This window comes from Pseudomonas orientalis, from assembly GCF_022807995.1.
Classification (GTDB): Bacteria; Pseudomonadota; Gammaproteobacteria; order Pseudomonadales; family Pseudomonadaceae; genus Aquipseudomonas; species Aquipseudomonas orientalis_B.
This window is the reverse complement of record NZ_CP094351.1, coordinates 3754682-3809173: the sequence shown is the minus strand read 5'-3', so window position 1 is coordinate 3809173 and position 54492 is coordinate 3754682. Positions and strand designations below refer to the sequence as shown.

General features: G+C 59.9%; 59 protein-coding genes, 4 tRNA genes and 1 pseudogene (1 of these 64 running past the window's edge). 46 read left to right on the top strand and 18 right to left on the bottom strand.

What is annotated here, in order from left to right:
* Positions 1 to 35: 35 nt before the first annotated feature.
* The 6 genes and pseudogenes from MRY17_RS16890 (at position 36) to MRY17_RS16865 (ending at position 4844) form a co-directional block, all read left to right on the top strand.
* A complete protein-coding gene (locus MRY17_RS16890) occupies positions 36 to 575 on the top strand; it encodes a TetR/AcrR family transcriptional regulator (protein ID WP_124424338.1) in 540 nt (179 codons plus the stop codon).
* A pseudogene (locus tag MRY17_RS16885) lies at positions 565 to 732 on the top strand (alpha/beta hydrolase); the annotation flags it as partial. The gene MRY17_RS16890 and the pseudogene MRY17_RS16885, both read left to right, overlap by 11 nt.
* A gap of 72 nt (positions 733 to 804) precedes the next feature.
* Positions 805 to 1239 (top strand): acyl-CoA thioesterase, encoded by a 435-nt coding sequence (locus MRY17_RS16880; RefSeq protein ID WP_057721526.1) that lies wholly within the window; start codon positions 805 to 807, stop codon positions 1237 to 1239.
* 55 nt (positions 1240 to 1294) lie between these two features.
* A complete protein-coding gene (locus MRY17_RS16875) occupies positions 1295 to 2254 on the top strand; it encodes a tRNA dihydrouridine synthase (RefSeq protein WP_181285659.1) in 960 nt (319 codons plus the stop codon).
* Positions 2255 to 2635: 381 nt separating this feature from the next.
* Positions 2636 to 3805 carry a hypothetical protein gene (locus tag MRY17_RS16870; protein ID WP_192062923.1) on the top strand — a complete coding sequence of 390 codons (1170 nt, stop codon included), beginning with the start codon at positions 2636 to 2638 and terminating at the stop codon, positions 3803 to 3805.
* Positions 3806 to 4061: 256 nt separating this feature from the next.
* Positions 4062 to 4844: a hypothetical protein gene (locus MRY17_RS16865; protein WP_191955804.1), complete on the top strand. Its 783-nt coding sequence runs from the start codon at positions 4062 to 4064 to the stop codon at positions 4842 to 4844.
* A 65-nt stretch (positions 4845 to 4909) separates the two neighbouring features.
* Here MRY17_RS16865 and MRY17_RS16860 read toward each other — a convergent pair whose 3' ends face one another.
* On the bottom strand, positions 4910 to 8188 hold the full coding sequence (locus MRY17_RS16860) for a PAS domain S-box protein (protein ID WP_243352536.1): 3279 nt from the start codon (positions 8186 to 8188) through the stop codon (positions 4910 to 4912).
* A 66-nt stretch (positions 8189 to 8254) separates the two neighbouring features.
* Entirely contained in the window at positions 8255 to 9145 is an 891-nt protein-coding gene (locus MRY17_RS16855) for a LysR family transcriptional regulator (protein ID WP_181283085.1), read from the bottom strand.
* A 139-nt stretch (positions 9146 to 9284) separates the two neighbouring features.
* Here MRY17_RS16855 and leuC point away from each other — a divergent pair, with 139 nt between their 5' ends.
* The 19 genes from leuC to MRY17_RS16760 all read left to right on the top strand — a co-directional run bounded on the left by leuC (position 9285) and on the right by MRY17_RS16760 (position 28293).
* Positions 9285 to 10703, top strand: a complete 1419-nt coding sequence (leuC, locus tag MRY17_RS16850; protein WP_181283086.1) for a 3-isopropylmalate dehydratase large subunit — start codon at positions 9285 to 9287, stop codon at positions 10701 to 10703.
* A 10-nt stretch (positions 10704 to 10713) separates the two neighbouring features.
* On the top strand, positions 10714 to 11355 hold the full coding sequence (gene leuD / locus MRY17_RS16845; RefSeq protein ID WP_243352535.1) for a 3-isopropylmalate dehydratase small subunit: 642 nt from the start codon (positions 10714 to 10716) through the stop codon (positions 11353 to 11355).
* A 129-nt stretch (positions 11356 to 11484) separates the two neighbouring features.
* Positions 11485 to 12249, top strand: coding sequence for a class I SAM-dependent methyltransferase (locus MRY17_RS16840; protein ID WP_181283087.1), 765 nt, complete (start codon positions 11485 to 11487; stop codon positions 12247 to 12249).
* 53 nt (positions 12250 to 12302) lie between these two features.
* Complete coding sequence (gene leuB, locus MRY17_RS16835) at positions 12303 to 13385, top strand: 3-isopropylmalate dehydrogenase (RefSeq protein WP_243352534.1); 1083 nt, start codon at positions 12303 to 12305, stop codon at positions 13383 to 13385.
* 64 nt (positions 13386 to 13449) lie between these two features.
* Entirely contained in the window at positions 13450 to 14562 is a 1113-nt protein-coding gene (gene asd, locus MRY17_RS16830) for an aspartate-semialdehyde dehydrogenase (protein ID WP_057721535.1), read from the top strand.
* A gap of 249 nt (positions 14563 to 14811) precedes the next feature.
* Positions 14812 to 15822, top strand: a complete 1011-nt coding sequence (locus MRY17_RS16825; protein WP_243352533.1) for an aspartate-semialdehyde dehydrogenase — start codon at positions 14812 to 14814, stop codon at positions 15820 to 15822.
* 161 nt (positions 15823 to 15983) lie between these two features.
* Positions 15984 to 18521 (top strand): FimV/HubP family polar landmark protein, encoded by a 2538-nt coding sequence (locus MRY17_RS16820; protein ID WP_243352532.1) that lies wholly within the window; start codon positions 15984 to 15986, stop codon positions 18519 to 18521.
* Between the two features lie 170 nt (positions 18522 to 18691).
* Positions 18692 to 19516 (top strand): tRNA pseudouridine(38-40) synthase TruA, encoded by an 825-nt coding sequence (gene truA, locus MRY17_RS16815; protein ID WP_181283179.1) that lies wholly within the window; start codon positions 18692 to 18694, stop codon positions 19514 to 19516.
* Between the two features lie 64 nt (positions 19517 to 19580).
* The gene (locus MRY17_RS16810; protein WP_181283175.1) at positions 19581 to 20213 is read left to right on the top strand and encodes a phosphoribosylanthranilate isomerase; all 633 of its coding nucleotides are present in this window, start codon (positions 19581 to 19583) and stop codon (positions 20211 to 20213) included.
* 245 nt (positions 20214 to 20458) lie between these two features.
* Positions 20459 to 21379, top strand: a complete 921-nt coding sequence (gene accD / locus MRY17_RS16805; protein WP_181283174.1) for an acetyl-CoA carboxylase, carboxyltransferase subunit beta — start codon at positions 20459 to 20461, stop codon at positions 21377 to 21379.
* Positions 21376 to 22683, top strand: a complete 1308-nt coding sequence (gene folC / locus MRY17_RS16800) for a bifunctional tetrahydrofolate synthase/dihydrofolate synthase (RefSeq protein ID WP_243352531.1) — start codon at positions 21376 to 21378, stop codon at positions 22681 to 22683. The genes accD and folC overlap by 4 nt, the downstream gene beginning before the upstream one ends.
* The gene (locus MRY17_RS16795; protein WP_065952920.1) at positions 22667 to 23329 is read left to right on the top strand and encodes an SPOR domain-containing protein; all 663 of its coding nucleotides are present in this window, start codon (positions 22667 to 22669) and stop codon (positions 23327 to 23329) included. The genes folC and MRY17_RS16795 overlap by 17 nt, the downstream gene beginning before the upstream one ends.
* 255 nt (positions 23330 to 23584) lie before the next feature.
* Entirely contained in the window at positions 23585 to 24142 is a 558-nt protein-coding gene (locus MRY17_RS16790) for a CvpA family protein (protein ID WP_003234314.1), read from the top strand.
* Positions 24143 to 24182: 40 nt separating this feature from the next.
* Positions 24183 to 25688, top strand: a complete 1506-nt coding sequence (purF, locus tag MRY17_RS16785) for an amidophosphoribosyltransferase (RefSeq protein ID WP_181283171.1) — start codon at positions 24183 to 24185, stop codon at positions 25686 to 25688.
* A gap of 66 nt (positions 25689 to 25754) precedes the next feature.
* Positions 25755 to 26966 carry an O-succinylhomoserine sulfhydrylase gene (locus MRY17_RS16780; RefSeq protein ID WP_243352530.1) on the top strand — a complete coding sequence of 404 codons (1212 nt, stop codon included), beginning with the start codon at positions 25755 to 25757 and terminating at the stop codon, positions 26964 to 26966.
* Positions 26967 to 26977: 11 nt separating this feature from the next.
* Positions 26978 to 27742: an SDR family oxidoreductase gene (locus tag MRY17_RS16775; protein WP_181283178.1), complete on the top strand. Its 765-nt coding sequence runs from the start codon at positions 26978 to 26980 to the stop codon at positions 27740 to 27742.
* Between the two features lie 161 nt (positions 27743 to 27903).
* A tRNA-Val gene (locus MRY17_RS16770) sits at positions 27904 to 27979 on the top strand.
* 55 nt (positions 27980 to 28034) lie between these two features.
* A tRNA-Asp gene (locus MRY17_RS16765) sits at positions 28035 to 28111 on the top strand.
* Between the two features lie 105 nt (positions 28112 to 28216).
* Positions 28217 to 28293, top strand: a tRNA-Asp gene (locus tag MRY17_RS16760).
* Positions 28294 to 28450: 157 nt separating this feature from the next.
* Here the strand turns inward: MRY17_RS16760 and MRY17_RS16755 are convergent.
* Positions 28451 to 29734 (bottom strand): NAD(P)/FAD-dependent oxidoreductase, encoded by a 1284-nt coding sequence (locus tag MRY17_RS16755; protein WP_191955762.1) that lies wholly within the window; start codon positions 29732 to 29734, stop codon positions 28451 to 28453.
* A gap of 184 nt (positions 29735 to 29918) precedes the next feature.
* On the opposite strand from MRY17_RS16755, the gene MRY17_RS16750 reads away from it, so the two are divergent.
* From MRY17_RS16750 to MRY17_RS16740, 3 genes are all read left to right on the top strand, one after another.
* Positions 29919 to 29995: transfer RNA gene (locus MRY17_RS16750), tRNA-Val, on the top strand.
* Positions 29996 to 30324: 329 nt separating this feature from the next.
* Complete coding sequence (locus tag MRY17_RS16745; RefSeq protein WP_243352529.1) at positions 30325 to 30927, top strand: DUF6338 family protein; 603 nt, start codon at positions 30325 to 30327, stop codon at positions 30925 to 30927.
* Positions 30924 to 31070 carry a hypothetical protein gene (locus tag MRY17_RS16740; protein ID WP_164699508.1) on the top strand — a complete coding sequence of 49 codons (147 nt, stop codon included), beginning with the start codon at positions 30924 to 30926 and terminating at the stop codon, positions 31068 to 31070. The genes MRY17_RS16745 and MRY17_RS16740 overlap by 4 nt, the downstream gene beginning before the upstream one ends.
* A gap of 70 nt (positions 31071 to 31140) precedes the next feature.
* Here MRY17_RS16740 and MRY17_RS16735 read toward each other — a convergent pair whose 3' ends face one another.
* The 3 genes from MRY17_RS16735 to MRY17_RS16725 all read right to left on the bottom strand — a co-directional run bounded on the left by MRY17_RS16735 (position 31141) and on the right by MRY17_RS16725 (position 32312).
* The gene (locus tag MRY17_RS16735) at positions 31141 to 31404 is read right to left on the bottom strand and encodes a hypothetical protein (protein WP_243352528.1); all 264 of its coding nucleotides are present in this window, start codon (positions 31402 to 31404) and stop codon (positions 31141 to 31143) included.
* A gap of 82 nt (positions 31405 to 31486) precedes the next feature.
* Entirely contained in the window at positions 31487 to 31789 is a 303-nt protein-coding gene (locus MRY17_RS16730; protein WP_243352527.1) for a hypothetical protein, read from the bottom strand.
* Between the two features lie 235 nt (positions 31790 to 32024).
* On the bottom strand, positions 32025 to 32312 hold the full coding sequence (locus tag MRY17_RS16725) for a hypothetical protein (protein ID WP_243352526.1): 288 nt from the start codon (positions 32310 to 32312) through the stop codon (positions 32025 to 32027).
* A 309-nt stretch (positions 32313 to 32621) separates the two neighbouring features.
* On the opposite strand from MRY17_RS16725, the gene tnpA reads away from it, so the two are divergent.
* The 3 genes from tnpA to tnpC all read left to right on the top strand — a co-directional run bounded on the left by tnpA (position 32622) and on the right by tnpC (position 34901).
* Entirely contained in the window at positions 32622 to 32939 is a 318-nt protein-coding gene (gene tnpA, locus MRY17_RS16720) for an IS66-like element accessory protein TnpA (protein ID WP_213627872.1), read from the top strand.
* Positions 32936 to 33271: an IS66 family insertion sequence element accessory protein TnpB gene (tnpB, locus tag MRY17_RS16715; RefSeq protein WP_243352525.1), complete on the top strand. Its 336-nt coding sequence runs from the start codon at positions 32936 to 32938 to the stop codon at positions 33269 to 33271. Before tnpA ends, tnpB begins: the two co-directional genes overlap by 4 nt.
* A 61-nt stretch (positions 33272 to 33332) precedes the next feature.
* Positions 33333 to 34901, top strand: coding sequence for an IS66 family transposase (gene tnpC, locus MRY17_RS16710; RefSeq protein ID WP_243352524.1), 1569 nt, complete (start codon positions 33333 to 33335; stop codon positions 34899 to 34901).
* A gap of 115 nt (positions 34902 to 35016) precedes the next feature.
* On the opposite strand, the gene MRY17_RS16705 is transcribed toward tnpC, so the two are convergent.
* The 4 genes from MRY17_RS16705 to MRY17_RS16690 form a co-directional block, all read right to left on the bottom strand.
* Positions 35017 to 35310: a hypothetical protein gene (locus MRY17_RS16705; protein ID WP_243352523.1), complete on the bottom strand. Its 294-nt coding sequence runs from the start codon at positions 35308 to 35310 to the stop codon at positions 35017 to 35019.
* A gap of 193 nt (positions 35311 to 35503) precedes the next feature.
* On the bottom strand, positions 35504 to 35791 hold the full coding sequence (locus tag MRY17_RS16700; protein WP_431768370.1) for a type II toxin-antitoxin system RelE family toxin: 288 nt from the start codon (positions 35789 to 35791) through the stop codon (positions 35504 to 35506).
* Complete coding sequence (locus tag MRY17_RS16695) at positions 35781 to 36068, bottom strand: type II toxin-antitoxin system Phd/YefM family antitoxin (RefSeq protein ID WP_181285462.1); 288 nt, start codon at positions 36066 to 36068, stop codon at positions 35781 to 35783. Before MRY17_RS16695 ends, MRY17_RS16700 begins: the two co-directional genes overlap by 11 nt.
* A 122-nt stretch (positions 36069 to 36190) precedes the next feature.
* Complete coding sequence (locus tag MRY17_RS16690; protein ID WP_243352522.1) at positions 36191 to 36529, bottom strand: hypothetical protein; 339 nt, start codon at positions 36527 to 36529, stop codon at positions 36191 to 36193.
* A 156-nt stretch (positions 36530 to 36685) separates the two neighbouring features.
* On the opposite strand from MRY17_RS16690, the gene MRY17_RS16685 reads away from it, so the two are divergent.
* The 4 genes from MRY17_RS16685 (at position 36686) to MRY17_RS16670 (ending at position 39492) form a co-directional block, all read left to right on the top strand.
* Entirely contained in the window at positions 36686 to 37399 is a 714-nt protein-coding gene (locus MRY17_RS16685) for a DUF969 domain-containing protein (protein WP_065952927.1), read from the top strand.
* The gene (locus MRY17_RS16680; RefSeq protein ID WP_181285461.1) at positions 37396 to 38346 is read left to right on the top strand and encodes a DUF979 domain-containing protein; all 951 of its coding nucleotides are present in this window, start codon (positions 37396 to 37398) and stop codon (positions 38344 to 38346) included. Before MRY17_RS16685 ends, MRY17_RS16680 begins: the two co-directional genes overlap by 4 nt.
* A gap of 7 nt (positions 38347 to 38353) precedes the next feature.
* Positions 38354 to 38983: a pyroglutamyl-peptidase I gene (gene pcp / locus MRY17_RS16675; protein ID WP_243352521.1), complete on the top strand. Its 630-nt coding sequence runs from the start codon at positions 38354 to 38356 to the stop codon at positions 38981 to 38983.
* A 62-nt stretch (positions 38984 to 39045) separates the two neighbouring features.
* The gene (locus MRY17_RS16670) at positions 39046 to 39492 is read left to right on the top strand and encodes an anti-virulence regulator CigR family protein (protein WP_243352520.1); all 447 of its coding nucleotides are present in this window, start codon (positions 39046 to 39048) and stop codon (positions 39490 to 39492) included.
* A gap of 6 nt (positions 39493 to 39498) precedes the next feature.
* Here MRY17_RS16670 and MRY17_RS16665 read toward each other — a convergent pair whose 3' ends face one another.
* The 3 genes from MRY17_RS16665 to MRY17_RS16655 are packed head-to-tail and all read right to left on the bottom strand — an operon-like array spanning position 39499 to position 41870.
* Positions 39499 to 40899: a heavy metal sensor histidine kinase gene (locus tag MRY17_RS16665; RefSeq protein ID WP_191952017.1), complete on the bottom strand. Its 1401-nt coding sequence runs from the start codon at positions 40897 to 40899 to the stop codon at positions 39499 to 39501.
* Positions 40896 to 41567 carry a heavy metal response regulator transcription factor gene (locus MRY17_RS16660; RefSeq protein WP_181285457.1) on the bottom strand — a complete coding sequence of 224 codons (672 nt, stop codon included), beginning with the start codon at positions 41565 to 41567 and terminating at the stop codon, positions 40896 to 40898. Before MRY17_RS16660 ends, MRY17_RS16665 begins: the two co-directional genes overlap by 4 nt.
* Before the next feature lie 42 nt (positions 41568 to 41609).
* A complete protein-coding gene (locus MRY17_RS16655; protein ID WP_181285456.1) occupies positions 41610 to 41870 on the bottom strand; it encodes a DUF2790 domain-containing protein in 261 nt (86 codons plus the stop codon).
* Positions 41871 to 42073: 203 nt separating this feature from the next.
* On the opposite strand from MRY17_RS16655, the gene MRY17_RS16650 reads away from it, so the two are divergent.
* A complete protein-coding gene (locus MRY17_RS16650) occupies positions 42074 to 42769 on the top strand; it encodes an HAD-IA family hydrolase (RefSeq protein ID WP_181285455.1) in 696 nt (231 codons plus the stop codon).
* Here MRY17_RS16650 and MRY17_RS16645 read toward each other — a convergent pair.
* Together MRY17_RS16645 and csrA are read right to left on the bottom strand one after the other, a co-directional pair.
* Positions 42751 to 43014, bottom strand: a complete 264-nt coding sequence (locus MRY17_RS16645) for a hypothetical protein (RefSeq protein ID WP_181285454.1) — start codon at positions 43012 to 43014, stop codon at positions 42751 to 42753. The genes MRY17_RS16650 and MRY17_RS16645 overlap by 19 nt on opposite strands.
* A gap of 205 nt (positions 43015 to 43219) precedes the next feature.
* Positions 43220 to 43414, bottom strand: a complete 195-nt coding sequence (gene csrA, locus MRY17_RS16640) for a carbon storage regulator CsrA (RefSeq protein WP_003192511.1) — start codon at positions 43412 to 43414, stop codon at positions 43220 to 43222.
* A 261-nt stretch (positions 43415 to 43675) separates the two neighbouring features.
* On the opposite strand from csrA, the gene MRY17_RS16635 reads away from it, so the two are divergent.
* On the top strand, positions 43676 to 44041 hold the full coding sequence (locus tag MRY17_RS16635; protein ID WP_181285466.1) for an SPOR domain-containing protein: 366 nt from the start codon (positions 43676 to 43678) through the stop codon (positions 44039 to 44041).
* A gap of 31 nt (positions 44042 to 44072) precedes the next feature.
* On the opposite strand, the gene MRY17_RS16630 is transcribed toward MRY17_RS16635, so the two are convergent.
* From MRY17_RS16630 to MRY17_RS16620, 3 genes are all read right to left on the bottom strand, one after another.
* Positions 44073 to 44762: an endonuclease gene (locus MRY17_RS16630; RefSeq protein WP_243352519.1), complete on the bottom strand. Its 690-nt coding sequence runs from the start codon at positions 44760 to 44762 to the stop codon at positions 44073 to 44075.
* A 4-nt stretch (positions 44763 to 44766) separates the two neighbouring features.
* The gene (locus tag MRY17_RS16625) at positions 44767 to 45018 is read right to left on the bottom strand and encodes a DUF1654 domain-containing protein (RefSeq protein WP_170827563.1); all 252 of its coding nucleotides are present in this window, start codon (positions 45016 to 45018) and stop codon (positions 44767 to 44769) included.
* Between the two features lie 196 nt (positions 45019 to 45214).
* Positions 45215 to 46303, bottom strand: coding sequence for an asparaginase (locus MRY17_RS16620; RefSeq protein ID WP_181285453.1), 1089 nt, complete (start codon positions 46301 to 46303; stop codon positions 45215 to 45217).
* Between the two features lie 452 nt (positions 46304 to 46755).
* Between MRY17_RS16620 and MRY17_RS16615 the strand changes: the two genes are divergently transcribed.
* From MRY17_RS16615 to MRY17_RS16575, 9 genes are all read left to right on the top strand, one after another.
* Positions 46756 to 47715, top strand: coding sequence for a sugar ABC transporter substrate-binding protein (locus tag MRY17_RS16615; RefSeq protein ID WP_181285452.1), 960 nt, complete (start codon positions 46756 to 46758; stop codon positions 47713 to 47715).
* A 58-nt stretch (positions 47716 to 47773) separates the two neighbouring features.
* Entirely contained in the window at positions 47774 to 49327 is a 1554-nt protein-coding gene (locus MRY17_RS16610; protein ID WP_181285451.1) for a sugar ABC transporter ATP-binding protein, read from the top strand.
* Positions 49324 to 50301 (top strand): ABC transporter permease, encoded by a 978-nt coding sequence (locus MRY17_RS16605; protein ID WP_003174987.1) that lies wholly within the window; start codon positions 49324 to 49326, stop codon positions 50299 to 50301. The genes MRY17_RS16610 and MRY17_RS16605 overlap by 4 nt, the downstream gene beginning before the upstream one ends.
* Before the next feature lie 3 nt (positions 50302 to 50304).
* Positions 50305 to 51327 (top strand): LacI family DNA-binding transcriptional regulator, encoded by a 1023-nt coding sequence (locus MRY17_RS16600; RefSeq protein WP_065952942.1) that lies wholly within the window; start codon positions 50305 to 50307, stop codon positions 51325 to 51327.
* 23 nt (positions 51328 to 51350) lie between these two features.
* Positions 51351 to 52268, top strand: a complete 918-nt coding sequence (gene rbsK, locus MRY17_RS16595; protein WP_181285449.1) for a ribokinase — start codon at positions 51351 to 51353, stop codon at positions 52266 to 52268.
* On the top strand, positions 52265 to 52669 hold the full coding sequence (rbsD, locus tag MRY17_RS16590) for a D-ribose pyranase (RefSeq protein WP_124424238.1): 405 nt from the start codon (positions 52265 to 52267) through the stop codon (positions 52667 to 52669). The genes rbsK and rbsD overlap by 4 nt, the downstream gene beginning before the upstream one ends.
* A 26-nt stretch (positions 52670 to 52695) precedes the next feature.
* A complete protein-coding gene (locus MRY17_RS16585; protein WP_243352518.1) occupies positions 52696 to 53724 on the top strand; it encodes a nucleoside hydrolase in 1029 nt (342 codons plus the stop codon).
* A 143-nt stretch (positions 53725 to 53867) separates the two neighbouring features.
* Positions 53868 to 54176, top strand: coding sequence for a hypothetical protein (locus MRY17_RS16580; protein ID WP_191952012.1), 309 nt, complete (start codon positions 53868 to 53870; stop codon positions 54174 to 54176).
* A gap of 145 nt (positions 54177 to 54321) precedes the next feature.
* Positions 54322 to 54492, top strand: the 5' portion of a protein-coding gene (locus MRY17_RS16575; RefSeq protein ID WP_124424236.1) for an I78 family peptidase inhibitor. It continues 150 nt past the right edge of the window; the window shows 171 of its 321 coding nt (coding positions 1-171); its start codon is at positions 54322 to 54324; its stop codon lies off the right edge, out of view.

The following is a 54492-nucleotide window of genomic DNA, read 5'->3' as shown; positions in this document are numbered from 1 at the left end:
TAATAATATTCAACCCATGAGAGACGGAGGCTTTGATGAGCGATAAAAAAGCGCAAACACGCGAACGCATCCTGCAGGCCGCCAGCGCGGCATTGATCCAGCGTGGCCCGGCTGAGCCGAGCGTCGGCGAAGTCATGGGCGCGGCGGGGCTGACGGTAGGTGGTTTTTATGCGCACTTTGAAAGCAAGGATGCGCTGATGCTGGAGGCCTTCACTCAGTTGCTGGCCAAGCGCCGTGCGGCGATAGAAGACTTGGACACCCAACTGACCGGTGAAGAGCGTCGAAGCCTGGTGGCGGCGTTTTACTTGTCGCGCAAGCACCGCGATTCCACCGGCCAGGCATGCCCGCTGCCGGCGACGGTTGGCGAGATGGGCCGTTTGCCCGACGAGTTTCGTCAGGCATTGAACGAGCATTGCGAGCTGATGACCGCTCAACTGGCGGCCAGCCCGGAAGACACCGACAAGGCCCTGGCCGACATGGCGCTGATGGTCGGCGGCCTGACGCTGGCGCGGGCCCTGGGTCCCGGGGAGCTGTCCGACCGTGTGCTGCGCGCGGCCAAGTCGGCGGTACGCTGAGTTTGCCGGCCTGATTACGCCGCTGGTGGAGAGCGGTTATTCGGTGATTGCACTGGATGGCCCGGCCCATGGGCATTCGCCGGGGCGTGAAGCGCACGTGCTGCTGTTCGCCCGTGCCATGCTCGAGGCAGCGGTTGACTTGCTCTCGCTGCTGGCGAGCTGTCATGTGCAGGAGCGCCAGAGCGCCTGATACACTGCGCCCGCCGACATCAATCGACTGGAGCAAGGCATGGGCTGGGATCTGGCAACGCCGTTCATCATCGACCTGCAGGTCGCCGCCGAGGACATCGACGGCCTTGGGCACGCCAATAACGCGGTGTACGTGTCCTGGCTGGAGCGTTGCGCGTGGCGCCATTCCCAGCGTCTAGGGCTGGACCTCACCGAGTATCGGCGCCTGGACCGCGCCATGGCGGTGGTACGTCATGAGATCGACTACCTGGCGGCCGGCTACGAAGGCGATGAGCTGCAACTGGCCACGTGGATTGTCGACTGGGACCAGCGCCTGAAGATGACACGTCGTTTTCAGCTGGTACGCCCGCGTGACGGTGCGACCTTGCTGCGCGCCCACACCACCTTCGTTTGCATCGAACTGTCCAGCGGCAGGCCCAAGCGCATGCCGGCCGAGTTCATTGAAGGATATGGGCCTGCGCTGACAGGGGGTTAACGGTTGTTGCGGGAAACCCAGTAAACTGCGCCACGATTTTTGTTGAGTGTTATCCATGCAAATTGCTTTGGCGCCCATGGAGGGGTTGGTCGACAACATCCTGCGGGACGTGTTGACCCGCGTGGGCGGTATCGACTGGTGCGTGACCGAATTCATCCGCGTCAACGACCGCTTGCTCACCCCCGCCTATTTTCACAAGCTCGCTCCGGAACTGCTGCAGGGTGCCCATACCGCAGCGGGTGTGCCGCTGCGTGTGCAACTGCTGGGGTCTGACCCGGTATGCCTGGCGGAAAACGCCGCCCTGGCCTGCGAGTTGGGCTCGCAGGTGATCGACCTCAACTTCGGCTGCCCGGCCAAGACCGTCAACAAGTCCCGTGGCGGCGCGGTGCTGCTCAAGGAGCCGGAGCTGCTCAACCGGATCGTCGAGCATGTGCGCCGTGCGGTCCCGGCCCATATCCCGGTCACCGCTAAAATGCGCCTGGGCTTCGACAGTCCGGATGGCGCACTGGTCTGTGCGACCGCGCTGGCCGAAGGCGGGGCCGCGCACATTGTGGTGCATGCACGTACCAAAACCGACGGCTACAAGCCGCCGGCCCATTGGGAGTGGATCCCCCGGGTGCAGGAGGTGGTCAAGGTGCCGGTGTTTGCCAATGGCGACATCTGGAGCGTCGACGATTGGAAGCGTTGCCGCGAAGTCAGCGGCGCCGAAGACATCATGCTTGGTCGTGGCCTGGTGGCGCGCCCTGACCTGGCGCGGCAGATCGCGGCGGCGCGTGCAGGGCAAGAGGTGGTGCAGATGACATGGGCGCAGATGCAGCCCATGCTCCAGGACTTCTGGACCCAATCGGTGGCGCAATTGACTGAGCGCCAGGCGCCTGGCCGCTTGAAGCAGTGGCTGGCGATGCTGACGCGCAACTACCCCGAAGCGGTAGAGCTGTTTACCGCCCTGCGCCGCGAGACCGACCTGGAGCAGGTCAGTCGCTTGCTGGGGATGCCGCATCCGGTGGCTGGCTGAACCCAGGCAATCGAGTTCTTACATCAGACTTCCATAAAGGCGCCAACGCAGGCGCCTTTTTTACGCGTGCGAGTTAACACAACCGTGGGCGAGTAAATACATGGAATATTAACGGCGAGTGACATTCCTACAGAGTATTAGCGCGTGTGACGACACCGGCGTATCGAAAAAGCCATAAATCAAGGCTTGGCGGAAATTGTCCATGAGGCAAAGTCTGATAATGCGCTTTGGTTTCCTTATATGAACTGCGATTTGCGGAACTCGATAGCTCAACTTCCCACGAATGGAGGGACTGAAGCAGTGCTGCTGTTCTCAGTCAATAAAACTATCACTCCCTCTGACCCTTAATCGGTCGGGTTGTATGAAATAAGGAACGTGCGTATGTCTATGTCGATTAACACTCCGCCATTGGTAAAAGTCGATACATCTGCTCTTGAGCAACAAGCGGTTTCGAACAATAAAGTTAATCTCAAACCGACCGCTCAGCCTCTTGGTACAACAACGCTTCAAACGCCATTGCGTCCCGATAATACGGTGGTCACCCCTGAGACCGCTCTGAGACAGTTGTTCGATATGCTTGAAGGTATCTTCAAGGCCATGCGCGACATATTTTCGGGCAAACCACCCGTGAAGCCTGATTCAGGTAAATTACCGATTGAACCGGATACCAGCAAAGAGTTGATCAAGCCGGATACAGGCAAGCTGCCGGTGAAACCGGACAGCAGCAAAGAGCTGATCAAGCCGGATGCGGGCAAGCTGCCGGTGAAACCGGACAGCAGCAAAGAGCTGATCAAGCCGGACGCGGGCAAGCTGCCGGTGAAACCGGACAGCAGCAAAGAGCTGATCAAGCCGGATGCGGGCAAGCTGCCGGTGAAACCGGACAGCAGCAAAGAGCTGATCAAGCCGGATGCGGGCCAACTGCCGGTGAAACCCGATACCAGCAAAGAACTAGTGAAACCGGATGCAGGCGGGCTGCGGGTCCTGCCAAAACCCAATGAGCCTTCGATCAACCTGCCTGGTGGAAATAAACCGCACCCTATGCCGCTGCCTCCAACGGTGCCCAGGCCCGAGATAAGCGTAAACAACGACCCCAAGACAAACGTAAACGTGAGCGTGGTTGTCGGTCATTGCCACTGCCCAGATGGAAAAGTCTCGCCGGACCGCCTGCCGATGCCAAGGGTTTCCACGGATACCAGGCCCCTGCCATCCGTGTTGCCGGATGCCAAACCACAGCCGTCCGTGCTGCCGGACACCAAGCCCCAGCCACCCGTGCTTCCGGGCAACTTCCCAAAGCCTAATGTTCCAACGGATACCAAACCACAACCCCCTGTGTTGCCGGATGCCAAGCCCCAGCCACCCGTGCTTCCGGGCAACTTCCCAAAGCCTAATGTGCCAACGGATACCAAACCGCAACCCCCTGTGCTACCGGACGCCAAGCCAACACCATTGCCCGATGCTCCCACTCCTGACCTGACAAGTCCGGGCCCTGTTGACGACCGATCTGCTGGCAGACATGGGCGCTTTAATCATCGGCTAAGTTCCAGGTTTTAAAGGCAGTCATCGCGTTTCAGTCTTTTTATAAGTGCAGGCATCTTTTCGAAAGTATCTGTCGAAGAGATGCCTGTGCAGGGAGAACTCCATGTCACTCTGTTCAATTAATAACATTGCGCGGGTCATTGATGTAGGGCAGTCACTATCAATTGATGCACTCAGTGCAAGTAATGAAGCCTCTATTGAAGCAAGTGTCAGTCAGGCATCGGTCAAGGTGGCGCCTGATATAACTTATGCCGATGGACCACAACCTTCGATGCCTGTTGGGAACGACTCGCAGGCGATCAATGCAGTGGTAGCTTTATTCACTTCTTTTTTTTCTCAGTTGCTCGCGCTGATCGCTGATAAAAAAGAAAGGAATGTGCCTGACACTGTTCCTTCACCTGTTGTTCCACAGGTAACCCCCCATCCGGTATTACCAAAACCGGATGCCGCAGCAAACATTCCGGGTTTGTCCAACAAGCGCGGCGGCGCGAAGCCCGACAATATCTGGAGTGGCTTTCGCCAGGGCCCTGATGGCAACTGCGTGACGGTGTCGGCCATCAAGGCTGCGATGCACCGATTCGGACAAAGCCCCACGGATATTTTCCAGGAAGTGGCCAAAACCAATGACGGATACCACGTCCTCATGCGCGACGGCTTTCGGCTCACATTGTCCGACCGCGAATTGGCAGAGGGCAGCCGGGGCGCCAAATTCCATGGGCCCGACAAAGGCATGCTCAAGGATGCGCAGTTCCTGTTTGCCGTCAGCGCCAAACGTGCGCAAATGGAAAACAACGATCGCACGGCCGGTCGCAGTTATCAGGCTGCGATTCGTAGCCTGAACAACGGGGAGGACGAAACCGGTCCGGGCGAAGGCTTTCTGCGCCTTGGGTTGAGAAAACATATGAAACGAGTGCAGGTGCGTGATCTGGCCCAGGGACAATTGGGGATGGTGAACCGTACCGGGCATTCGGTGGCGGTCATCAACGGCCGCGAGGAGTTATGGGGAAAACAGGGGCGAGCCCCCACGCATGGTCAGGCCGTCGCACTGATTTGACCATGATGCACCTGGGCAGGGATAACCCAGGGTGCATTTGTTTCCACGCTGCGCTTCAAAAACGCCTATTCCAGCAACTGCCTGAACCCCTCTATCGGCAATGGCCGGCTATGCAAGTACCCCTGATACAAATGACAACCGAGCTTTTGCAGGAACGCCAGTTGCTCCACGGTTTCCACGCCTTCGGCGATCACTTCCAGATTCAAGCTGCGGGCCATGGCGACAATGGCGCGGATGATTTCAGCGTCATTGGGATCGTGAGTTGCGTCGCGCACAAACGACTGGTCGATTTTCAGCGCGTCCACCGGCAAGCGCTTGAGGTAGGTGAGGGAGGAGTAACCGGTGCCAAAATCATCCATCGCAAAGCTTATGCCGAGCTTTTTCAGACGCCGCATTTTCAGCACCGTATCGTCCAGGTTCTGGATCACGATACCTTCGGTGATTTCCAGTTTCAGAAAGCTGTAGGGCAGCAGATGCTGCTTCAGACTGCGCTCAACCCGTTCCACAAAGTCGTTCTGGCGAAACTGCCGGGGGCTGATATTCACGCACAGGCTGAAATTCAGCGGGTCGACCAGGCCCTCGGCAATCAACCGCGCAAATGCGCCGCACGCTTGGTCGAGGATCCAGGTGCCCACCTCCAGGATCAAGCCGCTGTCCTCCAGCACCTTGATGAATTCCCCTGGCGACTGCGCCCCCAGTTGCGGGTGTTGCCAGCGCACCAGGGCCTCGGCGCCGACGATCCTGTTGCCACGCGCATCCACCTGAGGCTGGTAGTGCACGCTGAATTCACCGCGTGACAGGGCCAGGCGCAGGTCGGTTTCCATGCGCAGGCGCTCGCTGGCGGTTTTCTGCATGCTGTTGTGAAACATCTGCGTGGTGTTGCGCCCCGAATCCTTGGCGCGGTACAGGGCGATGTCAGCGCGCTTGAGCAGGTCTGCGGGGGTGGTGCCATGGTCCGGGATCAGCGCCACGCCGATGCTTGGCGTCACCTGCAAGCGGTGGCCGTCGAGGAACATGGGTTCGGAGAGCAATTCGCGCAGGGTATCAGCCAGGGCCTGCACCTGGCCGCTGACTTGCGTGCGTGAGCCTTCCAGGCCGCTGAGCAGCACCACGAACTCATCTCCGCCCAGGCGCGCCACCGTATCTTCCGTGCGCACGCTGGCTTCCAGGCGTGCGGTGACGATTTTCAACACAGTATCGCCCACCGGGTGACCGAGGGAGTCGTTGATGTGTTTGAAGTGATCGAGGTCGAGAAACAGCAGGGCGCCACGCAGGTTGTGGCGCTTGAGCAGGGCGATCTGCTGGCTCAGGCGGTCCATCAGCAGCGCACGGTTGGGCAGGTTGGTCAGCGGGTCGTGATAGGCCAGGTGGCGGATCTGGGCCTGGGCATTTTTCAACAGGCTTACATCCCTGGCGGTCAGCAGCAGGCAGGGCGTTTCATTCAGGGTGATCGGTTCGACCGACACTTCCACCGCCAGCACCTCGCCACCTTTGTTGTGCCATAGCATTTCCAGGTGATGGATGCGCCCCTTGATCTGCAATTCGGCCAATAGCGCGGTGCGCTGGTTTTCATCGGCCCAGATGCCGATCTGGTACAGGGTGAGGCCGATGGCTTCTTCGGCGCGATAACCGGTCAGGCGGCAAAACCCATCATTGACCTCCACGTATCGACCCGTGTCGCGCTCGGTGATCGAAATGGCATCGGGGCTGGAATGGAAGGCTTTGGCGAATTTCTCCTCACTGGCCTTGAGCGCCGCCTCCGAGCGTTGCTGCTGGGTGATATCGCGCAGTGTCGTGACGATGCACGGCTGCTGGTTGACCTTGATCAAACGACTTGAAATCACGCAGGTCAGGGTCTGTCCGTTCTTGGCATGCACCACGATCGCCACATTGCTCAATGACTGCTCGCGAATCACGTGCTCGATGCGTTGCAGGCGCTTGCTTGACTCATCCCACAAGCCAATCTGCTCGACGCTTTTGTCGATCACTTCGGCGGCCGTCCAGCCAAATGTCTGGGTGAACGCCGGATTGATCTCGATAAACTCGCCGCTGTCCAGGCAGGTGACGCAGATAGGGTCGGGACTGGCCTGGAACAGGCTGGCGAATTTCTCTTCGGAAGCGCTCAGGCGTTGCTCGCGTTCCACCTGATCGGTGATATCAAGCAAAGTGCCGGCCATGCGCAGGGGCTTGCCGGATTCATCGCGATACAGACGTGCCCGGCTTTCCAGGTAGCGCACGCTGCCGTCCTCGGCGGGCACGCGGTAGGTCAATTGGTAGTTTCCACCTGGGCCTTCACGCAGGCTGCGGTAGGCATGGCGCATGTCCTCACGATCCTTGTCGGTCATGCCTTCAAAAAACGCATCGAAGGATTCATGGAACGGCTCGCACGGCAGGCCATGGAGCTGGGCGGCACGGGCCGAGCCGTAGAGCATGCCGGTCGGGATGTGCCAGTCCCAGGTGCCCAGTTGCGCCGAGTCCAGCGCCAGGTCCAGGCGCTCCTGGCTGTCCTTGAGCGCTTGCTCGGCGTTTTTGCGCTCGGTGGTGTCAAGAAAGGTGCTGAGCAGATAGGCCTCGCCGTCCAGTTCGACCTTTTGCGCACTGAGCGTGCCATCGTGGATCTGGCCGTTACTGGCGCAGAATTGCACTTCCATGGTGATGGATTCACCTTTGCGCTGGGTGGCCCTGACCAGGTGCGCGCGCTGCTCCGGATCGCGCCACAGGCCCAGCTCCAGCGTGGTGCGGCCAATGACTTGCGCCACCGGCCAGCCGAACAGCAGTTCGAAATGATGGTTGGCTTCGCTGATCCGGCCGTCGGCCTGGCGCGTCAGCAGCACCATGTTCGGGCACAGGTGGAAGAGGGTGGCGAAGCGTTTTTCAGAGTGGCTGAGGGCGTCTTCCCGCTCGCGCTGGTGAGTGATCTCGCGGATCACCCCGATCATTCGGTGCCTGCCGTTTTTATCCGGCACCAGGCTGCCGTTTATTTCCAGCCAGTGCAGGCTGCCATCGGGCCATTGGATGCGGTGATGCATGGCCTGCTCGACCGGTTCGCCGGCCAGCACTGCATGAAACGCCCGCACTACGCGGGCGCGGTCTTCAGGCGCCAGCAGGTCGAGGTAATTGAGGTCGTTGGGCAGTGGCTGGCGCGGGTCGTAGCCAAACAGTGCCTGAGTGCCCCGAGACCAACTGATTCTCCCCGTGCCGATTTCCCAGCACCACGCGCCCAGCCGCGCGGCATTGAGCGCCGACAGCAGTTGCGGGGCGCTGTCCCAGCGTTGTTCCGCCTCTTGTGGGTCCAGGGCGTAGATGCGGGGCAGCGGTGGCACGGAATCAACGGGGTTGGGCATTATTCAAAGGGCCTTGGCTCGATGGGAAGACAGCGCGCTATTCTTTAAACCCGAGGCCGCACATGATCATGCCGGTGTCCCTGGCGGATCGACCTGTGCATCCAACAGGCTCATGAAAGCCCGCGCAGCGTTCGACAGCGTCCTTTCGGTGTGCACGATATAGCCTAGCTGGCGACGCAGCTGTATGCCCGGCAAAGCGATACTTGCCACCTGATCATCCAGCATGGTGCGCGGTAACACGCTCCAGGCCAGGCCGATGGACACCATCATCTTGATGGTTTCCAGGTAGTTGGTGCTCATCGCGATATTCGGCGTCAGGCCCTGGGCCTCGAACAGGCGACTGACAATATGGTGGGTAAAGGTGTTGCCGCCGGGAAACACTGCAGGGTGCCCGGCGATATCGGCCAGGCTGACGGAGCCGTTGCTGATCAGGCTGTGTTCGGGAGCCACCACGAAATCCAGCGGGTCGTCCCACACCGGCGTCGCGCGCACCAGGTTGTGCGGCTCGGGCGCCAGGGTGATGACCGCCACTTCGGCGCGGCCGTGGAGGATTTCTTCGTAGGCCACTTCCGAATCGAGGAATTGAATATCCAACGCCACGCTCGGGTATTGCCGAGTGAAGGTGCGCAGGACCGGCGGCAGACGGTGCAGGCCAATGTGGTGGCTGGTGGCCAGTGTGAGGCGCCCGCTGACTTCGCCGGTCAGGTTGGTCAGGGCGCGACGGGTGTCATCCAGCACATTCAGGATCTGATAGGCACGCGGCAACAAGGCCCGCCCCGCTTCGGTCAAGCCGACTTCGCGGCCCAGGCGGTCGAACAGTCGGACCTTCAATTGTTGCTCAAGGCCGGCAATGCGTTTGCTGATGGCCGGCTGGGTCAGGTGCAAGCGTTCCCCGGCGCCGGAGAAGCTGCCGGTCTCGGCGATGGCGATAAAGGCGTTGAGGTTGGCCAGGTCCATAGTGGTATTCCAGTTGGTAATCCAAAGCATAAAAAATATGAATTTGAGTTATTTAATGTAGCGCCATACCATCAGCCTCACAAGCCAAAGGGTTATTGAAAGCCCGGCGCATAGAAACACCGCTGATGAGGACCGACTGATGGCCGGCAAAACGCTTTACGACAAGCTTTGGGATTCCCATGAAGTGAAACGTCGCGATGATGGATCGTCGCTGATCTACATCGACCGCCACATCATCCATGAAGTGACCTCGCCCCAAGCGTTCGAAGGCCTGCGGCTGGCCGGGCGCAAGCCATGGCGCGTCGACTCCATCATCGCCACCCCGGACCACAACGTGCCCACCACCCCGGAGCGCAAGGGCGGCATCGACGCCATTGTCGATACGGTGTCGCGCTTGCAGGTGCAGACCCTCGACGACTACTGCGATGAATACGGCATCACCGAATTCAAGATGAATGACGTGCGTCAAGGCATCGTCCACGTGATCGGCCCGGAGCAGGGCGCGACCCTGCCGGGCATGACCGTGGTCTGCGGCGACTCCCATACCTCCACCCACGGCGCATTCGGCGCCCTGGCCCATGGCATCGGCACTTCGGAGGTGGAGCATGTGTTCGCCACCCAGTGCCTGGTCGCCAAGAAAATGAAGAACATGCTGGTACGCGTCGAAGGCCAGCTGCCGTTTGGCGTGACCGCCAAGGACATCGTGCTCGCGGTGATCGGCAAGATCGGCACCGCCGGCGGTAACGGCCATGCCATCGAGTTCGCCGGCAGCGCTATTCGCGACCTGTCCATTGAAGGCCGCATGACCATCTGCAACATGTCCATCGAAGCCGGTGCCCGCGTGGGCATGGTGGCGGCGGACGAAAAGACCGTCGAATACGTCAAGGGCCGCCCATTCGCGCCGCAGGGCGCCGATTGGGACGCCGCCGTCGAAGCCTGGAAAGATCTGGTGTCCGATGCCGACGCGGTGTTCGACACCGTGGTTGAACTCGATGCCGCGCAGATCAAGCCGCAAGTCAGCTGGGGCACTTCGCCGGAAATGGTATTGGCCGTTGATCAGAACGTGCCGGACCCGGCTCAGGAAGCCGACTTGGTCAAGCGCGGTTCCATCGAGCGCGCCCTCAAGTACATGGGGTTAAAGGCCAACCAGGCGATCACCGATATCCAGCTGGATCGCGTGTTCATCGGCTCCTGCACCAACTCGCGCATCGAAGACCTGCGTGCCGCTGCCGTGATCGCCAAGGGCCGCAAGGTGGCCTCGACCATCAAGCAGGCCATCGTGGTGCCCGGTTCAGGTCTGGTCAAAGCCCAGGCTGAAGCCGAGGGCCTGGACAAGATCTTCCTCGAAGCCGGTTTCGAATGGCGCGAGCCGGGCTGCTCCATGTGCCTGGCGATGAACCCGGACCGCCTGGAATCCGGCGAGCATTGCGCGTCGACCTCCAACCGTAACTTCGAAGGGCGTCAGGGCGCCGGTGGGCGTACCCACCTGGTCAGCCCGGCCATGGCTGCCGCCGCAGCCGTCAACGGTCGTTTCATCGACGTTCGCGAATTGATCTGAGGAATACCCCATGCGTGCTTTTACACAACACACAGGTTTAGTCGCGCCGTTGGACCGTGCCAACGTGGACACCGACCAGATCATTCCCAAGCAGTTTCTGAAGTCGATCAAGCGCACCGGTTTCGGCCCCAACCTGTTTGACGAGTGGCGCTACCTGGACGTGGGCTACGCCTACCAGGACAACTCCAAGCGCCCGCTGAACAAGGACTTCGTACTCAACGCCGAGCGTTACCAGGGCGCCAGTGTGTTGCTGGCGCGGGAAAACTTCGGTTGCGGCTCCAGCCGTGAACATGCGCCGTGGGCCCTGGAAGAATATGGCTTTCGCAGCATCATCGCGCCGAGCTATGCCGATATCTTCTTCAACAACAGCTTCAAGAATGGCCTGTTGCCGATCATCCTGAGCGATGCCGAAGTGGACGAGCTGTTCCAGCAGGTGGAAGCCAATGTGGGCTACCAGTTGACGGTAGACCTGGCCGCACAGACCGTGACCCGTCCGGATGGCAAGGTGTACCACTTCGAAGTGGAAGCCTTTCGCAAGCACTGCCTGATCAATGGCCTGGACGATATCGGCCTGACCTTGCAGGACGGCGACGCGATTGCGGCATTTGAGAGCAAGCACCGGGCGAGCCAGCCGTGGTTGTTTCGCGATTGAGGTAGGCAGGACCGCCGCTATCGGGGGCAAGCCCCCTCCCACATTTGAATGTATTCGCAGATCAAAAGGCGGGAGGGGGCTTGCCCCCGATGAGGCCAGTGTTAACAACACAAAACCCGAGGAAAGCCCATGACCACCACCGCCCACACCCAAGTCGTGCAAAAACAATTCGGCGAGCAAGCTGCGGCCTACCTGAGCAGCGCCGTTCACGCCCAGGGCACCGAATTTGCGCTGCTCCAGGCCGAACTGGCCGGGCAGGGCAGCGCACGACTGCTGGACCTGGGCTGCGGTGCCGGTCATGTCAGTTTCCATGTCGCACCGTTGGTTAAAGAAGTGGTGGCCTGCGACTTGTCCCAACAGATGCTTGATGTGGTGGCTGCCGCTGCGCAAGATCGCGGTTTCACCAATATCAGCACCGTACACGGTGCCGCCGAACGCCTGCCGTTTGCCGATGGCGAGTTCGACTTCGTATTCAGCCGTTATTCGGCCCACCACTGGAGCGACCTTGGCCTGGCCCTGCGCGAAGTACGTCGGGTACTCAAGCCGGGCGGCGTGGCGGCCTTCGTGGATGTGTTGTCACCGGGCAGCCCGTTGCTGGACACTTACCTGCAAACCGTCGAAGTACTGCGCGACACCAGCCATGTGCGTGATTACTCTGCCGCAGAGTGGATGCAGCAACTGAGCGAATCCGGTCTGCATGTGCGTAACAGCCTGCGCCAGCGCCTGCGCCTGGAGTACACCTCGTGGGTCGAGCGTATGCGCACGCCGGAGGTATTGCGCGCGGCAATCCTTGAGCTGCAACAGGCAATGGGCCAGGAAGTGCGCGATTACTACGAAATTCAGGCCGACGGCACCTTCAGCACCGACGTGCTGGTGGTCTTCGCCCAACGCTGATTGATTTTCCCCGACCTGCCCGCGGGCGGGTCGCTCGATGAAATGAGGAACCCATGAGCAAGCAGATTCTGATTCTCCCTGGCGACGGTATCGGTCCGGAAATCATGGCCGAAGCGGTCAAGGTGCTGGAGCTCGCCAACAGCAAGTACAGCCTGGGCTTCGAGCTGAGCCACGACGTGATCGGCGGCGCCGCCATCGACAAGCACGGCGTGCCCCTGGCCGATGAAACCCTGGACCGTGCCCGCGCGGCCGACGCTGTGCTGCTGGGCGCCGTGGGCGGCCCGAAGTGGGACAAGATCGAACGGGACATCCGCCCTGAGCGCGGCCTGCTGAAAATCCGTGCGCAACTGGGCCTGTTCGGCAACCTGCGCCCGGCCATCCTTTATCCGCAACTGGCCGACGCCTCGAGCCTCAAGCCGGACGTGGTGGCGGGTCTGGACATCCTCATCGTGCGTGAGCTGACCGGCGGTATCTATTTCGGTTCGCCACGCGGTGTGCGCGAGTTGGAAAACGGCGAGCGTCAGGCCTACGACACCCTGCCGTACAGCGAAAGCGAAATCCGCCGTATCGCCCGTGTCGGTTTCGACATGGCCCGCGTGCGCGGCAAGAAGATCTGCTCGGTGGACAAGGCCAACGTACTGGCGTCCAGCCAACTATGGCGCGAAATCGTCGAAGAAGTGGCCAAGGACTACCCGGACGTCGAACTGAGCCACATGTACGTCGACAATGCCGCCATGCAACTGGTGCGTGCGCCCAAGCAATTCGACGTGATCGTCACCGACAACCTGTTCGGCGACATTCTGTCCGACCAGGCGTCGATGCTCACCGGTTCCATCGGTATGCTGCCGTCGGCCTCCCTGGACACCAACAACAAGGGTATGTACGAGCCGTGCCACGGCTCGGCGCCGGACATTGCGGGGCAGGGCATTGCCAACCCGTTGGCGACCATTTTATCGGTGTCGATGATGCTGCGTTACAGCTTCAACCTGGCGGACGCGGCGGACGCGATCGAGAAAGCCGTGAGCCTGGTGCTCGACCAGGGCTTGCGCACCGGCGATATCTGGTCCCAGGGTTGCACCAAAGTCGGGACGCAAGAAATGGGCGATGCTGTAGTCGCCGCGCTGCGGAATCTGTAATCTCTCGGGCCCGCTTGCAGTTGTCGCTGCAAGGCGGCCCACTTTTTAACAAGGTGTAGTTGCGATGAAACGTGTAGGTCTGATCGGTTGGCGCGGTATGGTCGGTTCCGTGCTCATGCAGCGGATGCTGGAAGAGCAGGATTTCGATCTTATTGAGCCGGTGTTTTTCACCACTTCGAACGTAGGTGGCCAAGGGCCGTCCGTGGGCAAGGATATTGCCCCGCTCAAGGATGCCTACAGCATTGAAGAGCTCAAGACCCTCGACGTTATTCTGACCTGCCAGGGCGGCGACTACACCAGCGAAGTCTTCCCCAAGCTGCGCGAAGCCGGCTGGCAGGGCTACTGGATCGACGCCGCCTCGAGCCTGCGCATGCAGGACGATGCCGTGATCATCCTCGACCCGGTCAACCGCAAGGTCATCGACCAGCAACTGGATGCCGGCACCCGGAACTACGTGGGCGGCAACTGCACCGTCAGCCTGATGCTGATGGGCCTGGGCGGCTTGTTCGAGGCCGGCCTGGTCGAGTGGATGAGCGCCATGACCTATCAGGCGGCGTCCGGCGCCGGCGCGCAGAACATGCGTGAACTGATCAAGCAGATGGGTGCGACCCACGCTGCGGTTGCCGATCAACTGGCCGACCCGGCCAGCGCGATCCTGGATATCGACCGCCGTGTGGCCGACGCCATGCGCAGCGAAGCCTATCCGACCGAAAACTTCGGCGTGCCATTGGCCGGTAGCCTGATCCCGTGGATCGACAAGGAACTGCCCAACGGCCAGAGCCGCGAAGAGTGGAAGGCTCAGGCCGAGACCAACAAGATCCTCGGTCGCTTCAAGAACCCGATCCCGGTGGACGGCATCTGTGTGCGTATCGGTGCCATGCGCTGCCACAGCCAGGCGCTGACCATCAAGCTGAACAAAGACGTGCCGATCGCCGATATCGAAGGGCTGATCAGCCAGCACAACCCCTGGGTCAAGCTGGTGCCGAACAACCGTGATATCAGCATGCAGGAGCTGAGCCCGACCAAGGTCACCGGCACTCTGAATGTACCGGTGGGCCGTCTGCGCAAGCTGAACATGGGTAGTCAGTTCCTGGGCGCGTTTACCGTTGGTGACCAGTTGCTGTGGGGCGCGGCTGAGCCGTTGCGTCGCATGCTGCGGATTTTGCTCGAGCGTTGATTGCTTCCCTGCATTGAACAGCCCCGCGTTCTGGTGACAGGCGCGGGGTTTTTTATTGGTCTGTCGGACGCTATCGGGGGCAAGCCCCCTCCCACAGTTGACCGAGTTCCAACCTTGAAATGAGGGCAAATGTGGGAGGGGGCTTGCCCCCGATGAGGCCCTCAGCCACACCACAAGCCCCGGGCCAATTGCCTCACCCCCCGCCACCCGGTAAAGTGCCGCTCCCCCGCAATGCCCGAGGCAACCCCCATGACCCAGACCTTTGAAATCGCCGTGATCGGCGCCACCGGCACCGTTGGCGAAACCCTGGTGCAGATTCTCGAAGAGCTGGACTTCCCGGTAGGCACCCTCTATTTGCTGGCGGGCAACAATTCCGCCGGTGCCTCGGTGCCGTTCCGGGGCAAGAACGTGAGGGTGAAGGAAGTCGATGAGTTCGATTTCAACAAGGCGCAACTGGCCTTCTTCGCGGCCGGCCCGGCGGTGACCCTGAGCTTCGCCCCTCGCGCCATTGCTGCCGGGTGTTCGGTGATCGACTTGTCTGGCGCATTGCCTGCCGAACAGGCGCCGCACGTGGTGCCGGAAGCCAACGCTCACGTGCTCAAAGGCTTGAAAAAACCGTTTCAAATCGCCAGCCCTAGCGCGTCTGCCACCCATCTGGCTGTAGTGCTGGCGCCGTTGCGTGGCCTGCTGGATATCCAGCGCGTAAGCGTCACCGCCAACCTGGCCGTGTCCGCCCTGGGCCGCGAGGCCGTCAGTGAGTTGGCCCGCCAGACGGCCGAACTGTTGAATGTGCGCCCGCTGGAGCCGACCTTCTTTGATCGGCAAGTGGCCTTCAACCTGCTGGCACAAGTCGGCACACCGGACGCCCAAGGTCACACAGCGCTGGAGAAACGCCTCGTACATGAGTTGCGAGCCGTGCTGGAAACACCTTTACTGAAAATTTCTGCCGCCTGCGTTCAAGCCCCGGTGTTTTTCGGCGATAGCCTGACAGTGTCGCTGCAGTTGGGTGCGCCAGCCGATCTGGCTGCGGTGAACAGCGCCCTTGAGAAGGCCCCGGGTATCGAGCTGGTCGAGGCGGGCGACTACCCGACGGCCGTCGGCGATGCGGTGGGCCAGGACGTTGTTTATGTAGGGCGAGTACGCGCGGGTGTCGACGACCCTGCTGAACTAAATCTGTGGCTGACGTCAGATAACGTACGCAAAGGCGCGGCGCTTAACGCCGTGCAAGTGGCGCAGTTGTTGATAAAAGGCCTTGCGTAAAAGATACTTGGCGTCAATTTGTAGATTGATTCTCACCAAGCGCTATGCTTGGCCCAAAGCGGAACACAAGCGCGTCGGTGACCTATCGGCTCGCCATGCCTTATGGCAGCGGTTACCAACCTTCTCGCAAGTCGGGAAGTGTTCAGACAAAGGATGAGGCTATGGTTCAAGTTCGCAAACTGGTGTTAGCAATAGCGGCCGCCTCGGCGCTGTCCTCCGGTATGGCGCAGGCGCTGCAACTTGGGGAGATGACCCTCAAGTCGAAGTTGAACCAGCCGCTGTCGGTGGAAATCGAATTGCTCGACGTCGGCGGCCTCACGGCGTCCGAGATTACCCCGAGCCTGGCGTCGTCCCAGGCGTTCGTCGATGCCGGTGTCGATCGCCAGGCCTTTCTCGACCAGCTTACCTTTACGCCAGTGGTCAATCCCAATGGCCGCAGCGTGGTGCGTGTCACCTCTGACAAGCCGCTGCCCGATTCCTATGTGCGCTTTCTGTTGCAGGTGCAGTGGCCTAATGGCCGCCTGATGCGTGACTACAGCGTGCTGCTCGATCCCGCCAAATTCGACCAGCCCACACCGGCTGCCAGCGCCCCGGCGCCGCGATTGAGTGCGCCGACCGGCACCGTGGCGGCCACCAGCAAGCCTGCGCAACATACCACCACGGCTCGCGACACTTTGTGGGAAATTGCCGAGAAAAACCGCAATGGTGGCTCTGTGCAACAGACCATGCTGGCCATTCAGGCGCTCAACCCGGATGCCTTTGTCGATGGCAACATCAACCGCCTGAAAACCGGCCAGGTCCTGCGTCTGCCGGACACCGTGCAAAGTACTGCGCTGGCCCAACCCCAGGCGATCACCGAAGTGGCTGCGCAGAACGCCGCCTGGCGCCAGGGCCGCCGTACCGCCAACCAGAAGGTGGCGGGCAAGGCCCAGTTGGACGCCACCAAACGCACCGAGACCGGCAATGCGCCGTCGAGCACCAACGCCAAGGACAACTTGAGCCTGGTGTCGGCCGAGGCAGCCAAAAAAGGTGCCGACGGCAAGGCGGGTGACAGCCGGGCGTTGAGCGACAAGCTGGCGATGACGCAAGAGCAACTGGACACCACCCGTCGCGATAACGAAGAGCTCAAAAGCCGCGCGGCAGATTTGCAAAGCCAGTTGGACAAGCTGCAAAAGCTGATTCAACTGAAAAACGATCAACTGGCCCGGTTGCAGGCCGAGAAGGGCGACGCAGCGGTGCCCGCGCCGGCAGCGGCGCCCGTGGTGGCGATGCCTGCGCCGTCAGCCGATGAACCGGCACCTGCCGAGCAAGCCCCGATTGCCGCACCGGCGCCCGAACCGGCCAAGCCGGATGCAGCGCCTGCTACCACCGAAGGCAAATTCAACGAGCTGTTGACCAATCCCATCGTGCTCGGTGTGCTCGGTGGCGCGGCCGTCATCCTGGCGTTGCTGCTCCTGCTGTTGTGGGTACGCCATCGCAACGCCCGTCTTGAAGAAGAGAAGCACCTGCGCATGGCGCGAGCGCTGGCTGAGGAGCCTGAGTTCACGTCGAGCCTGGAGCGCGACCTGCCCTCCGACAGTTTCGAAGGCCTGGAAGTGCCGCCGCCGAATGTTGCGCCCGCGCCTGCGCCTGCGCGCCCTCCGGTAGTTGAACCGGTCGTGCCTAGCGTCGCCTCCGTGCTTGCGCCGCTGGCGGTTGCGGTTGCCCCGCAGAATGCCAGCGATGCGCTGGCCCAGGCCCAGTCCCATATCGACCGTGGACACCTGAACCAGGCGGCCGATGTACTTGAGCAAGCGATCAAGCGCGAGCCCAAGCGCAGCGACCTGCGTTTGAAATTGATGGAAGTGTACGGGCTGCAAAATAACAAGGACGGTTTCGTCAACCAGGAACGTCAACTGGTGGCCAACGGTGAAAACCATGCCCAGGTCGAGCAGCTCAAAAGTCGTTTCCCGGCCATGGCGGTGTTGGCGGCAGGTGTAAGTGCCGCGGTGGCCGCTGCTGCCCTGGACGCCCAGTACGTCAAGGACTTGCTGGAAGACAAGCCGGCTGCGCCTGCGCCGGAGCCTGTGGATACCGATTTCGATCTGAGCCTGGACGAACTTGAGGCGGCGTCGCCGGCTGAGGTTAAAGACGATCAGCAGACATTCGAGGCGCTCCTTCAGCAGCAGACGGCAGCCAATGCCAGTGCCGACGACCTGTCGGACTTCGATCTGGATCTGCAACTGGATGCACCGGCGTCCGCGCAATCGGACGATGACTTCCTGTCCGGTCTCGAAGAACAGATCAAAGATGCGCCTGCCGTCGAGCCGCCGACCCTGGCCCCTGCGGCCCTGGATGACTTCGATTTGCCGGAAGATTTCGACCTCTCCCTGGCGGACGAGCCCGAATCGGCGGCCAAGCCGGATGCCTTCACTTCGGAATTGGATGACGTCAACGCCGAACTCGATCGTCTGTCCCAGAGCCTGGAGCATCCTTCCATCGAGCCGTCCTTCACCGCTGAAGATGCCGCGCTCGGTGACGATGAACCTGACTTTGACTTCCTTTCGGGCACCGATGAGGTCGCCACCAAGCTGGACCTGGCCCAGGCTTATATCGACATGGGCGATGCCGATGGTGCCAAGGATATCCTGTCCGAAGTGCTGACCGAGGGCAACGAGACCCAGCGCGGCGAAGCCAAGGAAATGCTCGGCCGAATCTGAAGGCTGATAGACGTCCACGGTGGGGGAGGGCTTGCTCCCTCCTGCAGGTGGCTGGGCATTCCTCCCCAACAAAAGCGCCCGTCGCGCAGCCGTCGCCTTTATAATGCCCGCCTTCGCGCAACTCATCAGGCTCTCAGTTCTTGGCAAATATAGATAACGCGGCCGCCGAAATGGCGGCCGCAGGCTTTTACCGCATCGCCCTCGGCGTGGAATACAAAGGCTCACGCTATCGCGGCTGGCAGCGCCAGGCATCCGGCGTGCTGACGGTGCAGGAAACCCTGGAAAATGCTTTATCGAAAGTCGCCGACTCGCCGGTGTCGCTGATGTGTGCCGGGCGTACCGACGCTGGCGTGCATGCCTGCGGTCAGGTGGTGCATTTCGATACCCAGGCTGAACGCTCGATGAAGGCGTGGGTGATGGGCGCCAATATCAACCTGCCCCATGACGTCAGTGTCACCTGGGCCAGGGTCATGCCGGCGCATTTTCATGCGCGCTTCAAGGCCATCGCCCGGCGTTACCGCTACGTGATCTATAACGATCAGATCCGTCCGGCGCACCTGAACCAGGAAATCACCTGGAACCACCGTCCGCTGGACGCCGAGCGCATGGCCGAGGCTGCGCAGCATCTTGTGGGCGTGCATGATTTCAGCGCGTTCCGTGCCGGCCAATGCCAGGCCAAGTCGCCGATCAAGGAAGTCCACCATTTGCGCGTAACCCGTCATGGCAAGATGATTGTGCTGGATATCCGTGCCGGTGCATTCCTGCATCACATGGTGCGCAACATCGCGGGCGTGCTGATGACCATCGGTACTGGCGAGCGTCCGGTGGAATGGGCCCGGGAAGTGTTGGAAAGCCGCGTGCGCCGTACCGGCGGGGTCACGGCGCATCCGTTCGGCCTGTACCTGGTGGAGGTGGAGTACCGCGACGAGTTCGAACTGCCGGAGCGTTTCATCGGGCCACACTTCCTCACCGGTTTCAGCGAACTTGGCGGCTGACGCCCGGAAAAGCTTTTGTTACCATCCGGGACTTTCTCGGTTCAATCCCTGAGGTTTCTACGATATGTCAGCCGTTCGCAGCAAGATTTGCGGGATTACCCGCATCGAAGACGCGTTGGCGGCGGTCGAGGCGGGGGCAGATGCGATTGGTCTGGTGTTTTACGCCAGGAGCCCGCGGGCGGTGAATGTGTTGCAGGCGCGGGCCATCATCGCCGCGCTGCCACCGTTCGTGACCACCGTGGGCTTGTTCGTCAACGCCAGCCGGTGTGAACTCAATGAAACCCTGGATGCCGTGCCGCTGGACATGCTGCAGTTTCATGGCGACGAAACCCCGGACGAGTGCGAGAGCTATCAGCGCCCCTATATCAAGGCGCTGCGCGTCAAGGCCGGCGACGATATCGCTGCAGCCTGTTCCGCTTATGCCGGCGCGCGCGGGATTCTGCTGGACACCTATGTCGAAGGCGTTCCCGGCGGTACGGGGGAAGCGTTCGACTGGTCGCTGATCCCGGCGGGCTTGAGCAAGCCGGTGATTCTGGCCGGTGGGCTCACGCCCTCGAATGTCGGCGCGGCCATCGAGCAGGTGCGGCCGTATGCCGTGGATGTCAGCGGCGGGGTGGAGCAGGGCAAGGGCATCAAGGATCACGCCAGGATTCGCGCATTTGTGCAGGCCGTGCGCAACAGCAGCGGTGCGATGTGACGGCTGGCAGTCTGCCGCCGTCCATAACTACCACTGTGTAAAACAGCACCGGCGCCGCCTGCGGGAGGCCCGGGAACAAAGTGGCAACCCTGCACTGGCAGGTTGTCTGGAAGGCTGAGGATGCAGGCGGGAAATGGCTGGTCGAACCTCTGACCCCGTCCCGGCGACATCATCGCCACATATGAATTTAGCTCAAGGGCATACGCGGGGCTGTGTTCAAGCCACCGGTACTGGAGAAAGAAAGCATGAGCAACTGGTTAGTAGACAAACTGATCCCTTCGATCATGCGTTCCGAGGTGAAGAAAAGCTCGGTTCCTGAAGGTCTGTGGCACAAGTGCCCGTCCTGCGACGCGGTGCTGTACCGCCCGGAACTGGAAAAGACCCTGGACGTTTGCCCCAAGTGCAACCACCACATGCGTATTGGCGCGCGCGCGCGTATCGACATCTTCCTTGATGCCGACGGCCGCAACGAACTGGGCGCTGACCTGGAGCCGGTCGACCGTCTCAAGTTTCGCGACAGCAAGAAGTACAAGGACCGTCTGCTCGGTGCGCAGAAGCAGACTGGCGAGAAAGACGCGCTGATTTCCGTCAGCGGCAACTTGCTGGGCATGCCGGTGGTGGTTTCGGCGTTCGAGTTCTCCTTCATGGGCGGCTCGATGGGTGCCATCGTCGGCGAGCGTTTCGTGCGCGCCGCCAACTATGCCCTGGAAAACCGCTGCCCGATGATCTGCTTCGCCGCCTCCGGTGGTGCGCGGATGCAGGAAGCGCTGATTTCCCTGATGCAAATGGCCAAGACCTCGGCGGTATTGGCGCGTCTGCGCGAAGAAGGCATTCCGTTCATCTCGGTATTGACCGACCCGGTCTACGGGGGCGTTTCCGCCAGCCTGGCGATGTTGGGCGATGTGATCGTCGGCGAGCCGAAGGCCCTGATCGGCTTTGCCGGCCCGCGCGTGATCGAGCAGACCGTGCGTGAAAAACTGCCGGAAGGTTTCCAGCGCAGCGAGTTCCTGCTGGAGCACGGCGCCATCGACCTGATCATTCCGCGCGGTGAGCTGCGGCCACGCCTGGGTAACCTGCTGGCGCAAATGATGGGCCTGCCGACGCCTGTCTACGTCGCGCCTAAAGTCGAGCCGATCGTCGTGCCGCCGGTACCGGCCAACCTATGACCCAACGTACCCTGGGCGAATGGCTCGCCTACCTTGAGCAGTTGCATCCGTCCGCCATCGACATGGGCCTGGAGCGCTCGCAACAGGTAGCGGCCCGCCTTGGGTTGGGGCGCCCGGCGCCGCGTGTGATCACGGTGACCGGCACCAACGGCAAGGGCTCGACCTGTGCTTTTGTCGCCGCGCTGCTGCAAGCCCAAGGGCTTAACGTCGGCGTGTACAGTTCGCCGCACCTGCTGCGCTATAACGAGCGGGTGCAGCTCAATGGCGTCGAGGCGAGCGACGCGCAACTCTGCGAAGCCTTCGCCGCTCTTGATGCCGGTCGTGGCGATATTTCCCTGACTTATTTCGAGATGGGCACCCTGGCGGCGCTGTGGCTGTTCGAGCGTGCGCAGCTGGATGTCGTGGTGTTGGAAGTGGGCCTGGGCGGGCGTCTGGACACGGTCAACGTGGTGGATGCCGACCTGGCGCTGGTCACCAGCATCGGCGTCGACCACGTCGATTACCTGGGCGATACCCGCGAATCCGTGGCTTACGAAAAAGCCGGGATCTTTCGCCCGGGCAGGCCCGCGCTGTGCGGTGATCTTGACCCGCCGCAACCCTTGCTGGACAAGGTGCGTGAGCTCGATTGCCCGTTCTACCTGCGCGGGCGCGACTTCAATGTCGATATCAGCGATGAGTATTGGCAGTGGTCCGGGCGCGATGCCCGCGGTCAGCAGATGGCGTTGCATGATCTGCCGCTGCTGAACCTGCCGATGGAGAATGCAGCGCTGGCGCTGCAAGCCTATCTGCTGCTGGATCTGCCATGGAATGTCGAGCAAATTGCCGCAACTCTGCTGGCAACGCGAATAGTGGGGCGCCTGGATCGACGCACCGTCGAGTGGCAAGGCAAGCGGCTTAACCTGCTGCTGGACGTGGGTCATAACCCTCACGCCGCCGAATATCTGGCGCAGCGGCTTAAGCGCGCGCCATTTTCCGGCCGGCGTCTGGCGGTGTTTGGCTTGCTGGCCGACAAGGATCTTGACGGCGTGGTTGCGCCGCTGCTCGGTAGCGTACAGTCGTGGGCCGTTGCACCGCTGGATACGCCGCGTAGCCGTGCGGCGGCTGAGCTGCAACTTGCGTTGCAGAACCTTGGTTCGCCGGTGACGTCGTATGCAAGCGTCACCGCGGCCCTCGAGGCGCAATGTGCGGTAGCGACGGCCGACGACGAGATTCTGTTGTTCGGATCATTTTATTGTGTTGCCGAGGCGCTCGAATGGCTGACCCGGCGCTCCACGGAGGAAGCTGCACATGGCATTACTCGATAGCGCATACAAGCAGCGAATGGTGGGAGCCCTGGTGTTGGTGGCATTGGCGGTGATTTTCCTGCCGATGCTGTTCTCCCGTCAGGACGAGCAGCGCCAGGTGGTGGTTGAAGCGCCCGCTGCGCCCCAGGCGCCGGTGGTCCCTCAGGTTCAGGTGGAACCGGTGGTGGTGCCTGAGCCGCAGGCGCTGCCTGAGCAAGAGCCGGTGCCGACCGATGCCGAGGTCGCTGCACAGCAGGCGCCGTCCATGCCGGTGCAGCCGAGTGTTCCGGTAGTCAAGCCGGCTCCGGCCGCGCCTGTCGCAGCCGCCAAGCCTGCTGCGCCGACGCCTGCGCCCAAGCCGGTCGCACCACAGCCTGCCGCACCGGGCAAGCCGGACGTAGGTCAGAGTCGTATCGACCCGAACGGGTTGCCGATCAGTTGGTCGATTCAAGTGGCCAGCCTGGGCAACCGCGAAGGTGCCGACGCCTTGCAGAAAAAGCTGCGTGCCCAGGGTTACAACGCTTATATCCGCAGCGCCGATGGCAAGAACCGTGTGTTTATCGGGCCGCTGATCGAGCGCGCCGAAGCGGATCGCCTGCGGGATTTGCTGGATCGTCAGCAGAATCTGAAGGGGTTCGTGACAAGGTTCCAGCCTGAGCGCGGCTAAGTTCCCTCGGTTTCAGTCTGAAATGCAGTCAAATGTGGGAGGGGGCTTGCTCCCGATAGCGGTGGATCAGTCAGTACATCTGTCACTGACCCACTGCTATCGGGGGCAAGCCCCCTCCCACATTGGTTTCCAGTGGTCTTGAAATTGTGTTCACACTGCCCAATTTATTGATTTGCAAAGCGCCCGCAATCACCGCTTACCGATAGCCCGGCGCTCTGCTAAAATGCGCCGCCTTATCCGTACGTAGGCTGCACTGTGCCATTTACCTGGGTTGATTGGGCGATCGTTGCAATCGTCGCCATCTCCGCTTTGATCAGTCTGAGCCGCGGCTTCGTCAAAGAAGCACTGTCGTTGCTGACCTGGATCATCGCAGGAGTCGTCGCCTGGATGTTCGGTGGTTCACTGTCGGTCTACCTGGCCGGGTACATAGAGACACCTTCGGCCCGCGTCATCGCGGGCTGCGCCATCATGTTCATCGCCACGCTGCTGGTGGGGGCGATGGTCAATTATCTTATTGGCGAGTTGATACGTGTCACCGGCCTCTCCGGGACCGATCGATTTCTCGGCATGGCCTTCGGCGCCGCCCGTGGCGCGTTGCTGGTGGTCGTGGCGGTCGGGCTGTTGAGCCTGGGGCCGGTACAGCAGGATGCGTGGTGGCAGGAGTCGGTACTCGTGCCAAAATTTCTATTGGTTGCAGATTGGTCCAAGAACCTCATATTGGGGTGGAGCAGTCAGTGGCTGGCCAGCGGAATCAGCGTACCCGCTGATCTTCCGTTCAAGGAACACCTCTTGCCGGCCAAAACGCCTCAGTAAGAGTGTTCAGTCAAGATTCATTAAGTAGGGGTTGCGTCGCATGTGTGGCATCGTCGGTATCGTCGGTAAGTCGAACGTCAATCAGGCGCTGTATGACGCGCTAACCGTCCTCCAGCACCGCGGCCAGGATGCTGCCGGTATTGTGACCAGCCACGACGGCCGGTTATTCCTGCGCAAGGACAATGGCCTGGTGCGTGACGTGTTCCACCAGCGTCATATGCAGCGCCTGGTCGGGCACATGGGCATTGGCCATGTGCGTTACCCGACGGCCGGTAGCTCGACCTCGGCCGAAGCTCAACCGTTCTACGTCAACTCGCCTTACGGCATTACCCTGGCGCACAACGGCAACCTGACCAACGTCGAACAGTTGGCCAAGGAGATTTACGAATCCGACCTGCGCCACGTCAACACCAGTTCCGACTCGGAAGTGCTGCTCAACGTGTTCGCCCATGAGCTGGCCCAGCGCGGCAAGCTGCAGCCTACCGAAGAAGACGTGTTTGCCGCCGTGATCGACGTGCACAACCGTTGCGTCGGTGGCTATGCCGTGGTGGCCATGATCACCGGTTATGGCATCGTCGGTTTCCGCGACCCCCACGGCATCCGCCCGATCGTGTTCGGCCAGCGTCACACCGACGAAGGTGTCGAGTACATGATCGCTTCCGAAAGCGTGTCCCTGGACGTACTGGGCTTCACGTTGATCCGCGATCTGGCACCGGGCGAAGCGGTCTACATCACCGAAGACGGCAAGCTGCACACCCGTCAGTGCGCCGTGGCGCCGAAACTCACTCCGTGCATCTTCGAACACGTCTACCTGGCGCGTCCGGACTCGATCATCGACGGCGTGTCGGTCTACAAGGCACGCCTGCGCATGGGTGAGAAGCTGGCCGAGAAGATCCTGCGCGAGCGCCCCGAGCACGACATCGACGTGGTCATCCCGATTCCGGATACCAGCCGTACCGCTGCGCTGGAACTGGCCAACCACCTGGGCGTCAAGTTCCGCGAAGGTTTCGTCAAGAACCGCTACATAGGCCGTACCTTCATCATGCCCGGCCAGGCGGCGCGCAAGAAGTCGGTGCGCCAGAAGCTCAACGCCATCGAGCTGGAATTCCGTGGCAAGAACGTGATGCTGGTGGATGACTCGATCGTGCGCGGCACTACCTGTAAGCAGATCATCCAGATGGCCCGTGAAGCCGGCGCGAAGAACGTGTACTTCTGTTCCGCTGCGCCTGCCGTGCGTTACCCGAACGTGTACGGTATCGACATGCCGAGCGCCCACGAACTGATCGCCCATAATCGTTCCACGCAAGACGTGGCCGACCTGATCGGTGCCGACTGGCTGATCTACCAGGACCTGCCTGACCTTATCGAGGCGGTGGGCGGCGGCAAGATCAAGATCGCCCAGTTCGACTGCGCCGTGTTCGATGGCAAGTACGTGACCGGCGATATCGATGACGCCTATCTGAACAAGATCGAGCAGGCGCGCAACGACTCGTCGAAGATCAAGACCCAGGCGGTCAGTGCGATCATTGATCTGTACAACAACTGAGTAAACACCGGCCCTGAGGGGCCGGTTTTGTATGTTAAATAACGCATTTGAGTAAGGAGTCGCAGCATGAGTCAGGAATGGGATGCCGGTCGGTTGGACAGCGACCTCGATGGCGTAGCTTTCGATACCCTGGCTGTGCGCGCCGGCCAGCACCGTACCCCGGAAGGGGAGCACGGTGACCCGATGTTTTTCACCTCCAGTTACGTGTTTCGCACGGCGGCCGACGCCGCCGCGCGCTTCGCTGGTGAGGTGCCGGGCAATGTTTACTCGCGCTATACCAACCCGACCGTGCGTGCGTTCGAAGAGCGCATTGCCGCCCTGGAGGGGGCTGAGCAAGCGGTGGCCACGGCGACCGGCATGGCGGCGATCCTGGCGGTGGTGATGAGCCTGTGCAGCGCCGGCGACCACGTGCTGGTGTCGCGCAGCGTGTTCGGTTCGACCATCAGCCTGTTCGAGAAGTATTTCAAGCGTTTTGGTATTGAAGTGGACTACGTGCCCCTGGCGGATTTGTCCGCCTGGGATGCGGCGATCAAGGCCAATACAAAACTGCTGTTCGTCGAGTCGCCGTCCAATCCGCTGGCCGAGCTGGTGGATATCGCCGCGCTGTCCGAAGTGGCGCACGCCAAGGGCGCCATGCTGATCGTTGATAACTGCTTCTGCACCCCGGCCCTGCAACAGCCGTTGAAGTTGGGCGCGGACATCGTGGTGCATTCGGCCACCAAGTTCATCGACGGCCAGGGCCGTTGCATGGGCGGTGTGGTCGCCGGTCGCAGCGAGCAGATGAAGGAAGTGGTGGGCTTCCTGCGCACCGCTGGCCCGACCCTGAGCCCGTTCAACGCCTGGATCTTTCTCAAAGGCCTGGAAACCCTCAGCCTGCGCATGAAGGCCCATTGCGCCAACGCCCAGGCCATGGCCGAGTGGCTGGAGCAGCAGGACGGCATCGAGAAGGTGCATTACGCCGGCCTCAAGAGCCATCCGCAGCATGCATTGGCTCAGCGCCAGCAACGCGGTTTCGGCGCGGTGGTGAGTTTTGAAGTGAAGGGCGGAAAAGAGGGTGCCTGGCGCTTTATCGATGCCACGCGCCTGATCTCGATCACCGCCAACCTGGGTGACAGCAAAACCACCATCACGCACCCGAGCACCACCTCCCACGGGCGCCTGGCGCCGCAGGAGCGGGAAGCCGCGGGTATCCGTGACAGCCTGATTCGCATCGCGGTCGGGTTGGAAGATGTGGCTGACTTGCAGGCTGACCTGGCCCGTGGGCTGGCGGCCTTGTGATCGAGTGGTCCATGGAGGCCGCAGCGGCCAGTAACGGGCGCGTTGCGCTGGTGACCGGCGCGGCGCGCGGCATTGGCCTTGGAATCGCGGCGTGGCTGATCAGCGAAGGCTGGCAGGTGGTGTTGACCGACCTGGACCGCGAGCGCGGCTCCAGGGTGTCCAAGGTGCTGGGCGAGAATGCCTGGTTTATCACCATGGACGTGGCCGACGAGAAGCAAGTGGCCCAGGGTGTCGCCGAGGTGCTGGGGCAGTTTGGGCGCCTGGATGCGCTGGTGTGCAATGCGGCGGTGGCCGATCCGCACAATATCACCCTGGAAAGCCTCGACCTGGCTTACTGGAACCGCGTGCTGGCGGTAAACCTCAGCGGGCCGATGCTGCTGGCCAAGCACTGCGCGCCGTACCTGCGCGCCCATGGCGGCGCTATCGTCAATCTGGCCTCGACACGGGCTCGCCAATCGGAGCCCGACACCGAAGCCTACGCGGCGAGCAAGGGTGGCCTGCTGGCGCTGACGCACGCCTTGGCGATGAGCCTGGGACCGGAGGTACGGGTCAATGCGGTCAGCCCCGGCTGGATCGATGCGCGTGATCCTGCTGCGCGGCGGGCCGAGCCGCTTTCCGATGTTGACCATGCGCAGCATCCGGCTGGCCGGGTAGGGACGGTGGAGGACGTGGCGGCCATGGTGGCGTGGCTGCTGTCGCGCCAGGCCGGGTTTGTCACCGGACAGGAGTTCGTGGTGGACGGCGGCATGAGCAAGAAGATGGTTTACGAGCAGTGAGCAGCAGCTTCAAGCGGCAAGCTGCAAGTGAAAGCAAATTTGGGTGGCTTTTGACTTGTAGCTTGTGGCTTGCAACTCGAAGCTGTTTTTGAAAAAAACTCAATCCTGCTATTGACTTAGGTTCGCTACCTGCGTAAATTTCGCGGCCTCAACGAAGCAAAGGGTGATTAGCTCAGCTGGGAGAGCATCTGCCTTACAAGCAGAGGGTCGGCGGTTCGATCCCGTCATCACCCACCACTTCTTGAGAGTTTTGCCCAAGGGCAAGACGCAACGTTAAAGGTTGCACCGACGCGCAGCGGTAGTTCAGTCGGTTAGAATACCGGCCTGTCACGCCGGGGGTCGCGGGTTCGAGTCCCGTCCGCTGCGCCATATTTTACAGGTCTGATTTTTCGGATTTGAGATTGAACAGCTGAAGCTGATCGATCAGATGTTTAAAGGTGATTGAGGCTTCATGCTCAATCAGCCAAGCGATACGCAGCGGTAGTTCAGTCGGTTAGAATACCGGCCTGTCACGCCGGGGGTCGCGGGTTCGAGTCCCGTCCGCTGCGCCATATCAGCTTCAAGGCCCACTGAACGCCTTGAAGCACAAGCAAAGCCATTGGCTGACCTTGATTCGATAGCAAAGACCCTGGTCGAAAGACCGGGGTTTTTTGTGTCTGCGATTTGGCTGTTCAGACGAGGAGCCGGCGAACCGGCTCCCGTTTTTCATCAAAAACCCAGCTTATCCCGCAGCCCGTAATACCACGCGCCCATTGCGGCAAACGGTGTGCGCAACAGCTGTCCACCCGGGAACGGGTAGTGGGGCAGGTCGGCAAACGCATCAAAGCGTTCGGCCTGGCCTCTCAAAGCCTCGGCGAGGACCTTGCCGGCCAGGTGCGTATACGTCACGCCATGGCCGCTGCAGCCTTGCGAGTAATAGATGTTGTCGCCGAGGCGGCCCACCTGCGGCAAGCGCGACAGGGTCAGCAGGAAATTACCGGTCCAGGCGTAGTCGATCTTCACGTCCCTGAGTTGTGGGAACGCCTTGAGCATCTTCGGTCGGATGATCGCTTCGATATTTGCCGGGTCCCGCGCGCCATACACCACGCCGCCGCCGAAAACCAGGCGCTTGTCGCGGGTGAGGCGGTAGTAGTCGAGCAAGTAGTTGCAGTCTTCGACACAGTAGTCCTGCGGCAACAAGGTCTTGGCCAACTCATCACCCAGCGGCGCGGTGGTGATCACCTGAGTGCCGCACGGCATCGATTTCGCCGCCAGCTCCGGCACCAGGTTCCCCAGGTAGGCATTGCCCGCAACAATGATGAACTTGGCTCTGACCTTGCCTTCGGCGGTATGCACCACCGGGTTGGCACCGCGTTCGATGCGTACGGCGGCCGATTGCTCATAAATCGTGCCGCCGAGGGATTCGACGGCCGCCGCTTCGCCCAATGCCAGGTTGAGCGGGTGGATATGTCCGCCGCTCATGTCCAGCAGGCCGCCTACATAGTTGTCACAAGCCACTACTTCGCGGATACGGCGCTCGTCCAGCAATTCCAGTTGCGTATGGCCGTAGCGCTCCCACAGGCGCTTCTGTGATTCCAGGTGGCCCATGTGCCTGCTGTTGAGGGCGGCGAACACACCGCCGTCCTTCAGATCGCACTGGATCTGATATTTGGCCACGCGCTCACGAATGATCCTGCCGCCCTCGAAGGCCATTTCGCCCAGCAACTGCGCCTGCCCGGGCCCGACGCTGCGCTCGATGACGTCGATGTCGCGGCTGTAGCTGTTGACGATCTGCCCGCCGTTACGACCGGACGCACCAAAACCTACCTTGGCGGCTTCCAGGACCGTTACGCGAAAGCCGTTCTCGAGCAGAAACAGCGCGCTGGAAAGCCCGGTATAACCGGCACCAATCACACAGACATCGGTTTCGACCTCACCTTGCAACACCGGGCGCGGCGCAACCGCGTTCGCGGAGGCGGCGTAATACGACTGGGGGTAGGGGGTGTTCGCCATCCTGGAACCTCTGTTTTATATTTTTTACGAGTGCGGCGATCCTACCTGAGTTGAAAAATGCCTGCCAGCCGCCCGTAATTCGCGGGCGTCTGACCCGCGGATAAATAATTCGCATATTCATAGGGTTAGCTGCAAAAAAGATGTTGACACCCCTACGGAATTCCGTAGAATGCCGCCTCACAGCAGGCACGTAGCTCAGTTGGTTAGAGCACCACCTTGACATGGTGGGGGTCGTTGGTTCGAGTCCAATCGCGCCTACCAAACAAAATCCGCTCTGCTGGGCGGTCTAGAGGGGTCATCGGAAACGGTGACCCCTTTTTGCTTTCTGCGATTTGCAAAACTTTTGCAAAACCCTCACCTCAGAACGCCAATCCGGCGCCCACCTCGACATCGTTTGCGTCGAATAGCTCCGCCCACAGACGACTGTGGCCAATTTTTTTATAGCTCATCTATCTTGCCTCCCTGCTTTTTTTTGGAGGCATAACGCTACTACGCAGTGACCTAACCCAGTTACTGGCATTTCATCCACGCTGGATGCCTGGACAGGGCCGGGGTAATCTAACAGCCTGGATCAATATGGATGTTCTCCCATGGGTGAAATCGCAGGAACGCTGATGCCAATCTTGCAGGCTTTGCTGCCGGGTTTTTTGGCCATGGTGGTGTTTTATTGGTTAGCTGACGCGAAGAAACCCGGCCAGTTTGAACAGGTGATTCAGGCGCTCATCTGTACTGGCTTGATCAAGATTCTGGTAGATGGCATAGCCGTTACCGCTGTTTGTATTGGCCATTGGGGCACGCTTGGGGCATGGACTGAGAATGTTGCCACGTCTTGGGCGGTCGCCCTCGCTATTGGATTTGGACTTGCTCTAGCCTATTTCTCACGCCACGATGTTTTATACAAGTTTGCGCGGAAGGTTGGACTGACGGCCAAGGCATCCGTTGGTGAGTGGAGGTATGCTTTCTTGCGCTTTCCTGATCGCGGAGTGGTGCTGAGTCTTAAGGACGGACGCAGGCTGATGGGCTATCCATTGGCCTGGCCGGCGGAACCGGAAAGCGGGCATTTTGTTATGGAATTCCCCACATGGGTGGTTGGTGAGGAACTGGTGCCGCAGGACGGAGTAACGTATCTACTTATTGCCAACAGTGATGTTCAATGGGTCGAATTTCTAGAGCCTCAAGGAGACGCAAAATGAATGATCAACAACCAAAGCATCACATTCTGGAGCGCAAACACGTCAATGACGGGATGAATGTGAATCCTGACCGGACGAGAAATGTGCTGCCTGCTCAGGCACCGAAAGCGCCACCACCTGCGCCTTCCCCCAAGAAAGACTGATTCACTTCTAGCTCAGCTCCGCGCTGGGCTTTTCGCATTTGGCGGGCATGAAAAAGCCCGGTGGACTGGGCTAGTCTTCGACTGCGTCAGGCTGCTGCTGATCGAACAGCTCGCTCAGCATTCTCGCGTGCTTGCGCTGCGTGACGGAGTAGAAAATTTTTCTGCCGAGCAGAATGCTCATCATGCTATGAGCTGAAATTAGCTGCCTCGTTGGGATTGAGATCTCTATGGTCGTGCCATCGCGGGTGTCGGTCACTTCCAGCTGGTAGGACTCAATCAAGTCGCCGCGCTTGGTGTGGCCCAGGCATTTGAATGTGAGGGTGTGCTCTGTCATTTGGTCACCGATGGTCGTAGTCCAAGGTCTGCATACACAAAGCCCCATTCTATACGGTATAGAATGGCGCTTTGTGTATGTACTACAGCTTGTTCAAAAGGTCTGCGAAGGCCCAAAGCAATGTACCAATCGAGGCAACAAAAAATTCATGCTTCTGTATTTTCTTTCTAATCGTTTCAATCATTATTTCTTTTGCAAAAATTAACCGTCGACGGTGTTCTCGATCAAAGATAAGCGAAAGCTGTTCATCGGTCGTGTCATCGGTCACTCCGTACAGATAGCGACGATTCATTATTTGATTGAAAACAGTCTGAGCGGTTATTCCTTCTGTGAGCTCCATCGTTTTGTTCGCGAATTGCTCAGGCAGCCCTGTAACTTCAAACATCAACGCCAAAAAACAAGTAGTGCACCGAATCGTGCTAGCCACATCCAGTCGCTGAAGTGCACGCTTAAGCCGACCCCAAATGCGAGTGCGAGTGTTGTAAGGACGTAAGCAAAAAACACATAATGTGTAGGGATCTTGAATGCCTCTGCCGCTACAGCATCGGCTGATTTTTTACTCATGCTGTGAACGTTTCCTCCTGAAAGTGCGCGAAAAGACGGGCGGCCGGGCTTGAAGTTTAGTCGTACGCAGACTCTAGGGTACTAAGATCACCCATAGCCCAGGCTCTGTGGGCTTCGAACGTGTGTCCATTGGTTTCGTCAAAGCCAAGCGCGGCAGCAGAGTGCCATCGGACGCCGATAGCTTTCTCTTTAGCATAGCTGTTGAGGCGTTCGTCATTGTCGAGGTCCTCAACCAAACCGCGAATGGCAGCAAAAAGCGATGCACGCTCGAAGATTGTTTCTGCGTTCTTGAGTTCGTCCACAAGCATTCGGAGAGCTTCGACGCGGGCTTTGATATGGCTCATCGGTCGCTCCAATAGATGAAGGTCACTTGCACTTTTGCGTCCTTTGTTATGTCACCGTCCAGAATTTTGATCGCATGACGTGGTGGGGTGACGCTTACTGAAACCAGGTTATCTTCGGTAATCCCAAATTCTGACGCGCGCTCGTTGAATTCTTGAAGAATTTCCTGAACGCTCAGTCCGATAACTTCGTGACTTTGTAGTTTTCGCATGTAAGGGGCCGGCGAACACACCTTCCGACCTTGGCCAATAAGGGTGATTGTGTCCGCGTAATTTTAAGCGGACGCAATTACCCTTAATGTCAGGATCGCCATGCGTGAACGTAAGTCCTATTCAAAATCCTTCAAAGCCCAGGTCGTCCACGAGTGCCAGCAGCCTGGTGTTTCCGTGGCGGCTATTGCGATGAGTCACGGTATCAACGCTAATGTCGTGCGCCGTTGGCTACCGCTTTATCGTGATCAACAGACAATCGCGCTGCCAGCTTTCATTCCTTTGAAAGTCGAACCACAGCGAAAAACCGAAGCGTTGGCGATCATCGAGTTACCACTTGGCCAACAAACGCTCACGGTAAAGTGGCCAACTTCCGATCCCGAAGGATGCGCCCGATTCATCCGTGGGCTCGCTCAATGATCCGCATCGACTCCATCTGGCTCGCCACTGAACCGATGGACATGCGAGCGGGCACCGAAACCGCATTGGCCAGAGTGATCGCGGTGTTCGGTGCGGCGAAGCCGCACTGTGCTTATCTGTTCGCCAATCGCCGAGCCACACGGATGAAAGTGTTGGTGCATGACGGCTTCGGTATCTGGCTGGCTGCTCGCCGCTTGAATCAAGGCAAATTTCACTGGCCTGGCATTCGTCATGGCTCTGAAATGGAACTGGATACCGAGCAACTTCAGGCGTTGGTGCTGGGCCTGCCATGGCAACGCGCGGGCTCCGGCGGCGCGATCACACTGCTTTAGCGGCTGCCATTAGCCTATCGGTCTATCGCCGCGAATAGTCTGGTCTGGCAAAATCGGCACCATGACTTCGCTCCCCAATCTCGATCACCTGACCCCTGAACAACTGCGCGCTTTGGCGGCGCAGTTGATACAGCGTGTCGAGACACTCGACCAGCAAGTCGAGACGATGGGCAAGACGGTCGAGACCATGGGCAAGAAGATCAACCGCGATCAAACGGTGATCGAGAAGCTGACCCACGAAATCGCCCAGCTCAAGCGCTTGAAGTTTGCCAAGCGCAGCGAGCAGATGAATCCTGAGCAGGCCAGCTTGCTCGATGACCTGATCGATACCGATATCGCGGCGATTGAGGCCGAGCTTCAAGCCTTGCAAACCGCGCCAGCGGCGACCGAGAAAAAGCAAAAGCCCAAGCGCACCGCGTTGCCGGCAGAGTTTCCACGCACGCTGATCCATCACGAACCGGACAACACCCACTGCCCATGCGGCTGCGCCCTCAAGCGCATCGGTGAGGACGTCAGCGAGAAGCTGGACTACACGCCCGGCGTGTTCACCGTCGAACGCCATGTCCGTGGCAAGTGGGTATGCGATGAGTGCGAAACGCTGATCCAGGCACCCGTTCCGGCACAGGTCATCGACAAGGGTATCCCGACCGCCGGGCTGCTGGCCCACGTCATGATCGCCAAGTTTGCCGACCACCTGCCGCTTTACCGCCAAGAGTCGATTTTCGGTCGAGCGGGCCTGGCGATTCCACGTTCCACTTTGGCTCAATGGGTTGGCATTACCGGCGTGCAGTTGCAGCCCTTGGTTGACGCGCTGCGCGATGTGGTGCTTGGGCAGCAGGTCGTCCACGCTGATGAAACACCGGTGCAGATGCTTGCGCCAGGCTCGAAGAAAACGCACCGTTCCTATGTTTGGGCCTACGCCACCAGCCAGTTTTCGGACGTGGCAGCGGTGGTTTATGACTTCAGCCCCAGCCGCGCCGGAGAACATGCTCGCAACTTCCTGCAAGACTGGAAGGGCAAACTGGTGTGTGATGACTTTGGCGGCTACAAGGCCAGTTTCGAACTCGGTGTGACCGAGATCGGCTGCATGGCCCATGCCCGGCGCAAGTTCTTCGAATTGCACGCCACCAACAAGAGCATGCTCGCCGAGCAGGCCCTGCGCTACATCCAGTTGCTGTACGAAATCGAGAGCGAAGTCCGCGATCTGGAGCCGGATTTACGGCGCCGAATACGGCAAGAAAAAGCCGTCCCGGTGATGGATAGACTGCATACCTGGATGATCGCCCAGCGCGACCTCGTGCCTGAAGGTTCGGCTATTTGCAGAGCACTGGATTACAGCCTGAAACGCTGGGCAGCGCTGTCGCGCTACCTCAGTGATGGGGCGGTACCTATTGACAATAACTGGGCAGAGAACCAGATCCGGCCGTGGGCGCTGGGACGCAAAAACTGGCTCTTCGCTGGATCGCTGCGTAGCGGCAAACGAGCGGCGGCGATCATGAGTCTGATCCAGTCTGCGCGGCTGAATGGCCATGATCCGTATGCCTATTTGAAGGATATCCTCATGCGTTTGCCGACGCAGCGGGCGAGTGAGATCGATCAGTTGCTGCCGCATAAGTGGCAGCCGGTCTAATCACGCAAGGCGTGATGCCCGGACGCATACTTTCGCATTGCTTTCTTCCTTCATGACCGGCGAGGTGTAGGCACTGGTTGTGAAAAGCCCGGCAGGTCGGGCGGGGGTCTATTAGTTACTTAAAATTCCGCTCAACGAACAATCCGTAGCAGCGTTTCGCTACCGTCGCAAAATACAAGCCACTCAGAGCAACCAAGCCTAGAAAGGCGAAGACCATGACCGCTTCCAGCGTCAGTCCGTTTTGTTTGGACCAGATGATCACGTCCTCAGTAACCGTCTTTGCCACCCACAGGTAGTAGGCGCCGGTCGCAAAACTTGGTAGGCCGATTAGTATCAGCGTCCAATCATTTAGCTCCGCCCAGAGCTTTTTTTTCTTACGGTTGTTCCATGCAGTCTTAAGAAATTTCATAGCGACTTACTCCATGTGGTTTGCTGAAAGAGGGAGGAGACCCTGGGCTTTGGCCTATCGCTTGCGCTGAGTGCATTTATCGAGAAGTGGGCCGTCACCGCAATGAGGATTCCAGCCGTGGGGCAACTACGTGCCGGTATATCGCAACGGCATATCTGCACTTGATGCCTCCCACGGGGCGCATTGCGTGTTCCTATCGCTTCCCCGCCTGCTCGTACACGGAGCTGCGCTCACGTTTACCGACGGCCAACACGAGGATGACAATTCGCTCATCTTCAACGCGGTACACCATTCGGTAGCCGGCGCTGCGCAATTTGATTTTGTAGCAATCCTTCATACCGTGAAGCGCGTCACTTGGCACACGCGGTCCGGTCTGGCGCTCCTGCAGCTTTTTCAAAAACTGCAGGCGGATAGTGCCATCGAGTTTTCGCAATTCTTTCAATGCTTTCGGATCCCACTGGACGGTGTACTCAATGGCCATTGGCGATATCCGCCTCCGCCTCGCCAATAAGATCGTCGAGCGCTATTTGAACGGGTGTTTCGTTGGCTTCGAGACGAGCCTTGACCAGTTGGACCAGCTCCAGCTCGTCCAGGCGTTCAACCATTGCTTCATAGACGTTGGCAGGGACCATGTAGCCCACGACGCGGTTGTGGTTTAACACGGCCACGGGCAAGCCATTGGCGCCACTCAATACTGAGGAGGGGTTCTTCTTCAGTTCAGATACGCTGACGGCCACGTCAGCCAGAATATTTTGCACAGATTAGCCTCCTGAATAGGTCTTTATTCTGGTCTTTTTCTGCGCAAGCTGCAAACACTCGGAGCCTTTGTTCCAAGCTGTGCTGGGCGGCTGAAAGGTCTCACTGGGAGGTGAGCCCTTTTTTATTTTCTGGAATTCGGGCAGTGCCTCGCCAGCGACATCTTGCGGTGTACTTGGGACGCTGGCATCTCGCTCAACAGAAAAGCGTCGCCACCGACAGCAGACAAATGATCTGGACCACCATCTGGCAGCGTATCTCGCCAATTGCTGTCGCCATACTGCTCATCTGACCGGCATACATAGCTGGAGCCCTCATTGTCGGCAATAGCACCGTGGATGCTGCGCAAGAGCATCATTGCTGAGTATAGGGTGAATCCCGAATCCCTCCAGTTGTCGATTTCGGCAGCGCCAATCTCGACAAGATTTATTGGTCTGCAGCAACAATTTTTCTTGTTGGACACCTCCCGCCTCAAGGCAGCAAAGTTGCCGCCACTGCTCGACCTTCCGGGTCAACAATAAAAAAACCGAGCCGACTGCACGCCACTTTCATGCTGTGAGCCTTTTGCTTGCATCCTGCTGTAATGGCGCCGCAGCGCGCACTAAAGGACCTCTTCGCCATGCAAACTGTTGTGAATTTATGGCCGTTGATCGGCGTACTTGTCATCGTGGTCGGCTTTGTATTGCGCTTCAATCCATTGCTGGTGGTCACTGCCGCCGCTATCGCTACCGGGCTCGCCGCCCAGTTTCCGCTGGAAAAAATTCTCGCCACCATGGGTGATGGTTTCCTCCAGACCCGTGCGCTGCAATTGATCCTGTTGTTACCGCTGGCGGTGATTGGCCTGTTGGAGCGCCATGGCCTGCGCCTGCATGCACAGAACTGGATCGCCCGTTTCGAGCGCGCTACGGTCGGGCGTTTGCTGATCATCTATCTGTTTGTACGTGAATCCACCGCAGCCATGGGCCTGACCAGCCTGGGCGGGCATCCGCAGATGGTGCGGCCATTGCTGGCGCCGATGGCCGAAGGTGCTGCGGAAAAACGCTATGGCAAGCTGCCCGACAAGTTGCGCCACAAGGTATTGGCCATGTGTGCCGCCACCGACAACGTGGGGTTGTTTTTCGGTGAGGACATCTTCGTCGCCTTTGGTGCGATCGCCTTGATGCACACCTTTCTGCTGGGCTCGGGGATCGATGTGGAGCCGCTGCATATTGCGGTGTGGGGCATCCCGACGGCGATCTGTGCCTTTATCATTCATGCCATCCGGCTGCATCGATTCGATCGAAGGTTGACCCGTGAGATGACCGCCGCCCCCTCGGTGGAGGCCGCGCAATGATTATTTCCATTCAGTACCTGTACTGGCTGGCCGGTGTGCTGTTGCTGATCACCGCCGGCATGATCCTGCTGGATCGCACCCATCCCAAGCGTTGGTCCAGCGCACTGTTCTGGCTGCTGTTTGCCATTCCGTTCCTCATGGGAGAGCGTCTGCCTTCAGTGGTCATTGGTGTCGGCGTCGTGGTAATGGCGGTAATCGCCGGCCTGGGCGGGGTGGGCCGTGGGCAGCATGCCGAACTGCATGACAAGGCATCCCGCGCCAGTGCCGGTCGCCTGGGACACAAGCTGTTTATCCCTGCGCTGGCCATTCCGCTGACCACGGTAATCGGCTCGGTCTTGCTCAAACACACCGAAATCGGCGGTGTGCCGCTGCTCGATCCGAAGAACACCACCTTCGTTTCTCTCGGCATCGGCTGCCTGATTGCCCTTGGCCTGGCCTGCTGGCTGACCCGCGATACGCCCGTGCAGGCCTTGCGCGAATCGCGTCGCCTGACCGAAGCCCTGGGTTGGGCCATGGTGCTGCCGCAGATGCTGGCCATGCTCGGGCTGTTGTTCAACGAGGCCGGGGTGGGCACGGCTGTCGCCCACGTCACTACCACCTATATCAACCTGGATTTCAAGTTGGTGGCGGTGATGGTCTATGTGCTGGGCATGGCGTTGTTTACGGTGATCATGGGTAACGGCTTCGCGGCGTTCCCGGTGATGACCGGTGGCGTCGGTGTGCCGGTGCTGGTGGGCATCTACGGCGGCAACCCGGCGGTCATGGCCGCGATCGGCATGTTCTCCGGCTACTGCGGTACGCTGATGACACCAATGGCGGCCAACTTCAATATCGTGCCCGCAGCATTGCTGGAACTGCCGGACAAGAACGCGGTGATCAAGGCCCAATTGCCGACTGCGTTGATGATGCTGGTGGTCAATATCGTGCTGCTTTATCTGCTGATGTGAGGCCAGGATGAAAACCCTATTGCTGACCGGCTTCGAGCCTTTCGATCATGACGTGGTGAATCCATCCTGGGAGGCGGTGCGCCTGCTGGAGGGGGTGAAACTGAATGATGAGGTGGGGATCGTCGCGCGCCGATTGCCCTGTGCCTTTGCCACTGCTGCCGAGACCTTGATTCAACTGATCGAGGAATTGCAACCGGTCATGGTCATCGCCACCGGCTTGGGCCCCGGGCGCAGTGATATTTCCATCGAGCGCGTCGCAATCAACGTCAATGATGCGCGGATCCCGGACAACCTGGGCGCCCAGCCGATCGACACGGCGGTGGTAGAAGGTGGCCCGGCCGCCTACTTCTCGACGTTGCCGATCAAGAGCATGGTCAAAGCGGTGCGTGAAGCGGGTATTGCGGCCTCGGTTTCGCAGACGGCGGGGACTTTCGTATGCAATCAGGTGTTTTATCGGTTGCAGCATGCGCTGGCAGGCTGCGCAGTGCGCAGTGGGTTTATCCATGTGCCCGGCTTGCCGGAGTTCGGCCAGCCGTCGATGGCGCTGCCGGTGCTGGTGGAGGGACTGCGCGTTGCGGTCTCGGCCGCCTGGCAAACCCGGATGGATATCGTGGAAACAGGTGGTCGGGTGAGCTGATTCTGTACGGGGTGGAGTAGCCTCGACTACAGTTAACCAGGCATCCATCCGGGAAGTACACCATGATCAAATCCTCGAAGTTCGTCTCTGTCGCGCTGTCGCTCGCAGTCTTTGCAGGCAGTGGAATGGCTCTGGCTGATCCCGGCAACGGCAAGGGCCAAGGCAATAACAAAGGTAATAGCTCGGCGGGACAGGGCCACGACAAACCCAAGAGCAAAGGTTCGGCCAGTAAACACGGCCCCAGCGTTGATCGAGGCAGTGTACTGAGCCTGGTGGGCGGTAACCGGGATTACTGGAGCCCGGGGTCTGCATTGCCGCCGGGTATTCAGAAAAATCTGGCGCGCGGCAAGCCGCTGCCGCCCGGTATCGCGAAGAAACTCGATGGACGCCTGGCGGGGCGCCTGCCCCATTACGATGGGTATGAATGGCAACAGGCGGGCACGGATCTGATATTGGTCGCCATCACCACCGGTATCATCTATGAAGTGCTCAATGGGGCGTTTGATTGAAGGGATTCACGCTTCCCGTGCGGGGAAAAACAGCTCGAACGTTGTCACGCCGTCTTCGCTGCTGACGTGATACCGCCCGTTATGCAGTTGCATGATGGTGGCCACGATTGACAGCCCCAGTCCATTGGATTGGGAGGACCGCTCGCGGGACTCATCCACCCGGTAGAACCGTTCGAACAGCCGCGGCAGATGCTCGGCGGGAATGGTCGCACCCTGGTTGCTGACCCTCACGTTGACGCCCTCGTCGGTTGCAATCGCTTGGACGCTCAGCTCCGAGCCCGGCGCGCCATACTTGATGGCGTTGGCGCACAGGTTGGCCAGGGCGCGGCGCAGGAGCATCGGCTCAGCCCAGATCACGCCTGCGCCCTGGACTGCGATGTGCATGCCTGCATCAGCGGCCAACCCTTCGAAATAATCCGCGATGCGCTCCACTTCATCCGCTGCGTCCAGCGCCTGGCGTTGGCGCAGCGCGCTGGCCGGGTCGGTGCGCGCCAGGAACAGCATGTTGTCGAGCATCCGCGCCAGGCGTTCGAGCTCCTCGACATTGGACGCCAGCAGTTGCTGGTAGCTGTCGACACTGCGCTGCTGCTGCAAGGCAACCTGGGTTTCGCCGAGCAGGTTATTGATCGGCGTGCGCAGTTCATGAGCCATATCGGTTGAGACCTGGCCCAACTGCACAAAACCTTTGGATAAACGCTCAAGCATGGTGTTGAACGACTCGATCATCGGCAGCAGTTCTTTCGGCGCGCCCTGGCTGTCGAGGCGCTCGGCCAGGTTGCCGACGCCGATCCCTTGCGCGTGCCGGGCCAGGCGGCGCAAGGGCAGCAGGCCGCGATGCACCAACAGGTAACCGGCCAATGCCAGGATGATCGCAGCGATACTCGCCAGGATATAAACGCTTAATCGATAGCTGGCGAGTACGGCGGTGCGCTCGGTCATCAGGCGGCCGCTGGTGACTTGCAGGCTGCCCAGGTCGCCGGAGTTGATCGTCGCTGCCACCGTCGAAAAGGGGATGCCGTTGAGCCCCGGCAAGTGCTGCACATCGCTCAGCGCCAGTACGTGATTGCTCGGCACCGGTTCTATCACAGGCAGTTCGATATTCGCCGGGTTCACCAGTAGCAAGGGTTGTTGACCGGGGGCGGCGATGCTCAATACCGATTCGCGGTTGCCGAGCATGTTCTGGAACAATTCGGGCTTGGTCTTGATCAGGTCCAGAGTGTTGCTGTCGCTGAGCAGATTGCGCAGTTGATCCACGCGGGAGATCAGCGCGGTGTCGTCGCGGCGGATCAGCTCGCGCTCCAGTTCGCGGTACAGCGCCACACCCAGGGTGGCCAGCAAGGCAAAGGCGAGCAGGGCGAAGATCAGCGCCAGGCGCAGGGTCAGCGAGTAATGACGACTGCGGCTCATGGCTGAGTATCGAAGCGGTAGCCGATGCCACGCACGCTGTGGATCAACTTGAGTTGAAACGGATCGTCGATTTTCAAGCGCAGGCGCCGCACGGCCACGTCGACCACATTGGTGTCGCTGTCAAAATTCATGTCCCATACCCGCGAGGCAATCAGCGAGCGTGAGAGCACCTGGTCCTGGTGGGTGGCGAACAGGTGCAACAGGGCGAACTCTTTATTGGTCAGGGTAATGCGCGTGCCAGAGCGGGTGACGCGGCGCTTGAGCACATCAATGTGCAGGTCGGCGATGTGCAGGTGCTCTTCTTCCCGTGTCGGGCCGCGCCGTGTCAGGGTGCGCAGGCGCGCGACCAGTTCGGCAAAGGAGAAGGGCTTGATCAGATAGTCGTCGGCGCCCAGCTCCAGGCCCTTGATACGGTCGGCGATATCGTCGCGGGCGGTCAGGAACAGGACCGGCGTATCGGCCTCCTTGCGCAGACGGCGCAGCACTTCCCAGCCATCCATTTTCGGCATCATCACATCGAGCACGATCACGTCGAACGGCGTTTCCAGGGCCTGGTGCAGACCGTCCACGCCATCGCGGGCCAGGCTCACGCTGTAGCCCAGTTCCTGCAAGCCGTTGAGCAGATAGTTGCCGGCCTTGGGTTCGTCTTCGACTACGAGGATGTTCATGGGAAATGCCCTGATTCAATGGGTTGCGCCAGTGTAGCCTGATCAATTGTCACTGGCGCAACCGGTGCCTTGCACCTGGTAGTCCAGCACGTGCTCGCGGTCCTGATGATCCAGGTAGCGCAGTTGCGCCGGGACGATACCGCATTGACCATAGGTGTCGGTACTGGACAGGACCTTGGCGACATCCAGATGGACGAAAAAGCCGGTCTTATCATGGATCACGGGAGCCATCGGGGCGGTATCGGCAGCGAATACCGAACCAGTGGCGAGCAAGGCAGAAAAGACAAGAGCAAAGCGTTTCATGGCGAATCTCTCTGTGAAGGGTGGCTGCCGGGGTTGGCAGTGAGTTCACAGTAACCAGGCGACCCGAACAGCCAGCCAACAGGATGATGACAAGTTCGTCATTCAACGCTTGGGGCGAGCGCCTCGCAGCGTTTACAAGTGGCGAGGTGAACCGTAGATTGCATGGCATCAATCATTGCTTGAACACCTGGGGAAGCCGCGTCGTGTCCAGCCCAAATCCAGCCGTACTTACCCGGCATTACCGTGCCTTTCTGTTCGATATGGACGGGACCCTGCTCAATTCCATTGCCGCCGCCGAGCGGGTATGGAGCCGTTGGGCGCAACGCCATGGCCTGGATGTGGAGGCGTTCCTGACCACCATCCATGGTGCCCGCGCGATTGATACGATCACGCGCCAGGCGTTGCCGGGTGTGAACGCCCAGGCCGAGGCGGCGTGGATTACCGAAGCTGAAGTGAACGATGTCGAGGGTGTCGTGGCAATTTCCGGTGCGGTTGAATTCCTGAAACGCTTGCCTGCCGATCAGTGGGCACTGGTCACGTCTGCGCCCAGGGCACTGGCATTGCGCCGAATGGCAGCTGCGGGGATTCCCGTGCCTGCGGTAATGGTGACGGCCGAAGATGTCACCAGCGGCAAGCCAAATCCGGCCTGTTACCTGCTCGGTGCCAAGCGCCTGGGTGTGCCTGTGCAGGATTGCCTGGTGTTCGAGGATGCAACGGTGGGCATTCGGGCCGCAGAAGCGGCGGGAGCGGAGGTGATCGTGGTGACCACGACGCACATGACTCCCATGGCGACTGAACATGCCTGTATCGATGGGTATGAGGCGCTGCAGGTCCGGCAAGAAGCTGACGGCCTGCTGATTGTGCGAGAGCGCGAAGAAAGTCAGCGTGTTGCTTTTTGATGCGCACGCTGGGCCTCACGCTGGCACAGCTTGCGCAGGATTGTCTTCTGGATCGGCTTGAGGCAGAACGCAAACAGGTAGGCGCAGAGGAGTAATGCCAGGTCCAGCCAGGAGTGGTCAGTCGCGTCGAAAGCCCCCTCGACTTCCAGTCGCAGTCCATACCCGAGCGCCAGAAAGACCAGCCCTATCAGCAAGGTGATCGTCCAGGAAAGGGAAAGCATGGGCTGTGTAACGGTTGGCCTCATCGACGTGCTCCTGAATGCACTCGGACCGCAGGATGACGTGGAATTTGGCTGCAAATGATGCAACAAGTTCCTGACATGATGGCAGTTTCATCTTGCAGTGCGGAGGCATATACGAGGCGTACGGCTTGGATAACGAGGGCGAACGGGCAGATCGGGTTTTCGCCAGCCGTCACGGTGAAGCAAAAGGCTGGCTACTGGAAGTGCTTCAAGGCGTCTGGTTTTTGTCCGGCGCAGTGAGGCCGGCCTGGATGCGCTGATAAATTTCCTCGCGATGCACGGCAACATCCTTGGGAGCGTTGATGCCGATTCGTACTTGCTGGCCGCTAACGCCCAGGATGGTGATCGTGATGTCATCACCGATGTTTATGCTTTCACCAACTTTGCGGGTGAGTATAAGCATGGAGTTCTCCTTGATTACTTTTAAGGACACATGTTCAGACAGGGCAGGTGTCGTATGTGCGTAAGCTTACTGCGAAGCGCTTCCCTGTGACTGCCTCTTTTAGGACGCATAGAGGCGACATTAATTCCCATGGCGGCATCATACAGGTCGCGATACATGATTCGCATTGTTTAAGCCAACGTTTATGACGGCCAGAATAGACAGTGAATGGTAAAGTCGCCTCTTTATCTTCAAAGGAGCAGGGCAGTGCGTAAAGTAGCGATGGCAATTGCGGTGTTGGCATTGGCCGGATGCGGCGAAGGTAAACCTGTCGATGCTCCCAAGGCCAAGCCTGTCGTGACCGAAAGCCAGCCACAAACCGGTGCGATTGCCGCGCAGGAATGGGATGTATGGGTGGGGTCGCCGGATCACAAGCTGCAGGCGATCACTGACTTGACCGCCTGGTTGCTGGAACATGGTTTCAATTTTTACATCGTGAAAGCGGACGGCAAGGACCAGGTACTGCTTGGCCCGTTTGCCACCAAGGCCGAGGCTGAGGCCAAGCAGGCACTGCTCAACGAAAAGATGGCGCGGGCCAAGAAAAACGACACCGTGTCAGAGGTCATCGAACACAAGGCCGTGCAGTAGCAGGCCGGGTGGGCGCAAGCTGCGCCCACCATCAGCCGCAAGCCTTCAGATTCACCGGGCCGACAAATTCATTGCCTCGGCCCATTACACAGCCCACCGTCTGGTTGCGCTGGCGCTCCCAGGCTTGCACCGGGTAGGTCTTGTTCCAGGCTTCATACAATTGACGATCCTGTTTGGACAGGCGCAGGCCGTATTGCTTGCTCATGTAAAAATAGGTGCGTGCGATCATTCCGCGAATCGACGGACGCGGCATGACCTTCTTGGCCTTGAAGTCCACCTGGGTCAGGCATGAACCGTATTGCCCGCTTTGCACCGGCAGCCAGCCGAAGCTGAAGTTGTTACGGTCGCCATTCACCTCGCCGATGCTTGGCACCAGGTTGTGCAGGTCTGCTTCGGCACGCTTGAACACGTCGTCATGGCGCGTGCAGTTTTTGCGTCCGCCGTTTTGCCAACACTGGCGCTGATGGCCGATCTGCCAGGCAGGCACAATATGTTCCCATTCTATGCGCGCAGCGCGGTTGGCGTTTTTGCGCGGGATATAACCGCAGGCTTTCAGGTCTATGCGGTTGCCGGCGTATTTGCAGCCGCAATAAAACTCGGTGGATTGGGGCGCGTAGAGCTTCCAGGCGATTTTTTTGGCTTCACTGAAGGTTCGGGGGGCTTGGGCGTTGGCGGTGACGGCAAAAAACAGGCAGCACACAGCGAAAAAACGGACACTCATTCAATCAATCTTCCTTCGGCACAACCCAGAAAATCTGCACGCCGCCATCGTCCCTGTAGGCGAGGGTGACGTTGTCGTTTTCCGCAATTTCTTCAAGCAGGCGCGCCCACTCGTCCTCGGGCTCATCCGGCAAGCGGAAGATCAACGCCGCCTTGGCTTTTTGGGCATTGGTCGAATTGATGATTTTTTGTACGCGAATGGCCAGGCGTTGGTAGGCGTCAGGCGCTGCAGGTGCTGCGGAGGAGGGCTTTGCCACGGAGTATTCCTTAGTAAGCTGTACGCACATACAGTATTTAACTGTAGGTGTTTTCGCAACTGCTTAAATTCAAAGACATCCGTCTGACAGCGAATTTGGAAATTTGCTGTGATTTGCTGCGAGAAAAAGTTTTAGGCGTGAGCCTGATGTGGCGAGGAAGCACGTTACCTCGCCACAGTTTCAGGTAGGTCTGGAATCAGTATTCCCAGAACATCCGTTGCAGCTCTTTGCTGTCCTGAGTCTTGGTCAGGGCGACCATTGCCAGGATGCGGGCCTTCTGCGGATTCAGGTCAAGGGCAGCCACCCAGTCGTATTTATCGTCTGGCTGTTCAGCGTTACGCAGCACCATGCCACCAGCGTTGACGTGCGAAGAGCGAATGATCTGCACGCCTTGTTTACGCAATTCCACCAGCGCCGGAACGACTTTGGACGACACCGAGCCATTGCCGGTGCCGGCATGGATGATCGCTTTGGCGCCCGCTTGGGCCAGGGCTTTGTAGGCGGTGTCGCTCACGTTGCCGTAGCCATAGGCAATTTCAACGTCAGGCAGGCTCTTGATGGTCTTGATGTCGAATTCCGAATCCATGGTGTGACGCTTGGCAGGCAGGCGGAACCAGTAGGATTTGCCTTCAACGACCATGCCCAATGGGCCCCATGGGCTCTTGAACGCCTCGGTCTTGATATTGATCATCTTGCTCACGTCGCGACCCGACTGGATCTCGTCGTTCATGGTCACCAGTACACCTTTGCCACGCGCGTCCTTGCTGCCCGCGACGGCAACGGCGTTGTACAGGTTGAGCATGCCGTCCGCCGACATGGCGGTACCCGGGCGCATGGAACCGACCACCACGATAGGCTTGTCGGTTTTTTCAACCAGGTTGAGGAAGTAGGCGGTTTCTTCGAGGGTGTCGGTACCGTGGGTGATCACGATGCCATCCACGTCCTTGCTGTCGGCCAATTCGGCGACGCGGCGCCCCAGTTGCAGCAGGTTCTCGTTATTGATGCTTTCCGACGCAATTTGCATCACTTGTTCGCCGCGTACATTGGCGATCTGGCTAAGCTCAGGAACGCCGGCGATCAATTGCTCGATGCCGACTTTGGCCGCCTGGTAGGTGGCGCTGTTGGCAGCACTGGCGCCCGCGCCAGCAATGGTGCCGCCAGTGGCGAGGATCACCACGTTGGCGAGCTTGGTCTTGCTTTCGACTTCTTTTGCCTGAGTGGCGACAGGGAATAGCAGCAGAAGGGCTAGCGCCCCTGGAACAAAGGATTTCAATGCAGATTTCATTATTTTTCTCTCTGGTTTTTGACGAGTGCGGTAGCAGATTTATCCAGAACACCCGGGCGACTCTGAACGCCTCGAGGTGCTGAGAAAGAGCAGGATTTGTACCAGGCCGATGATGAACCAGTAGATAAATTAACTTATTGATTTGAAACAACTTAAATTGCCTGTTCAGGCTGGTCTGACAGGGTGCTGTCCGGCTTTCCGAACGCAGGAGGCGTTGGTGTTCGGTTGTCCGAAAGTGTCGAAGGTATTTAGATGCGGCCATGTGTGAAATCGTCGCTGCTCCTGTCGTTTCAGACAGCAATAGAGGGAACCGTATTTTTCGGAATGAAAGGTGAGCGACTGCCGTTGACAAATCTCGACAAGGTTCTCATAGTTCGGACAACGCAAACGTTTGCGAGATGTTTCTTCGGTGCAAGCGTTGCTCACAATAATCATAAGATCGGAGTACACCCATGAAGCTGCCATTTGCAGGACGTCTTCTCGCTGTCGCTGTGCTTGCCGCCGCATCCGCTGCCCTGCCTCTCTCTTCTGCATTCGCTGACGACGCCGCTGCCAAACCCAAGGTCGGCCTGGTGATGAAGTCCCTTGCCAACGAATTTTTCGTGACCATGCAAGAGGGCGCCAAGGACTATCAGAAGTCCCACGCCGCCGACTTCGACATGATCACCAACGGCATCAAGAACGAAACCGACACCAGCGCACAGATCGATATCGTCAATCAGATGATCCTGGCCAAGGTCAACGCCATCGTCATCGCACCCGCCGACTCCAAGGCGCTGGTCACCGTGCTGAAAAAGGCTTCGGATGCCGGTATCAAGGTGGTCAACATCGACAATCGCCTGGACCCGGACGTGCTGAAAAGCAAAAAACTCGATATTCCCTTCGTAGGCCCGGACAACCGCAAAGGCTCCAAGCTGGTCGGTGACTATCTGGCCAAGCAACTGGCTGCGGGCGACAAGGTCGGTATCATCGAAGGCGTGCCGACCACCACCAATGCCCAGCAGCGCACCGCAGGCTTCAAGGATGCGATGGATGCGGCAGGCATGAAGATTGTCTCCACCCAATCCGGTAACTGGGAAATCGACCAGGGCCAGAAAGTCGCCTCGGCGATGCTGAGTGAATACCCGGACCTCAAGGCGCTTCTGGCCGGTAACGACAACATGGCCCTGGGCGCCGTCTCCGCCGTACGCGCGGCAGGCAAGGCCGGTAAAGTGCTGGTGGTGGGCTACGACAATATCGAAGCCATCAAGCCGATGCTGCAGGACGGTCGCGTGTTGGCAACTGCCGACCAGGCCGCTGCCCAGCAAGCCGTGTTCGGCATCCAGAATGCGCTGAAGCTGGTCAAGGGCGAGAAGGTCGATGCCAAAGATGGCGTGATCGAAACCCCGGTCGAACTCGTCCTCAAGAAGTAATCCCGGCAGCAGCCAACAGCGCCCGCTCGTCCTGAGCGGGCGCCTGGAGATTTTTCCTATGTCATCTTCCGCCCCGAACGCTGTCCTCTCGGTCAGCGGTATCGGCAAGACCTATGCCCAACCGGTGCTGTCCGACATCACCCTCACGCTCAACCGTGGGGAAGTGCTGGCGCTGACCGGTGAAAACGGCGCAGGCAAAAGTACCTTGTCGAAGATCATCGGCGGGCTGGTCACGCCGACCACCGGCAACATGCAGTTCAATGGTCAGGATTATCGACCCGCCAGCCGCACCCAGGCCGAAGCGCTGGGTGTGCGCATGGTCATGCAGGAGCTCAACCTGCTGCCGACGCTGACGGTGGCCGAAAACCTGTTCCTGCATAACCTGCCCAGCCGTGGTGGCTGGATCAGCCGCAAACAGTTGCGCGCGGCCGCCACCGAAGCCATGGCCCAGGTTGGCCTGGATGCAATCGACCCGGACACGCTGGTGGGCAGCCTGGGCATTGGCCATCAGCAAATGGTCGAGATTGCCCGCAATCTGATCGGCGACTGCCATGTGCTGATTCTCGACGAACCGACCGCGATGCTCACGGCCCGTGAAGTCGAAATGCTGTTCGAACAGATTACCCGCCTGCAGGCCCGAGGCGTGGCGATCATCTATATTTCCCATCGGCTGGAAGAGTTGGCCCGCGTGGCCCAGCGCATTGCCGTATTGCGCGACGGCAAGCTGGTCTGTGTCGAGCCGATGGCCAATTATAACAGTGAGCAACTGGTGACCCTGATGGTAGGGCGCGAGTTGGGCGAGCATATCGACCTGGGCGTGCGCACCATCGGTGAGCCGGCCTTGACAGTCAAAGGCCTGACGCGCTCGGACAAGGTGCGCGACGTATCTTTCCAGGTGCGCGCCGGCGAAATCTACGGTATTTCCGGGCTGATCGGCGCCGGTCGTACCGAGTTGCTGCGCCTGATTTTTGGTGCCGACCCGGCCGACAGCGGCACGGTAGCGTTGGGGCCGCAGGCCAATGTGGTGAGCATTCGCTCCCCGGTGGACGCGGTCGCTCATGGCATTGCCCTGATCACCGAGGACCGCAAGGGGGAGGGCTTGCTGCTGACCCAGTCCATCAGCGCCAACATCGCCTTGGGCAACATGCCGGAAATTTCCGCCGGCGGTCTGGTCAACAGTCGCGATGAAACCGCCCTGGCCAAGCGCCAGATCGACGCTATGCGCATCCGCAGTTCCAGCCCGGCGCAATTGGTCTCCGAGCTGTCGGGCGGTAACCAGCAGAAGGTGGTGATTGGCCGCTGGCTGGAGCGCGATTGTTCGGTGATGCTGTTCGATGAGCCTACGCGTGGCATCGACGTCGGTGCCAAGTTCGACATTTATGCCTTGCTCGGCGAGTTGACGCGCCAGGGCAAAGCGCTGGTGGTGGTCTCCAGCGATCTGCGCGAGCTGATGCTGATTTGTGACCGCATCGGCGTGTTGTCTGCCGGACGCCTGATCGAGACATTCGAGCGCGACCGCTGGTCCCAGGACGAATTGCTCGCCGCCGCCTTTGCCGGCTATCAAAAACGTGACGCGCTGCTCAACGAGGCAGCGCCTAGGAATACCCCATGAAAACAACCACTTCCCCCGGCAAAACCGGCGGCAACTTCTACGGCCTGGGCACCTACCTGGGCCTGGCAGGCGCGTTGCTGGCGATGATTGCGCTGTTCTCGGTACTCAGCGATCACTTCCTGTCCTACGACACGTTCAGCACCCTGGCCAACCAGATTCCGGACCTGATGGTGCTGGCGGTGGGCATGACCTTTATCCTGATCATCGGCGGCATCGACCTTTCAGTAGGCTCGGTACTCGCGTTGGCGGCCTCCGCGGTCAGCGTGGCGATTCTGAGCTGGGGCTGGAGCGTATTGCCGGCCGCCGTGCTGGGCATGGGCTGCGCCGCATTGGCCGGTACGCTTACCGGCTCCATCACCGTGGCCTGGCGTATTCCGTCGTTTATCGTGTCCCTTGGCGTGCTGGAGATGGCGCGGGGCGTGGCTTACCAGATGACCGGCTCGCGCACCGCTTATATCGGTGACTCGTTTGCCTGGCTGTCCAATCCAATTGCGTTCGGGATCTCGCCATCGTTCATTATTGCGTTGCTGGTGATCATCGCCGCCCAGTTGGTGTTGACCCGTACCGTGTTCGGCCGCTACCTGATTGGTATCGGTACCAACGAAGAAGCGGTGCGACTGGCCGGCATCAACCCCAAGCCGTACAAAATTCTGGTGTTCAGCTTGATGGGCCTGCTCGCGGGTGTGGCCGCGCTGTTCCAGATCTCGCGCCTGGAAGCGGCGGACCCGAATGCCGGTTCAGGTTTGGAATTGCAAGTGATCGCCGCCGTGGTGATCGGCGGTACCAGCCTGATGGGCGGGCGCGGCTCGGTCATCAGCACGTTCTTTGGTGTGCTGATTATTTCGGTCCTGGCGGCAGGCCTGGCGCAGATCGGCGCGACGGAACCCACGAAACGCATCATCACCGGTGCAGTGATCGTAATCGCCGTCGTACTCGACACCTACCGCAGCCAGCGCGCCAGTCGGCGGGGCTGAGCCATGGCAACGATCAAGGATGTGGCGGCGCTCGCGGGCATTTCCTACACCACGGTGTCCCATGTGGTGAACAAGACGCGCCCGGTCAGCGAGCCGGTGCGCGTCAAGGTCGAGGCGGCAATCAAGCAGTTGGACTATGTGCCCAGTGCGGTAGCGCGCTCGCTCAAGGCCAAGACCACGGCGACGATCGGGCTGCTGGTGCCCAACAGCCTCAACCCGTATTTCGCGGAGTTGGCCCGGGGCATCGAGGATTACTGCGAGCGCAATGGCTATTGCGTGATCCTCTGCAACTCCGACGACAACGCCGAAAAGCAGCGCAGCTATTTGCGCGTGCTGCTGGAGAAACGCGTCGACGGCTTGATCGTGACCTCGGTGGGCGGCGATGACAGTGGCCTTGCCGCTGGCTTGAGTGCGGTGCGTACGCCAATGGTGATCGTCGACCGGGCGCTGGACGGTATTGATGTCGACCTGGTGCGCATCGATCATGAAGAGGGGGCTTACCTGGCGACCCGGCACTTGCTTGAATTGGGCCATCGCGACATCGCCTGTATCGCCGGCCCCGCCCATACCCGCGTGGCGCAAATGCGCTTGGCAGGCTATCGGCGTGCGCTGCGCGAGGCGGGTGTTGAAACAGCGGCCGAGCGCATCCGCGAAAGTGATTTCACCAGCACCGGCGGTTATGCCGCCGCCGTGCAATTGCTTGCGCAGCAACCACCCAGTGCGATTTTTGCCTGCAACGACATGATCGGCTTTGGCGTGCTGCGCGCTGCGGCAGAGCGCAATATCCGCGTGCCGGGCGAGCTGTCGGTGATTGGTTTCGATGACATACAAATGGGTCGCTATGTCTATCCGGCGCTGACCACGGTCGGACAGTCGATCGTACAACTGGGCGAGACAGCGGCCGAATTATTACTGCGACGTATAGCGACACCCCAGCTGCCGGTCGATCAACGCATCGTGACGCCAAGTATTGTCTTGCGTGAGTCGACGGCGCCCTTGGCCGGTGTGTTTGCCCAATACCGCTGAACCGAATTGATGAGTACTGATGTATGCCAGCAAAAGTAGTGGTAGTAGGCAGCTTGAACATGGACCTGGTCACCCGCGCCAGTCGCTTGCCGCGTGCCGGTGAAACCCTGATCGGCCAGACGTTTTCCACCGTGCCCGGTGGCAAGGGCGCCAATCAGGCCGTCGCCCTGGCGCGCCTCGGGGCGGATGTGGCGATGATCGGTTGTGTCGGCAGCGATGCCTATGGCGGCCAATTGCGCGATGCGCTGCTGGTCGAAGGCATCGATTGCCAGGCTATCAGCACCGTGGAAGGCTCCAGTGGTGTCGCGCTGATCGTGGTGGATGACAGCAGCCAGAACGCGATTGTGATTGTGGCGGGCAGTAACGGTCAGTTGACGCCGCACTCGCTGACAGCCTGCGATGCTGTGTTGCAGGCGGCCGACGTGATCATCTGCCAGCTCGAAGTGCCGATGGACACCGTCGGGCATGCGCTCAAGCGTGGCCGCGAGCTGGGCAAGACGGTGATCCTCAATCCGGCGCCGGCCAGCGGGCCCTTGCCGGCCGAGTGGTATGCCTCGATTGACTACCTGATTCCCAACGAAAGTGAAGCCAGCGCCTTGAGCGGCGTGGCGGTCGATTCGCTCGACAGCGCCAAACTCGCCGCGACAGCACTGATCCAGGCTGGCGCCGGTAAAGTCATCATCACCCTTGGCGCTCAGGGCGCACTGTTTGCTGACGGCAACAGCTTCGAGCACCTGGTCGCACCCAAGGTGCGGGCAGTGGACACCACCGCTGCCGGCGATACCTTCGTGGGTGGCTTTGCCGCCGCGCTGGCGGCCGGCAAGAGCGAAGCCGAGGCCATCCGTTTTGGCCAGGTTGCGGCCGCGTTGTCGGTGACCCGTGCCGGCGCCCAGCCTTCCATTCCTACGCTGCACGACGTACAAGGTTTTGTGCCCTCATGAAAAAGACACCTCTGCTCAATATCGCCCTGTCCCGCGTGATCGCGTCATTGGGGCACGGCGACATCCTGGTCATCGGGGACGCCGGCCTGCCGGTGCCTCCCGGCGTCGAATTGATTGATCTGGCGCTGACCCAGGGCATTCCGGATTTCATCAGCACCCTGCGTGTCGTGCTCAGCGAAATGCAGGTGGAAAGCCACGTGCTGGCTGAAGAAATCCTGCTCAAGCAGCCTCCCGCGCTGGTCGCGCTCAACGCGCTGGCAGAGCAGGCTGCGCTGGGCGAGCGACGCCTGCTCAGTCATGAGGCGTTCAAGCAATTGAGTGGCAGGGCGCGCGCGGTCGTGCGCACCGGCGAATGTCAGCCTTACTGCAATATCGCGCTGGTATCCGGCGTAACCTTCTAGAGTCCCCTTACGACAAGGAGTGTTTTATGCAACGTGGTCTTCCCTCCCTGAAAAACCTGTTCCGGAGTGTTCTGCTTTTGTCCGCGCTCACTGCTGCAAGCGCCCAGGCGGCGGAAAAAATCGACCTGATCATCGACACCGACCCAGGTGCTGACGATGTGGTTGCCTTGCTGTTCGCCATGGCCTCGCCGGAAGAACTGAACATACGCGCGTTAACCACCGTGGCCGGCAATGTGCGCCTGGACAAAACCTCGCGCAATGCACGCCTGGCGCGTGAATGGGCCGGTCGCGAGGACATTCCCGTTTATGCGGGGGCGCCGGCGCCGCTGCTGCGCAAGCCGATTTATGCCGAGAATATTCACGGCAAGGAAGGCATCTCCGGCGTCTCCGTGCATGAGCCGAAACAAGGTCTGGCTGACGGCAATGCCGTGGATTACCTGATCAAGACTCTGACGACTGCCAAGCCCCACAGCATCACCATCGCCATGCTCGGCCCGCAGACCAACCTGGCCCTGGCATTGACCCAGGCGCCGGAAATCACCCAGGGCATCAAGGAGGTGGTGGTCATGGGTGGTGCGCATTTCAATGGCGGCAATATCACGCCGGTGGCCGAATTCAACCTGTTCGCCGACCCGGTGGCCGCAGAAATTGTGCTTAAAAGTGGCGCGAAGTTGACCTACCTGCCGTTGGACGTCACCCACAAGGTGCTGACCAGCGAAGCGCGGCTGAAGAAAATCGCAGACCTGAACAACAACGCAAGCAAGGTCGTCAGCAATATTCTGAACGAGTACGTCAAGGGCGATATGGAACACTACGGCATTCCTGGCGGCCCGGTGCATGACGCCACGGTAGTCGCCTACTTGCTCAAGCCATCGTTGTTCAGTGGTCGGCAGGTTAACGTGGTCGTCGACAGCCGGGAAGGCCCGACCTTCGGCCAGACCATCGTCGATTGGTACGACGGCCTGAAGCAGGACAAGAATGCGTTCTGGGTCGAGAACGGCGACGCCCAGCGCTTCTTCGATCTGCTGACCGAGCGCCTTGCGCGCTTGAAGTAAATCGCTTGCCGGTCGGCGTTCGCCGGCCGGTTCTTACTCGCGCGCCCGTGCGCCCATGTAGTCGGTCGGGTATTTCTCGAAGGCCTCGCCGATGACATCTTGTGCGACACTGGTGGCCTGTTTTATTGGCCGGGAAACACCGCGTGCAAATCGATTTGAATAACCCTGAAAGTCTTACGCTGGCAGCTGTGCGGCAACTGATTGCCAGTGCCGGTGACGATGAACATACCCAACTGCGGGTCACCAAGGCCGGTATCGCCTATATCTCTTCAGGCAAGGTCGTAGGCGGTGTAGATATCGACGGGTTGCTGTTTCGCTTGGAGACTTGGGCAAAAGGATCCGGGTATGTGGGGAATGTGGCTGCCAGTGACGAGGTCTGGGTAACGCAGATTTTCAACGCACTCAAACAAAACTGGCCAAAGCCGTCGTCCGACTACATTGATATCTACTGAGGATTTTCATATCTAGTCACGATTGAACGGACGCTTGCCAGGTGTGACTCAGGCAGACTTGCCTGTGAGGCGTTAACGTCTTGAAACCAATCGGTTCAATCGCTGTCGCACGATCTCCGTTCACTTTTTTATCATAGGAGGCTTCATGCCTTGGAAGCTCGCATCATTCGGTACTTTGTTGGCGGCGCTCGCGTTGGCGGGTTGCAGCACCCCGGGTGCCTCTGAGCCAGGCAAAGATGCCACCGTGACCGATGCCGGTCATAGCCGCTGTGAGTCGAAGGCCGCCGAGTACACCATCGGCCAGAAAGCCTCGCCT

Bases quoted from the DNA above. Each gene is read 5' to 3' on its own strand.
- MRY17_RS16795 (WP_065952920.1), top strand. From the start codon at position 22,667: ATGGCATTACTCGATAGCGCATACAAGCAGCGAATGGTGGGAGCCCTG.
- MRY17_RS16730 (WP_243352527.1), bottom strand. From the start codon at position 31,789: ATGTTTGAAGTTACAGGGCTGCCTGAGCAATTCGCGAACAAAACGATG.
- MRY17_RS16880 (WP_057721526.1), top strand. From the start codon at position 805: ATGGGCTGGGATCTGGCAACGCCGTTCATCATCGACCTGCAGGTCGCC.
- MRY17_RS16825 (WP_243352533.1), top strand. From the start codon at position 14,812: ATGACCCAGACCTTTGAAATCGCCGTGATCGGCGCCACCGGCACCGTT.
- MRY17_RS16875 (WP_181285659.1), top strand. From the start codon at position 1,295: ATGCAAATTGCTTTGGCGCCCATGGAGGGGTTGGTCGACAACATCCTG.
- MRY17_RS16855 (WP_181283085.1), bottom strand. From the start codon at position 9,145: ATGGACCTGGCCAACCTCAACGCCTTTATCGCCATCGCCGAGACCGGC.
- MRY17_RS16860 (WP_243352536.1), bottom strand. From the start codon at position 8,188: ATGCCCAACCCCGTTGATTCCGTGCCACCGCTGCCCCGCATCTACGCC.
- MRY17_RS16890 (WP_124424338.1), top strand. From the start codon at position 36: ATGAGCGATAAAAAAGCGCAAACACGCGAACGCATCCTGCAGGCCGCC.
- MRY17_RS16840 (WP_181283087.1), top strand. From the start codon at position 11,485: ATGACCACCACCGCCCACACCCAAGTCGTGCAAAAACAATTCGGCGAG.
- MRY17_RS16740 (WP_164699508.1), top strand. From the start codon at position 30,924: ATGAATGATCAACAACCAAAGCATCACATTCTGGAGCGCAAACACGTC.
- MRY17_RS16775 (WP_181283178.1), top strand. From the start codon at position 26,978: ATGGAGGCCGCAGCGGCCAGTAACGGGCGCGTTGCGCTGGTGACCGGC.
- MRY17_RS16735 (WP_243352528.1), bottom strand. From the start codon at position 31,404: ATGACAGAGCACACCCTCACATTCAAATGCCTGGGCCACACCAAGCGC.
- MRY17_RS16810 (WP_181283175.1), top strand. From the start codon at position 19,581: ATGTCAGCCGTTCGCAGCAAGATTTGCGGGATTACCCGCATCGAAGAC.
- MRY17_RS16655 (WP_181285456.1), bottom strand. From the start codon at position 41,870: ATGAAACGCTTTGCTCTTGTCTTTTCTGCCTTGCTCGCCACTGGTTCG.
- csrA (WP_003192511.1), bottom strand. From the start codon at position 43,414: ATGCTTATACTCACCCGCAAAGTTGGTGAAAGCATAAACATCGGTGAT.
- asd (WP_057721535.1), top strand. From the start codon at position 13,450: ATGAAACGTGTAGGTCTGATCGGTTGGCGCGGTATGGTCGGTTCCGTG.
- MRY17_RS16635 (WP_181285466.1), top strand. From the start codon at position 43,676: ATGGCAATTGCGGTGTTGGCATTGGCCGGATGCGGCGAAGGTAAACCT.
- accD (WP_181283174.1), top strand. From the start codon at position 20,459: ATGAGCAACTGGTTAGTAGACAAACTGATCCCTTCGATCATGCGTTCC.
- MRY17_RS16865 (WP_191955804.1), top strand. From the start codon at position 4,062: ATGCCTGTTGGGAACGACTCGCAGGCGATCAATGCAGTGGTAGCTTTA.
- MRY17_RS16660 (WP_181285457.1), bottom strand. From the start codon at position 41,567: ATGAACATCCTCGTAGTCGAAGACGAACCCAAGGCCGGCAACTATCTG.
- folC (WP_243352531.1), top strand. From the start codon at position 21,376: ATGACCCAACGTACCCTGGGCGAATGGCTCGCCTACCTTGAGCAGTTG.
- purF (WP_181283171.1), top strand. From the start codon at position 24,183: ATGTGTGGCATCGTCGGTATCGTCGGTAAGTCGAACGTCAATCAGGCG.
- MRY17_RS16630 (WP_243352519.1), bottom strand. From the start codon at position 44,762: ATGAGTGTCCGTTTTTTCGCTGTGTGCTGCCTGTTTTTTGCCGTCACC.
- MRY17_RS16780 (WP_243352530.1), top strand. From the start codon at position 25,755: ATGAGTCAGGAATGGGATGCCGGTCGGTTGGACAGCGACCTCGATGGC.
- MRY17_RS16645 (WP_181285454.1), bottom strand. From the start codon at position 43,014: ATGAGGCCAACCGTTACACAGCCCATGCTTTCCCTTTCCTGGACGATC.
- MRY17_RS16755 (WP_191955762.1), bottom strand. From the start codon at position 29,734: ATGGCGAACACCCCCTACCCCCAGTCGTATTACGCCGCCTCCGCGAAC.
- leuB (WP_243352534.1), top strand. From the start codon at position 12,303: ATGAGCAAGCAGATTCTGATTCTCCCTGGCGACGGTATCGGTCCGGAA.
- MRY17_RS16685 (WP_065952927.1), top strand. From the start codon at position 36,686: ATGCAAACTGTTGTGAATTTATGGCCGTTGATCGGCGTACTTGTCATC.
- MRY17_RS16725 (WP_243352526.1), bottom strand. From the start codon at position 32,312: ATGAGCCATATCAAAGCCCGCGTCGAAGCTCTCCGAATGCTTGTGGAC.
- leuC (WP_181283086.1), top strand. From the start codon at position 9,285: ATGGCCGGCAAAACGCTTTACGACAAGCTTTGGGATTCCCATGAAGTG.
- MRY17_RS16585 (WP_243352518.1), top strand. From the start codon at position 52,696: ATGCAACGTGGTCTTCCCTCCCTGAAAAACCTGTTCCGGAGTGTTCTG.
- leuD (WP_243352535.1), top strand. From the start codon at position 10,714: ATGCGTGCTTTTACACAACACACAGGTTTAGTCGCGCCGTTGGACCGT.
- MRY17_RS16610 (WP_181285451.1), top strand. From the start codon at position 47,774: ATGTCATCTTCCGCCCCGAACGCTGTCCTCTCGGTCAGCGGTATCGGC.
- MRY17_RS16705 (WP_243352523.1), bottom strand. From the start codon at position 35,310: ATGAAATTTCTTAAGACTGCATGGAACAACCGTAAGAAAAAAAAGCTC.
- MRY17_RS16680 (WP_181285461.1), top strand. From the start codon at position 37,396: ATGATTATTTCCATTCAGTACCTGTACTGGCTGGCCGGTGTGCTGTTG.
- rbsD (WP_124424238.1), top strand. From the start codon at position 52,265: ATGAAAAAGACACCTCTGCTCAATATCGCCCTGTCCCGCGTGATCGCG.
- MRY17_RS16600 (WP_065952942.1), top strand. From the start codon at position 50,305: ATGGCAACGATCAAGGATGTGGCGGCGCTCGCGGGCATTTCCTACACC.
- MRY17_RS16605 (WP_003174987.1), top strand. From the start codon at position 49,324: ATGAAAACAACCACTTCCCCCGGCAAAACCGGCGGCAACTTCTACGGC.
- MRY17_RS16820 (WP_243352532.1), top strand. From the start codon at position 15,984: ATGGTTCAAGTTCGCAAACTGGTGTTAGCAATAGCGGCCGCCTCGGCG.
- tnpC (WP_243352524.1), top strand. From the start codon at position 33,333: ATGACTTCGCTCCCCAATCTCGATCACCTGACCCCTGAACAACTGCGC.
- MRY17_RS16870 (WP_192062923.1), top strand. From the start codon at position 2,636: ATGTCTATGTCGATTAACACTCCGCCATTGGTAAAAGTCGATACATCT.
- MRY17_RS16620 (WP_181285453.1), bottom strand. From the start codon at position 46,303: ATGAAATCTGCATTGAAATCCTTTGTTCCAGGGGCGCTAGCCCTTCTG.
- MRY17_RS16745 (WP_243352529.1), top strand. From the start codon at position 30,325: ATGGGTGAAATCGCAGGAACGCTGATGCCAATCTTGCAGGCTTTGCTG.
- MRY17_RS16665 (WP_191952017.1), bottom strand. From the start codon at position 40,899: ATGAGCCGCAGTCGTCATTACTCGCTGACCCTGCGCCTGGCGCTGATC.
- MRY17_RS16700 (WP_431768370.1), bottom strand. From the start codon at position 35,791: ATGGCCATTGAGTACACCGTCCAGTGGGATCCGAAAGCATTGAAAGAA.
- pcp (WP_243352521.1), top strand. From the start codon at position 38,354: ATGAAAACCCTATTGCTGACCGGCTTCGAGCCTTTCGATCATGACGTG.
- truA (WP_181283179.1), top strand. From the start codon at position 18,692: ATGGCGGCCGCAGGCTTTTACCGCATCGCCCTCGGCGTGGAATACAAA.
- MRY17_RS16670 (WP_243352520.1), top strand. From the start codon at position 39,046: ATGATCAAATCCTCGAAGTTCGTCTCTGTCGCGCTGTCGCTCGCAGTC.
- tnpB (WP_243352525.1), top strand. From the start codon at position 32,936: ATGATCCGCATCGACTCCATCTGGCTCGCCACTGAACCGATGGACATG.
- rbsK (WP_181285449.1), top strand. From the start codon at position 51,351: ATGCCAGCAAAAGTAGTGGTAGTAGGCAGCTTGAACATGGACCTGGTC.
- MRY17_RS16615 (WP_181285452.1), top strand. From the start codon at position 46,756: ATGAAGCTGCCATTTGCAGGACGTCTTCTCGCTGTCGCTGTGCTTGCC.
- tnpA (WP_213627872.1), top strand. From the start codon at position 32,622: ATGCGTGAACGTAAGTCCTATTCAAAATCCTTCAAAGCCCAGGTCGTC.